Source organism: Citrobacter sp. MGH103 (assembly GCF_001034475.2).
Classification (GTDB): Bacteria; Pseudomonadota; Gammaproteobacteria; order Enterobacterales; family Enterobacteriaceae; genus Citrobacter; species Citrobacter freundii.
Genome location: NZ_CP073043.1, coordinates 2,417,575 through 2,474,995, shown reverse-complemented (window position 1 = coordinate 2,474,995; position 57,421 = coordinate 2,417,575). Strand labels below are relative to the sequence as shown.

The window sequence follows — 57,421 nt, the reverse complement described above, 5'->3', positions numbered from 1 at the left end:
CGCGGTTTGTGAGGCTATTTCACATTATCGCTGCGATATTTTATTAGTGACCGGCAGGCCCGCCTGTTTACCGGGCGTACAGGCGTTGATCCGCCATCTGCAACCTGTTCCGGTTAACCGTATGATCTGGATGGATAACTACCGCGTGCATGAGTGGTATCCGTTCAGCCAACAAGGGCGGATTGGTAATCCCAAATCCACCGCGGCAGTCGGCGCCATGCTGTGCAGCCTGGCGCTGGATTTGCGTTTGCCGCGTTTTAACTTTAAAGCTGCCGATATCGGCGCTTACTCGACCGTACGTTATCTTGGCGTACTGGATAACACGGTCAATACCCTGCGCGATGAGAACATCTGGTATCACGATATTGATCTGGATAAACCCGGTGCGAAGCTGGATGCCCGGTTGCACTTCCCGTTACGTGGCAACGTGACGTTAGGATTCCGGCAACTGGCAAACAGCCGCTGGCCTGCCACGCCGCTGTATACGCTCAGCATAAATTCCGCCGAACTGGCAAAAACCATCGCCGGAGATGGCGTGTTGAATGTACGGCTGCAGCTACGCGGCGGCAGCAAAGAAAGTGGTCCAGAATTCTTCGTCCTGAGCGATGCCTGGTTACAGGATGGCACCCCCGTTGCCGCCAATGCCTTAACGTTAAAACTGAATACGCTGGCAGACCGTCGCCATAGCGGAAGCCATTACTGGATTGATAGCGGGAGCGTGTACCTGAAATGAGTAAGATGTTAAATACCGCGCAGGCCGCCATCGAGTGGGTGGTAGATACCCGTCAACGTGCGGCGCGTCTTGATGATGAAGCGGATGCCCTGCTGGCACAGCTTACGCTAGCCGCAGTGAGTGAATCTGTGCTGGAGACAACCTTTTCATCGCAAGGATGTATAGGGTTATACGGACATTCACAATCGGCAAAAGCACATCTGCTTGCGGCATTGTGCAGCAATGCCACTGGCAAAGTGAATATTGTTACCCCGGATCGCAGCTTTGATTATTTCTCGCATATTAATCCTGGCCATGCGCCAACCAATATGGCGATCCGCTTTACGCGCGATGAAAATCCGCATGATAGCGAATGGCCGTTGCGTCTGCGGTTACTCAGTGAAGCGGAACTGGTACAGCTATTTATCGCCCAGTTCAGCGCGCTCCCGGATAACCGGCAGGTCGAGAAATCGATTATTGAGGCGCGCCTGGAAAAATGGCAAACGCTGCGTCAGCGTCACCCTGTGCCGGGCATTACCGCACATGATGTTGCGGCAATCGGTCGTTTCTGGCGCTCCTGCGTACCGGCAAACCAGCAGCAAATTGACGATGCGCTATGGCACCAGTTTGCCACGTTGCTGCCCGCACTGGATCTGACTACCCGGGCAAACGCCTGGGCACTACTGTGGGGAGAACAACCAGAGCTGACGCAGCAGTGGCTGACGCTGGCGCACACGTTGCAACAAACCGGACACGCGCAAGAATTAGCGGCCCCGCTGAGTCTGCTGGTTGATCATTTTGGTTTACCTGCCGAAAGTTTCCTGACCCAAGTGGCATTGACCGGCAATAATGAGGCGCAAAGCGATGTGGTGGTTCATCCGATTGAAAATCATCAGTTGCTCAATGCAGTCAGCCTTTCTTTGTCGTCACTGGCGCTGCTCACGCGCGAACTGGTCCTGACGGTTGAAGACGCGGTGCTGGAGAATGTCGATCTGCTCGATATTCCCCTCGCCCCGGATACTCATCCGCATCCACTGTGGCAGGCAAAATTAGGCTGGATGCTGGAACATTATCGCCAGCACCTGCAACCGGATGTGCTCTTAATCTGCAACGCTGTCTCTACCCGCGCCCAGACGCCCGCCATCACCCGCAAGCTATTGCGCTGGGTTAACGATACTCAACCCGTCCACGACGCCGCATTGCCAGGCGTGGTCTGGGCCATTACCCCGCAGGATGCGCGTTTTAGTACCCAGCAAAATCTTGATGAATCCGTGCAGCAATTAATGGGCAAACCCGGACTGCACTGGGGCACGCTGCAGGCGCTGGATAAACACAGCTTACAACGCCTCGTCGAATGGTTGACTCAGGCAACCTCACCACAGCAGCGCCTGGCCAGGCTGACCTCCCTGCGTGAACAGCACCAACAGCGCGTACGCGAAACCCTAATCGGCTGGATTAATCCCGTTGAGACCGAATCAGCAAGCAATGAGTCAGTAATCCGCCAGCTACAGGCTCAGGCGGCAAAGCATGGCGAACTGCTGGATGGTTTGCTCCCGCCGATGCGCATTTTTGAGTCGCTGCTGCGTATTCAGCAACCGCGCGAGGAGCAGGTAAGTGGTTTATTTAATGAAGAGATTGACCTGTTTGCCGAGGTGCGTGACACAATGCACTCACTGGAAAGCCAGGAGACCGGATATCAGGCACACAAAATGTGGATTAACCACGTGCGCCAGTGGTGTCGCGATGAAAGTAATGCCCGCCGTTTACGACTCGATCCCCGTACGTTAAGGCAGGTTGCCGACATCCTCGTCACCACCAGCTATCGCCTGGAGATGCCGCAGCGCTTACAGCGCATTATGCAGCGCGAAAACGTCTGTGCCGCGCAGCTATACGCCGATATCGGTGATTTTATTACCTGGCTTGGATTTGCCGACGTTGCTGAGGATCAGCGCCCTGCCAGCAGGATTCAGAAAGGATCGGCTATTTTTAGCGCGCCGAAGCAACAGCCGATGTTACGCCTGACGAAGTTGGATGAACAACCTTCGCACGGCGCAAGCCGCTACGTATACGACTGGCTGGTCGCTTTGTATACCCGTGCGAATGAGAACGTGGGGTATCAGCATCCACAGGATGTCAGCGAAGTCGACAAAAAGCGATTAGATGCCCTGCTTTCCGCCTGAAGCGGCGTTTACGCCGTTATCAGAAGAGAGAGAACATTAACGCGACGGGAAAACTCATCGGCCAGGTCGCACCGACTAATACCGCGCTGAGAAAGCGAATTCGCTTTTTATCGCGGGAAAGAAACCAGGTGATGATTGCCGTGATAACGGCCATCACCGCATAAAAAACCAACATTTTTTGGTACAAAGACATGTAAGGCATCCGGGCCGAAAGGTGAAATCGCGCGCAATATGCTCTTTTTCATGACCTACATCAAGTTTTATTAATTAATTTATGAAAAGCGGCTATAAAACAACCCATTTTCATTATGTTCAGAATTCGTACTATTGCGGATAGTTATAACCCGTACTATACCCATAGGGGTTAAAACGAAAGGTGGCACAAATGAATGTTTCCAGTAAAACGGTGGTGCTGATAAATATATTTGCTGCTGTAGGACTTTTCAGTCTGATTTCCGCAAGGTTCGGCTGGTTTGCTTGATGTGGTTCTTGTTTGATTAATTGCAGCGTCCGTTGGCAGAGAGGGGCTTCTCTCTGCCATTAGTAAACTATTTTCCCATTCTCACACTGCCGGGTAAATTATCCTTAGTATGTAATACCCCTAATCCTTCTGCGGCATTATATTGCCCCAATCACGGCCTGGTGTTGTGTCGGTATACTGATGGAAATTAGGATGGAGCGCCAGATCCTTTGGCTTGACGGGGTTGTTACTGGCATTTGCTTCACTATTGGGCAAACTGCTGAACCGGCGATTATTGACGACAGGTCTGACGCCGGAGCAACTGGGACTGGTTCTGAGCGTTTGTGCGCTACTCGCCTGACTTAGCAGCTTATGCCGCTAATAACCGGACGGTATACCTGAAAGCACAAAGCCCCGACATTCAACCGGGGCCTTGTTGTATCAATTAACCTGACCTCGCGGATATTTCCAACTTACCGCCGTCCGATGGCGACGAGGCCAGTGGCGCGAATAGTATAGACACACGTTTGCCGATATTTAGCTATCCGTGCCCCATTTACCGCTCGCGCTTAAAAGATTACTCATGCTTGATCATGACATGGCGAACAATCGTGTAATCTTCCAGCCCATAAACCGACATATCCTTGCCATACCCAGACTGTTTTTGCCCACCGTGCGGCATCTCGCTAACCAGCGTGAAATGGGTATTGACCCAGGTGCAACCATATTGTAGGCGAGCGCTAAAGCGATGCGCACGCCCAACATCCCGGGTCCAGACGGAAGATGCCAGTCCGTATTTCGAATCATTTGCCCACGCCAGCACCTGGTCTTCATCATCAAATACGGTCACGCTGACCACCGGGCCGAAAACTTCCCGCTGCACGATAGCATCTTCTTGCTTCGCCCCGGCCAGCAGCGTTGGGGCAAAGTAGTAGCCTGCGCCATCCACTTTCTTGCCGCCGGTGATAACTTTGATATGCCCCAGGGCTTTGGCCTCATCGACTGCTTTAGTCACGCGATCAAGATGTGCCTGCGAGCTTACCGGTCCCAGTTCCGTCGATTCGTCGTTCGGCGCACCAATTTTCAGGCTGGCAACCGCGGCGCCGAGTTTCTCAACCAACGCGTCATAGATGCCTTTTTGGGCATAGATTCGACAAGCGGCGGTACAGTCTTGCCCGGCATTGTAATAACCAAAGGTCCGCACGCCGCTCACTACCGCATCCAGATCGGCATCATCAAAAATGATCACCGGGGCTTTGCCGCCCAACTCCATATGTGTGCGCTTAATTGACGGGGCGGTGTGCTGAATAATGTGTTCACCGGTTGCAATGGAGCCAGTCAGCGAAACCATGCGGACTTTTTCATGGCCGGTCAGCGGATCGCCCACCGTTTTACCGCGACCAAACAGGACGTTGATAACGCCAGCCGGGTAAATATCTTTGGCAAATTCGGCCAATTTAAGCGCCGTCAGCGGGGTAATTTCTGATGGTTTAATCACCACACAGTTTCCCGCAGCCAACGCTGGAGCCAGCTTCCACGCCGCCATCATCAGCGGATAGTTCCACGGTGCAATAGAGGCCACCACGCCGAGCGGATCACGGCGAATCATCGACGTATGTCCTTCCAGATACTCTCCGGCCGCCTGTCCTTGCAGAGTTCGAGCCGCCCCGGCAAAGAAGCGAAAAACGTCGACAATAGCTGGAATTTCATCGTTGAGGACACAGTGCAGTGGCTTACCGCAGTTAAGTGATTCCAGCTCAGCGAAGGTTTGCGCGTTATCGGCAATAGCGTCCGCCAGTTTCAGCAGCAGTTCAGAGCGAACTTTCGGCGTGGTTTGCCCCCAGGTGGCAAACGCGGTGTCTGCCGCACGCACCGCGGCATCAACCTGCATGGCTGACGCCTCAGCAATCTCCAGAATGAGTTCACCAGTGGCAGGGTTATAGACTGGCTGCTTTTCACCTTCACCGTTGACCAGCTCGCCATTAATCAGTAATTGATGTTGCATAGCAATTTCCCATATCGTCGTTTATTTACCGTTTCCGGCGAGAGTGTCGCCTTCACGCGTTAGCCACCAGGCCCCTAAAATTGGCAGTGTTGTCACCAGCATTACCAGCAATGCCACAACGTTGGTGACCGGCACATCCCGTGGACGGCCCAATTGATTGAGCAGCCACAGAGGAAGTGTTCTTTCATGTCCGGCGGTGAACGTTGTCACGATGATTTCATCAAACGACAAGGCAAACGCCAGCATCCCGCCCGCCAGTAGTGCCGATGCCAGATTGGGCAGCACGACGTAACGAAAGGTTTGCCAGCCGTTGGCGCCAAGATCCATAGACGCTTCAACCAGACTCCATGAGGTACGGCGAAAACGCGCCACAACGTTGTTAAACACCACCACCACGCAAAACGTCGCATGGCCCACTACGATCGTGAGAAAACCCGGTTCCAGGTTGATGGTTTTAAACGCCGTCAACAGCGCAAGGCCGGTAATAATGCCCGGCAGCGCGATCGGCAACAGTAGCAACAGCGATATTGCACTTTTGCCAAAAAAGTCCCTTCGCCACAGCGCGGCCGCGGCCAGCGTCCCCAGAACAAGGGCAATAGCGGTCGACAACGCAGCGATCTTAAGTGACAACGTCACAGACTCCAGGATATCGCTACGCTGCGCCGCAACGCTAAACCACTTCAGCGTTAATCCCTGCGGTGGAAAACTAAAAGCAGTCTCCTCAGTATTAAAAGCATAGGTGGCAATGATGAGGATGGGAAAGTGCAGGAAAATAACCCCACCCCATGCAGCCAGTTTGAGTAACCAGGGCGCGCGTTCAGAGTGCATCGAAAGCTCCCAGACGCTTCACGAACGCCAGATACAGTGCGATTAACACAATCGGCACCAGAGTAAATGCCGCCGCCATCGGCATATTGCCGATCGCCCCTTGTTGCGAATACACCATGTTGCCGATGAAATAGCCTGGTGGTCCCACCAGCTGTGGCACGATAAAGTCGCCCAACGTCAGAGAGAAGGTAAAGATAGATCCCGCAGCGATACCGGGTATTGCCAGCGGAAGGACCACATAGCGGAAGGTTTGACGCGGACGCGCGCCCAAATCAGCGGAGGCCTGTAACAGTGACGGCGGAAGTCTCTCCAGCGCGGCCTGTACCGGCAGGATCATAAACGGCAGCCAGATGTAGACGAACACCAGAAAGCGCCCTAAGCCTGAAGTCGACAACGTATTGCCGCCTACCGCAGGCAGCGTCAGGAACGAAAGCAGTAGCGGCTCCAGCCCAAGATGGGTTAAAAACCACTGCGCCACACCGTCTTTAGCTAACAGCAGCGTCCACGCATAGGCTTTAACGATGTAACTGGCCCACATTGGCAACATTACGGCAATGTAAAAAAAGGCTTTCATTTTGCCGCTGGTATAGCGCGCCATATACCACGCCATCGGAAACGCCAGAATCGCGCTGGCAATGGTGACCGCCACCGCCATCGTCAGGGTACGCAAAATGATGTCGTAGTTAGCAGGATTAAACAGCGCCTGCAAATTCGCCAGCGTCAGGTCCGGCGTGATCGACATAGTGAAATCGTCGAAGGTATAAAAACCTTGCCACAACAGCGTCAGTAATGAGCCGAAGTAGACAATGCCAAACCACATCAGTGGTCCAAGGAGCAGCAAAAACAGCCCCATCCCCGGATTACGCCAGAAGTAACCTGAGATCCGGTTCAGGCTTGTCGACTGTGGAGGCGAATGTAAGACGTTCATAGCCATTCACCTCTCCTCAACCAGCGGTACCATCACGTCGCGGGACCACGATGCCATCACCTGCTGACCCGGCGACAACGTTGACGGTAGCATTTCTCCCGTCAGGTTCGCCTGGCTAACCAGCAGTTTTTCCCCTCCGGCGAGTTTCAGCTCAAACCGCGTCGCCGCCCCCTGATACTGCACCGCCTGAATAACACCCCGGGCCTGGACTTCTCCTCCGGCATCATTCAAGCGAATGTGTTCGGGACGTAGGGAGAACATCCCCTGTAGCCCACAAACGTTCGCCGACATCGTCGCATCAAAGACATTTGACGTTCCGACGAAACTTGCCACAAACGGCGTCCGCGGACGCATGTACAGTTCACGCGGAGAATCCACCTGTTCGATGCGACCGTTATTAAACACCGCCACCCGATCGGACATCGACAGGGCTTCACCCTGATCGTGGGTGACAAAGATGAAGGTGATGCCAAGGGATTGCTGTAATTTTTTCAGCTCCAGCTGCATCTGCTCACGCAGTTTGAGATCCAATGCCCCGAGCGGTTCATCCAACAGCAGGACGCGCGGTTCATTGACCAGCGCCCGGGCAATAGCCACACGCTGACGTTGCCCACCGGAAAGCTGCGACGGTTTACGTTCATAAACAAAACCGAGTGCGACCTTATCCAGTGCTTCACGTGCTTTCGCGTGGCGTTGTTTTTTATCAATACCTTTAACCATCAGCCCATAGGCTACGTTGTCGAGGATCGACATGTGCGGGAATAATGCGTAATCCTGAAATACCGTATTGACGTCCCGTTCCCAGGGCGGCAATTCGCTGGCCTGTTTACCAAAAATAGTGATTGCACCGCCCGACAGTTGCTCAAACCCGGCAATCAGGCGCAGACAGGTGGTCTTGCCGGAGCCGGATGGCCCCAGCATAGAGAAAAACTCACCGTCGTTAATCGCAATACTCACCCCATCCACTGCACGAACATCCCCATACAAACGCGAGACGTTATGAAACTCCACTGCGTACGTCATAAAACCCCCAGCGGAATTAACGACCACCCATAATGGCGATGTAATCCTGCGTCCAGCGACTGTAAGGAACGAATTTTCCACCTTCGGCAATCGGCGTTTTCCAGAAGGCAATTTTGTCGAAATAGCTATAGCCGTTGGTTTCACAGCCTTTTTCACCCAGTAACGGGCTGGCTTTACAACCTTCAGGCACCACTGGCAGAGAACCAAACCAGGCCGCTACGTCGCCCTGTACTTTCGGGGTTAATGACCAGTTCATCCATTTGTAAGCGCAAACCGGGTGTTTCGCTTCACTGTGCAGCATGGTGGTATCAGCCCATCCGGTAACCCCCTCTTTTGGGAAGACCGTGGCAATTGGCTGACCTTCGCCTTTCAAGGCGTTAGCCTGATAAGGCCAGGCGCTTGACGCCACTACGCCTTCGTTTTTGAAATCGCTCATTTGCACGGTGGTATCGTGCCAATAGCGATGGATCAACGCGTGCTGATCGCTCAGGACTTTGATCACCGCCTGATACTGTTTTTCAGTGAGCTGATAGGGGTCGGTAATACCCAACTGCGGCTGGGTGGCTTTAACGAATAATGCGGCGTCGGCAATATAGATCGGGCCATCGTAAGCCTGAACGCGACCTTTATTGCTTTTCCCATCAGGCAGATTTTGTTCAACGAATACCACGTTCCAGCTGTCCGGCGGCGTTGGGAAGGTTTTGGTGTTATACATCAGCAGGTTTGGTCCCCACTGGTATGGCGTACCGTAAACTTTACCGCCAACGTTAAACCACTCCCCTTTTACCACTCGCGGATCAAGGGTTTTCCAGTTATGGATAAGCGCAGTATTAATCGGCTGAACGCGTTTTCCCATTATCAGGCGCAGTGAGGCATCACCAGAAGCGGTTACCAGGTCGTAACCGCCTTTAGCCATCAGGCTGACCATCTCATCAGAGGTGGCCGCCGTTTTTACATTGACCGCACAGCCGGTATCTTTCTCAAACTGCGAGACCCAGTCATATTGTTTATCGGTTTGCCCACGTTCGATATAACCCGGCCAGGCAATAATATCCAGGCGGCCTTCCGGTTTATCTAATGATGTGGGGGGGTCGGCTGCCTGCGCAGTCATCAGCGTCATGCTGAAGGCACACAGGCTACTGAGGGCAAGTTGCTTGCTCATAACGTCTTACTCCTGTCGAAAAAATATTGAGCGGCAGCCTTGCCGTAAATATATGTCCTTTTCTAAAAATAGTCGGGGTGTGGTAAGCGTTCCTGCTGGTGCAAGGAAATTTAATCAGGTTGTGAGCTAACGCTCATTACGCTACAGACTCTGACCAAGGGGGTAATCTTCTGGAGTATAGACAAGGAGTTAGACGCAGAGGTGGCAATAGTATTAACTATTGATATTTTGTATGGCCGCACCCGATATAAATAATACCGTGGTTCAGCATTCACTATTTCGAAAATAAGAATGCGCTATTCATTTATATTGAATAGCGCGTTATGGTTTATTTCATCATTTCACGAATTAATTTGCCAAGCTGTTTTACGGCCTGCTCTTCGCGCTCTCCCCAGTGCCATGCAGTATTAAAACGAAAAAAACGTGTCCAGCTTCCCGAGGTCGAGAACATTTTCCCCGGCGCAATGCTGATATGGTGTGCCAGCGCATGGGTACTGAGCACACCAGCATCAAGCGGTTCCGGCAGCTCCAGCCACAGAAAATAACCACTGTCGTTGTGGTGAATTTTGACTTCCGCCGGAAGATGACGCAGCAGCGTTTGCCAGGCCTGTTGTTTACGTTCAGCCAGTTGCCGACGCAAGCGTCGCAAATGCGCGTCATAGCGCCGGGTTGAAAGATAATCAACAAGTGCAAGCTGCATGGGCGAACTGGTAGATAAGGTGCTCATTAGCTGGAGTCGCTGAATACGCCGGGCATGTTTCCCTGCTGCCACCCAGCCAATACGAAATCCTGGCACCAGACACTTCGAGAAAGACGAACAATGCAGAACGCTGTCGGCACGATCCCAGGCTTTGGCTGGTAGCGGTTTTTCGCGGCCAAAGTACAGCTCGCTGTAAACATCATCTTCAATCAGCATTACGTGGTATTTTTCCAGCAAGGCAACCAGACGCGCCTTTTTCTCTGCGCTGAGCGTAAAACCCAGCGGATTTTGGCTGTTGGTCATTAGCCAGCAGGCTTTTACCGGATATTCCTGCAACGCCTGCTCCAACGCGGCAAGATCGATCCCCTCGTTAACGTCGGTGGCTACCGACAGCGCCTTCAGACGTAATCGCTCCAGGGCCTGCAACGCTCCGTAAAAACAGGGGTTTTCGACAATCACCCAGTCACCCGGTTCAGTGACTGCTTGCAGGCTCAGGTTGAGGGCTTCCAGCGCGCCGGTGGTGATGACGATTTCGTCCGGTGAAATGGTCATCCCCTGTTGAGCATAGCGACGGGCAATGGCATGACGCAGCTCAGCATTCCCCGGGGGCAGGTTTTCAATCACACTCATGGCGGTGGCGGTTTTACTCACCTGCGCCAACGAGCGGTTCAACTGTTGAAGTGGAAACAGACGCGGGTCGGGGAATGCGGAGGCAAAGGGCATCACTGACGCATCCCGGCTGGCCTGTAACATATCAAAAATATAGGTATTGATATCCACCGCTTCGTCGCGCGTGACCTGCACCTGCGGCGCTGCCAGTTCACGTTCGGGGCGCGCGGCGACATAATAACCAGACTGCGGCCGGGCGATAATCCGCCCCTGGCTTTCCAGCAACTGGTATGCGTGTCCGACGGTCATAAAACTCATTCCGCTGCTGACCACTTGCTCACGCAAGGAAGGCAAGCGATCGCCTGGCTGCCATACGCCAGACGCAATTTGATCGCGAATTTGCTCTGCCAGTCGCTGGTACTTTTTCATTTTTGATCCTGATTACCGGTGTCGGTGACAATCACTGTGTATATCAGTTTACATAATCAGGGTGTTTTTTATAACTGTTATAGTTAACAGTTTTACAACATCGTTAACGCCAGATCTTTGCCTAAGGCGCGCGCAGCAATCTGCACGGCATCAATTTTTGTCGTGTGCTTTAAATCAAATAAACGGGTGATCTCCTGCTTAGGTCTGCCGATCCTGTTCGCCAGCTCCTGCTGGGTGATTTTTGATTCAAGGAAGGCATTCAGCAGAAGAACCTTAGACGCAACGCTCAGCGGTATTTCTACGTAGTCATCTTCAGCGCTAACCGCCGAAGGGAGTGGAATCGCCTCGTTGTCGTCGAAATAGAATTCAAAAGCGGTAATCAATGCCGCCTGCGCGGCCTGCAAAGCGTCATGGCGAGTATTTCCCTGAGTTAATGCTTCCGGAATATCCGGGAAAGAAACCACAAACCCACCTTCCACTGCCGGTGTTAGAGTAACAGGATAACGCATAGGATTTTCAAAATCTCTCATATAATCAACCTTGTAGTGATGATGATTACTGTAAGTCAAGCTGCTTAATAATCGCTTTTCGCAAGGCTTCTTTTATTTCATCACCTGGATGTCTGGGCATAACGCTACGCCTTCCCTGATATCTCAGTTTCAGATGATTTGAGCCGTTTGTAACAGCAACTCCCTGAGATTCAAGCCAGCGTCTAAACTCACTTTGCTTCACTGCGCCTCCCTGTCGTCTATTATACACACAAAGTAAACATTTATGATTACCTTTTAATTACCTTGCTATTAATATCGCAAAATCACTAACGTGGGGAGGACGCTATTTAATAACAGGAATCCAGCTTCCAGATTTCATATCAGCGTGTACAACCTATAACAGCACTGCAACTGTTATGGTTAAAAAGAACTGTTCTGTTTCTGCCCCGCATTGCTTCTCAGGCTTAGAATTGCGCCAAATCAATTTTGCCTGCGGAGTTAAGCATGTTCGGTCTTGACGCGTTTCACCTGGCGAGGATCCAGTTCGCGTTTACGGTATCCTTTCACATCATCTTTCCGGCCATTACCATCGGCCTCGCCAGTTATCTGGCAGTACTTGAGGGGTTATGGCTAAAGACGAAAAATCCCACCTGGCGTTCGCTATACCATTTCTGGTCGAAAATATTCGCCGTAAACTTTGGTATGGGTGTAGTTTCCGGGCTGGTGATGGCTTATCAGTTCGGTACCAACTGGAGTGGTTTTTCCGAGTTCGCCGGTAGCATCACCGGGCCGCTTCTGACCTATGAAGTGCTCACCGCCTTCTTCCTTGAAGCCGGTTTTCTCGGGGTAATGCTGTTTGGCTGGAACCGGGTTGGCCCAGGGCTTCACTTCTTTGCCACTTGCATGGTCGCACTGGGTACCATTATTTCAACCTTCTGGATCCTCGCCTCTAACAGCTGGATGCAGACACCGCAAGGCTATGAAATAGTTAACGGCCAGGTCGTTCCCGTTGACTGGTTCGCCGTTATTTTCAATCCTTCATTCCCTTATCGTTTACTGCATATGTCCGTTGCCGCTTTCCTCAGCAGCGCGTTGTTTGTTGCAGCGTCAGGTGCATGGCATTTATTGCGCGGGAATAACACCCCGGCTATTCGCGCCATGTTCTCAATGGCGCTATGGATGACGTTAATCGTCGCCCCGCTGCAGGCTTTGATTGGCGATATGCACGGTTTGAATACGCTGAAGCATCAGCCGGCAAAAATTGCTGCGATTGAAGGGCACTGGGAAAATCCGCCCGGCGAACCAACCCCGCTACTACTCTTCGGCTGGCCGGATATGGAGCAGGAACGCACCCGCTATGGGCTGGAAATCCCGGCGCTGGGCAGTCTGATCCTGACCCATAGCCTGGACAAACAGGTCCCGGCACTAAAAGAGTTTCCTAAAGAAGACAGGCCTAACTCAACTATGGTGTTCTGGTCGTTTCGCATAATGGCCGGGCTAGGCATGCTGATGATCCTGCTGGGCGCTTTTGCCCTGTGGCTGCGCTATAAGCAGCGTTTATACACCTCGCGCCCTTTCCTGCGCTTTGCCTTGTGGATGGGCCCCTCAGGTCTGATTGCCATCCTTGCCGGTTGGGTGACCACTGAAGTTGGCCGTCAACCGTGGGTGGTTTACGGTCTGCAACGTACGGCGGATGCGGTTTCCGCACATGGTGATTTACATATGAGCATCAGCCTGCTGTCCTTCTTTGTGGTGTACAGCTCAGTGTTTGGTGTGGGTTACAGCTACATGATACGCCTGATCCGCAAGGGGCCACATGAAGATGACCCAACAATTCCGCCAACCGGCACGCCTGCCCGGCCGCTTTCGGCTGCCGTCCTTGATTCTCAACCGGAGGCTCATCGCTAATGGGTATCGATTTATCAGTTATCTGGTTTGTGATTATCGTGTTCGCCACGCTGATGTATATCGTGATGGACGGTTTTGATCTCGGGATTGGCATTTTATTCCCCGCGATTCAGGACGCTGATGACCGCGATGTGATGGTTAACAGCGTCGCTCCCGTATGGGATGGGAATGAAACCTGGCTGGTGTTGGGCGGGGCCGGGTTATTTGGCGCGTTCCCGCTGGCCTATGCGGTGATTGTCGATGCGCTGACGATCCCGTTGACCCTGATGCTAATCGGCCTGATTTTTCGCGGCGTCGCGTTTGAGTTTCGCTTCAAGGCCACGCCGGCGCATCGACCATTCTGGGATAAAGCCTTTCTCAGCGGTTCAATCCTGGCGACATTCACCCAGGGCGTGGTGGTGGGTGCCGTACTCAACGGATTTTCCGTTACCGGACGCAGCTACAGCGGCGGTCCTTTCGACTGGTTGACCCCGTTCACGTTGTTCTGCGGCGTTGGCCTGGTTGTAGCCTATGCCCTGCTGGGGGCGACATGGCTGGTGATGAAAAGTGAAAATCCGTTGCAGGATAAAATGCGTCGCGTGGCCAAAAAACTGCTGCTGGCAATGTTGATTGTGATTGCCATTATCAGCCTGTGGACACCACTGGCGCATAGCGCGATTGCCGAGCGTTGGTTTAGTCTGCCCAACCTGTGGTTCCTGATGCCGGTTCCGCTGCTGGTTGCGCTTATCAGTATCTGGCTGTGGCGTTCACTGGGGCAACATAACTGCCATACGCTGCCTTTTGTATTGACACTGGGGCTGATTTTCCTCGGGTTTAGCGGGCTGGGGATCAGTATCTGGCCACACATCATTCCGCCGTCCATTACGCTCTGGCAAGCGGCGGCTCCGGCACAAAGTCAGGGCTTTATGTTGGTTGGCGCACTGCTGATTATCCCGATAATCCTGGTGTACACCTTCTGGAGCTACTACGTTTTCCGCGGCAAAGTTCAACATGGTGAGGGGTATCATTGATGCAACAAACAATCTGGAAACGCCTGATGTGGCTGGTGATCCTCTGGGGCGGCAGCGTGCTGGCCCTCGCCGCTGTTGGCATGTTCTTTCGTCTCCTGATGACGGCCGCCGGATTTAAGTCCTGAATCTCTCCGTGATAACACCCGGGCAGCGCTGCACTGCCCGGGTGTTACAAAACCCAACATCGACTAAACAAAAATGTAAAAAACATCGAAATGAAAAAACAGAGATTGTCATTATCCCGATTAAAATATTGAATAGTCACCAGGCGAAATTATCGCCAATTCCGCAGCTAACGTACCAGAGGGTGCATGATGTTTAAGAAAGGGTTAACAGTGTTATTGCTGGCCAGCGCGCTTTTTTCCGGTCAACTTTTCGCTACTAATCAGGGACATGAATATCTTCAGGTGCAGGATGCCGATCATTTACTACGACACACGGCCGACAGCGATGAGCTGCGAGTGACGGCGGAAGAATCCGCCGCCGATCTTCGTGAACACCATCACTGGCAAAAATCACGTAAACCCGATACGCATCTGAGCTAACGATTAACCTTTACGCTTCGGCAGTGTCTTCATCAGTTCTTCCGGACTGACCGAAGCCACAACGCTACCCGGCAACGGCATCTTCAGAATGTGATGTTTCATCTTGCCGATCACGTGCATTTCGCACGGTCGGCAATCAAATTTCAGCGTCAGGACTTCATCGCCGTTAACCAGTTGCATTGGTGTCGCTTTCCAGCTCTTGATATTCCCTTTCGCCTGTTTCGGACACAGGTTAAAGGCGAAACGCAGGCAATGTTTGGTGATCATCACCGGTACTTCGCCCTTTTCTTCATGCGCTTCATAGGCTGCATCAATCAACTGAACGCCATAACGGTGATAAAACTCACGCGCTTTTTGGTTGTAGACGTTAGCCAGGAAACTCAAGTGCGTTTGCGGATAAACCGGCGCAGGCTGGGATACTGGTTTGCGGCTACCGCGCTTATAGCTTTGCAGGCGCGCTGCATCCAGCATATCAACGGCTTCACGTCGTAACTGATTTAGTTGACCGTTTGGCACGAACAGCGCGCCCGGCAGATTCACCTGAATATTGCGGGCGTAGTACATCGTCTGCCCAAGTTTTGCCAGTCCGTCCTGTAGGTTACTCAACGCTTTTTCCGCATTGTTCGCTTCCTCAAACTGGCCATCCAGCGTATGGGTGATGCTCACGCCCTCTTCACTGGTGAGCGTCAGAATCAACTGCTCCTGCCAGCCGCCGAGCTCAATATCGATCGCAACACGGCGTTCGCTGGAGGTTTTGGTTAACGCTTGCTGCCAGTTATGATCGAGGTTGCGATTCAGCGGATGATGTGGACGCACTTTGTGCAGATCGGCAGGCATTTCATTCGGCCATACCCGATAACGATTGTTCCCCGTTTTTTCCACGGTGTTGGCGCGGAATCCAACAACCTCACGTTTGATTAACACGTTCAGGCCATCCCCGTTAGCCAGCGGTTCTGTTACCTCAACATCGAGATGATCTTTCGCCACCTCCAGGACTTCGCCGACCGGCAAACCGATAAACTTTGGTGAGTCGAATGCGCCGATATCCCCTTTACGGGCATTCACAAAATAATCGGTGCTGCCACGATGGAAGGTTTTCTCCGTGGATGGAGTAAAGAAATGTTCGGTACGTCCCGCTGATGAACGGGCCAGGTCGCCGCGCTCTTCAATGATGGCATCGAGCATCTGGCGATAATGCGCGGTAATATTCTTTACATAACTCATGTCCTTATAGCGCCCTTCAATTTTGAAGGAACGCACACCTGCGTCAATCAATGCGCCGAGGTTGGCGGTCTGATCGTTGTCTTTCATCGACAGCAGGTGTTTTTCATAGGACACCACGCGTCCCTGATCGTCTTTCAGGGTATACGGCAGACGGCAAGCCTGGGAACAGTCGCCACGGTTAGCACTGCGTCCGGTTTGCGCATGTGAAATATAACACTGACCTGAATAGGCAACGCACAGCGCGCCGTGAATGAAAAACTCAATGGTCGCATCGGTAGCCTGATGGATGGCGTTAATTTGCTCAAGGCTCAGTTCGCGCGCAAGGACAATCTGGGTGAATCCGACATCAGCAAGAAATTTCGCCTTCTCAACGCTGCGAATATCACATTGGGTGCTGGCATGCAGTTCAATCGGGGGAATATCCAGTTCCAGAATCCCCATATCCTGTACGATCAGAGCATCAACACCGGTCTGATACAAATCGGTAATTAACCGCTGCGCGGGTTCCAGTTCATCATCGTGCAAGATAGTATTTAGCGTCACAAAGATTTTCGCCCCATAGCGATGGGCGAAAGGCACCAGTTCGGCGATATCTTTCAGGCTATTACTGGCGTTATGGCGCGCGCCAAAACCCGGTCCACCAATGTAAACGGCGTCTGCGCCGTGCAAAATGGCTTCGCGCGCAATGGCGGTATCCCGAGCCGGGCTTAACAATTCAAGGTGATGAGGCTGCTGGCGCATACAGTTGTTACCATCCACAAGCGGTAAAAATGGCGGCTATTGTAGTCACAAGCGCAGCTTTTCGGAATAGTTTTCCCGATTAACTGCGCGGGTAATGGATCAGCGAATGAAAGTGCACCGTTTGTTCGCTGCTGTTACGGTAACTGTGTGCCATATCTCCGGCGAAACGGACACCCTCACCAGATTTAAGGGTGCGCCACTGCCCCTCAATACACATATCCAACAGACCATTAATCACCACCACGTGCTCTATTACGCCGGTCTCATGCGGAGTAGATTCACTGAGCGCGCCGGGCGCCAATAGTATCGAAAAATGATCGAAGCACAGTTGAGGATCCCACGGGAACAACGGCGTGACGACCATTGCCTGCTGCTGGGGATCGAATGTTAGCGTGCCGTCTGACTCTGGTGGTGAAATAAACGTTGAAAACGGGACGTTCAGCCCAGTGGCGATTTTCCACAATGTCGCCACCGTTGGACTGGATTCATTACGTTCAATCTGCCCCAGCATCGCTTTTGAGACGCCAGTTTCCTCCGCCAGACGCGAAAGACTCCATTCCCGCTGGTGACGTAATGTCCTGAGCGTTGTGGCCAGATAGTGGGTTAAGTTGTCCATTTTCTCCTTCGTCGCTCTCCTTACTCGGGGCTACAGTTTAGCACTTGTACGCTATAACGCACAGTGCTACAGTGATTGACCGTTATAACGCACACGGAGTGAATATGCGTGCATTCTCCATCCCCCTGCCCACTGTATTATCGGGTTTTGTGGCGGTCCTGGTTGGCTATGCCAGTTCGGCGGCCATTATCTGGCAAGCGGCACTCGCCGCAGGTGCGACTACCGGGCAAATTGCAGGTTGGATGACCGCACTGGGGTTAGCAATGGGGGTCAGTACGCTGGTGCTGACATTGTGGTATCGCGCTCCTGTACTTACCGCATGGTCAACGCCCGGTGCCGCGCTGCTGGTGACGGGCCTGCACGGGGTATCTATTCAGGATGCCATCGGCGTTTTTATCGTGGCTAACGCGCTGATTGTGCTGTGCGGCGTAACCGGACTGTTTGCCCGCCTGATGAAAATCATTCCCCACTCGCTGGCATCAGCCATGTTGGCTGGGATCTTACTGCGTTTTGGTTTGCAGGCATTTAATAGCCTGAACAGTGAGCTTATTTTGTGCGGTAGTATGCTGGTGGCATGGCTGGTGCTAAAAGTTATTGCCCCAAGATATGCCGTTATCGCTGCGATGTTAGTGGGTATTGCCATCGCCTTGATGAAAGGTGACATTGTCACTAATGATGTTAATCTGTCACCGGTTATCCCAGCGTTTATTACCCCGCACTTTTCATTAGCCCACAGTATCAGCATTGCACTACCGTTATTTCTGGTCACTATGGCTTCGCAAAATGCCCCTGGTATTGCGACCATGAAAGCATCAGGATATTCGTTACCCGTTTCCCCTCTGATTGTTTTTACGGGTCTACTGGCGCTGCTATTTTCACCTTTTGGCGTCTATTCCATCTGCATCGCCGCCATAACCGCCGCAATTTGCCAAAGTCCTGAAGCGCATCCGGATGCAAATCGGCGCTGGCTCGCCGCAGCGGCAGCAGGCGTCTTCTATCTTCTGGCTGGGGTGTTTGGCGGTTCGGTTACAGGACTGATGGCAGCCCTGCCCGTAAGCTGGATCCAGATGCTTGCTGGTCTTGCATTACTCGGCACGATTAGCGGTAGTTTATATCAAGCCTTACATAATGAAGCTGAACGCGATGCGGCCATCGTAACTTTTCTGGTTACGGCCAGTGGTCTGACGGTATTTGGCATTGGGTCTGCATTCTGGGGGCTGGTTGTCGGCGGTATTTGCTACGCAGTGTTGACGTTATTTCGCCGCGCGTAGCTGCGTTGGTGTTTTACCTGTCACTTGTTTAAACCGGTTACTGAAATGACTCGCCGAGCTAAATCCGCAGGCCATTGCAATATCCGACAGGCTGCGTGATGAATAACAGACCAGTTGCTGCGCCAGTGCCATACGGCGTTGCATGACGTACTGATGCGGCGCCATATTCATCGACTGGCGAAACATTCTGGCAAAATGGAATTCGCTTAGCGCTGCCTCACCAGCCAGATCGCTCAACGTTATGGGATACGCCAGATGTGCTTCAATATAGGCCAGCACGTTGCGCAAGGTGGCAGGTGCAAGCCCTCCGGTAACAACGGGAAGTCGCCATTGAACGTTGCTGTAATGCTGGATCAGATGCGTTAACAGTAGTGAAGATGCCGCGCTAAGCGTGAGGTGATTAGCGGGTTGCAGCCAGTCGTTACCAAGTAAAAACTGACGGTAAACCGCCGTGATCCGCGGGTCGCTGCCAAAAGTATGCTCGTCCAGCGTGAAGCTATAGGGGCTTTTGTCCCAAACTTTTTCACCCACTTCGCGCAGGTGAGCGTCGGTACAATAGAGATGAACAAAGGAAAGATCGTCGCGAATATCCCAACTGGATTCGCTCTCTTTTGGCATCAGGCAAAAACGATCCGGTCCGCCGCCATTCTTCCAGCCTCCCGCCGTTTTGTGATAACTCTCGTAGCCATCCGCGATGTATAAACTGAGCGTGTGGTGATCGCAATACTGGGTAATGGTGTCGCGCTTGTTTGACCAGGCAGCCAGTTGGATCCCCGAATGTAACGCAACTGATTCATGCAGCACGGCATTGTGTTTGCGTAAGTTTTCAAAGGCACCGTAGGGCTGAGACATACCATCACATTCAAAATAAGTTAGCAGGCTTTCAGTCTATATCAGCTACATATCGTTAACAGCTTCCTTTTCACCTTTACACTAAAAAAAGCGCAAGATTTTGCAAGTCCACCGCAAGCCGATGAAAGCCCCCTGCTACCCGACGTGGCACAGTGTGCGCCTGAAGACCAAAAAGAGAGAGTTGTATGAACGGACTGTTGTACTGCCTGGTGGTGGTGATTTGGGGAACGACATGGATTGCGATTTACCTGCAACAAGGCCCGGTTGCGGCGCCGGTTTCCATCTTCTGGCGCTTTGCCATCGCCAGCACCGTGATGATAGCCATCCTGCTGATCAGCGGGAAATTGCGTAAGCTTTCCGGACGCGACCATCTGTTTTGTCTGTTACAAGGTGGATGCGTTTTTTGCTTTAACTTCTGGTGTTTTTACACTGCCGCTGCGTGGATCAATACCGGTCTCGAATCCGTCATTTTCTCGATGGCGGTCCTGTTCAATGCGGTTAATAGCTACCTGTTTTTTGGTCAAAAACCACCAGGACGCTTTTATGTTGCCGCCGGGCTGGGGCTGACAGGTATCGTCACCTTGTTCTGGCAGGATTTGGTCAACAGCGGGTTGAATCACTCGCTGCTGCTGGGGATTGGTTTAAGCGCCCTCGGCACTTTTGGTTTCTCACTGGGCAATATGATAAGTCTGCGTCATCAGAAAAAAGGTCTCGAGGTGATGACCACCAACAGTTGGGCGATGCTGTACGGCACCGTGTTGATTGCTACCATTGCGCTGGTGCGCGGCGACAGCTTCACGCCACAGTGGACCTTCAGTTATCTCAGTGCGCTGTTGTATCTGGCTATTTTTGGTTCGGTAATCGCCTTCGGCGCCTATTTCACGCTGGTCGGACGCATTGGTCCCAGTAAAGCGGCATACAGTACACTGCTTTTTCCACTGGTGGCGCTAACGCTGTCTACGTTGTATGAAGGGTATGTCTGGCAGGTTAATGCGATTGTGGGATTAGTATTGATTTTGCTGGGGAATCTGGTGATGTTTGCCCGACCAGAAACGCTGATGGGTAAACTCGTATATCGTCGCCGGGCGGCATAAAAAAACGCACCATCCAGGGATGGTGCGTTCTTCGTTATTATTGTTTTTTATTTACGTCAAACATGGAAGCATCAGTCGCCATGTCATCAACAACTTTCTTCAACGTTTCGAACGCCATCGGCGTACTTTCGTTGTTCAGGTCTTTACCTTCACCCTGACGTACAACTTTAATGACAGGTTTATTGGTTGCCGCATCAATCAACTCACCTTCGAAAAAGAGGTGCGTGTCCATGGTACGGTGCCCCGTCGCCATTTGCGTACCCGCAACGAGCAGTGCAACCGGGACCACTTCATAGAACTGCAGCCCTTCTTTGCTGGTAGCAACACCGGTGATTGCCCCGCGGAAAATCAGACTGCGCGAGCCTGGCGTCGTAACCAGCGGTTTACGTTTTGCCAGGGCAGTTTTCATTTGGGTATTGGTATAGCTCAACAGCTTATCAAGAACCTGCTGACCGACCTGGGTGGTTGGTTTAGGAACCGGATAATACGTGATCGGGTTATAAACGATGTTATCGTATTTAGACTCATTAAAGTTGGGATCAACCCAACGCAGCACCGGCTGTCCGGTTGCAGATTTTGTTTCCTTCAGGCCGGAGTAATCTTTTAAAAAACCTGAATATTTATCAGGCTGCGTAATTTTTGAAGCACAGCCTGATAACGCCAGTAAACCCGTAAGCACTGCAACTTTAAATAAAGTTTGAGCACGCATGGAACGATCCCTTAGTATTTGCAGATATGCATCTGAAATAATAGCAAAAGGAAATCATTTTGGATGAACTAAAAATGGTAAGGCCCGCACAATTTTATCTTAACGTTTTCTTAATATTCAGCACGAAAAAAATGCTGAACGTAGAAAGAGTTATCACAAATGGGCAGGTCAGACCGTTTTACGCGCCAGCATTGTTGCAAAGCGTAGTTTAATTCGGTTGCCGTGCTCATCCGTACGATGAAGTTCACCTACGTCTTCGTTATATTTCAGCAGATCCCAACCTGTGTAGTAGCGGCGTAACTCCCCTGTTTTAAACGCAAACGGGAACCCAACGGTGCACGGAAAATCATCGGTATCCATTGCCGCGACGATCAGGTTATACCCACCTGGGTTGGTGCAGCGCTGCATATTTTCAATCAGGCCCGGGATGGTTTTCGCGTCCAGGAACATCATCACCACGGTAGAAAGAATAAAATCGTATTCACCGTCAAAGTTTAGCGCATTGAGATCCGCCACCTCAGCGTGCAGATTAGTCAGCCCTTCCGCGTTTTTAATGCGTTCCAGATTGGCGATGCTCATCGGATTCTTGTCCCATGCGGTAACGTCATAACCGTTGGCCGCCAGGTACAGACTGTTACGGCCATTCCCGCAGCCCAGATCTAACGTTTTGCCCGGGGCAACAATTTTTGCCGCGTCGACGACATCGGAATGCGTGCGGGTCAAATCATATTTCTCAGTAAAGTAGTTTTCGTCACAACGGATCATTATTTATCCTCAGATTTCAGTAATGCAGCACGTTCGGTGCGAATAAGCAGTTTTCCCTGCATCAGCAATGCAAACGTACGTATCAGTAATAGCGCAATGATAAAATTGGTAAAAATAAACAGCGGGATCGCCAGCGTATGAAAAAAACCTGACTCGCTGCCGTGCCCTAAATGCAGCCCCGTAGTCGCCAGTGCCGACACGCCGAACGAGAAGCTCCAGAAAGACGCATTAAACGGCTGTGACAAATACCACGGCATCAGGCGTAGCATAAACAGAAGTTGCAGCAGACCATAGCCGAACAGCATTTTGGCTAACGTATCTCCCTCGCCACCGTTCACACTAAGCCACGCGCTACAGGCGACCAGCGCGGGTGCCAACTGTATACCAAGTGAAGTCCGTAAAACCGTCGGCAGCTCGCCGCAGCTTCGTAAACGCTGCAGAATAACCGGCTCGAGGCTGAGCCAGGAAAATACCCCTGCGCCCAAAAACACCAACCCGGCATCGTTGAAGCCAAGCGCACCACAGGCCATGGCGCTGATAAAGTTATTGGCAACGGTTGGCAGATACAGGCCCGGTGTGGTGGCCTCTTCCGGGTGCTCGCCACGCCATAATCCAGCCGTTTGCCAGGCTGCATACGCCAGCTGTATCACCACGCCGATGCTGAACAACACAATTGCCAGCGGTCGATACCACGGGACAAAACCAATCGCGACCAGCATCGTTGTAGCCGGAAACAGACTGACAAAACTGCTCATCACCGGATGACGAATTTCCGCCAGTACGCTATGAGGAAAACGCAGTAAACGACTAATAAAGGCCAGCGTCAACAATCCCCAGATGACCATCGCAAGGATCACTAAACCGTCGCCAATCCAGTGGCTTACAGGCCATACCTGGCTGGCATATCGCCACGCGAACCCCATCCCGATGATGCCCAGTACCATGCCAAAATAACCGGCCGGAAGATTGAGGACTCGCTCACTTTGCTTGCTCTTACTCATTTTGTTTATTTTTTAAAGTATATTTGAAATGCATTTTATGGAATTTCCACGAATTTAGCCAGTGCGGAAAACTTTGCTACGTTTAACTAAGGTGCGCAACATGGAAATGAGCTATGACCAAATATCGTCTGGGCGATGAACCTCGCGCCTTTAGTTACCAGGATAATGGCAATAAAAAGAGCGTATTACTACGCCAGATAATTGCGCTCATTGATTTTAATGATGTTAAAGCCGGTACGCTCGGTGGCTGGATTGATGATGAAAGCGTGCTTTCGCAAAGTGGCGATTGCTGGATTTACGATGAGAATGCGCTCGCGTTTTCCGGCGCGACGATATCCGGAAATGCCCGTATTACACAGGCAAGCGTGGTCAGAGATGGCGCGCAGATTGGTGATGCAGCCTGGATTGACCGAGCAGAAATCAGCCATAACGCGCAAATACGTGACAACGTCACCATTCGGGATTCTGTTGTTCGCGGAGAGTGCCTTCTCTGCGGTGATGCGCGCATTGTGTGTGACTCTGAAATTATCGCCGCCAAAGGACTAACTCGTGAAAACGACCAGCTCCTGCAAATTTACGATCGGGCGACAGTCAGCAATTCACGCGTGGTGCATCAGGTGCAGATCTATGGTGATGCGATGATTAACTATGCCTTTATAGAACATCGGGCTGAAGTTTTTGATTTTGCACGGGTAGAAGGTAACGAAGAGAATAATGTCTGGATCTGCGATTGCGCTAAAGTCTATGGACATGCGCGTGTCATCGCCGGAACTGATGAAGACGCCATTCCTACCCTGCGCTATAGCTCGCAGGTGGCGGAACACGCGGAGGTTGAAGGTAATTGTGTGCTGAAACACCATGTGCTGGTCGGGGGGCATGCAAAATTACGCGGCGGCCCAATTCTGCTGGATGGGCACATCCTGATTGAAGGCCACGCCTGTATTCTGGGTGAAGTGCTGATCGAGCATCATATTGAGATAACCGGTCAGGCCCAAGTTGAAGCCTTTGATGGCGATGCGATCCATCTGCGCGGGCCAAAAGTGATCAACGGCGAACAACGTATTACGCGCACCCCTATCGCCGGTTTATTCTGAAGAGTCATCAATGATGCGGGCATAGAGATTCACATCATAGTAATCGCCATTGAGGAACTCCGCTTGTCGTAAGCATCCTTCCAGTTGAAAGCCATTACGCAACGCCACCTGGTTGCTCTTGACGTTATCTACACGACATTTAATCACGAAGCGGCGAATCTCCTGGCGCTGCGCATAATGCTGAATCAATGCCTGTAGCGCCTGAGACAGAATACCTTTGCCCTGGTGATCTTCGTCCAGCCAATAACCAATATAAGCGGCTCTGTTCAGCGGTTCTATCTGGTTAAACGAGATAACGCCAGCCACCTCCCCTTGTTCGAAAATAAGGAACATTTTGGCGTAGCCGCGCTGGTGCAACATCATATTGCCCTGCACATTCTTGCGGGTGTCCTCCACAGAAGTCACAAACTGCGGCCAGTTCAGCGACTGCTGGAGCCAGACTTTATTTTTAAGCACCAATTGATGCAGAGGGGTGACGTGTTGTTCTTCGACGGCACGCAGTTCCAGCGCGTCACTAACGATTATTATTTCTGACATGTTTATCTCCTTTGCAATCGTAAACGGGGCATTTCTGACTGGCAGTAGCCGATATTACTCTGTTTAGAGTCGGGGAAGTCTTATTTTTATGCTGTAACAGCAATCACTTAGAAAGAATCTCTGGCGTGGAACCCGTTACTCTGGTGATCCGGGTATCCCTTCATGGATAGACCGTAATGATGACAATAACACTTTCACTTTATTGCTAAGGAGCAAGCATGGCAGCACCTTTGGGTCGTTTAGCACTTATTCCGCTTTTACTGATTACCGCCTGTCACCAACCCGTTTCCTCCACTCAAGCAGGCCCCGTTCCCTTTGCAGTCAATCAGCAACAGGTCGTGGATAATACCACGCTGGAAATTTCCCGTAGCGCACTGGAATATAACATTCATAAAGTTCAGCAACTGCTGGCAGATAAAACCCGGATGTGCGCCATTCTTAAAGGAGACGCGTATGGCCACGATCTCTCACTGGTAACACCGGTGATGATGCAAAACGGCGTGCAATGTATTGGCATCGCCAGCAATGAGGAGATTAGAACCGTTCGCCGGTCAGGCTATACATCACAGCTCATGCGCGTTCGCAACGCGACGGAAAAAGAGATGCGCCAGGCAGCGGACTTCGATACCGAAGAGCTGATCGGTAATCTGGATATGGCTAAGCGTCTGAGTGCCATTGCTCAGGAGAAAGGTAAAACTATTCGTATTCATCTGGCACTGAACTCTGGCGGTATGTCGCGTAACGGTCTGGAAGTCAGTACCGCTGCAGGTCTGGAAGAAGCCCGCGCCATTTCCGCATTACCCGGCCTGAAAATTGTTGGCATCATGTCGCATTTCCCGGAAGAAGATGCTGCGGTGGTTAGACGAGATTTGGCCCGTTTCAATACGCAATCGGCCCAGGTACTGAAAATTACCGGGCTTAAGCGCGAAGATGTCACCCTGCATGTTGCGAATACGTTCGCCACCCTGACCGTTCCTGAATCCTGGCTCGACATGGTCCGTGTTGGCGGTATTTTTTATGGCGATACCATCGCCAGCACCGAATACAAACGCGTCATGACATTTAAATCCGCCATCGCGTCGGTAAACCATTACCCCAAAGGAAACACCGTCGGATATGACAGAACCTATACCCTTAAACGTGATTCCGTTCTGGCCAATATCCCGACAGGTTATGCCGATGGTTATCGCCGTGTATTCAGTAACGCGGGACACGTGCTGATCCGCGGCCAGCGGGTTCCGGTACTGGGTAAAACATCCATGAATACCGTGATCGTCGATGTGACCGATTTACCGCAGGTTGCATCTGGCGATGAAGTGGTGCTGTTCGGTAAACAGGGAAATGCGCAGGTTAGCGCAGAAGAAGTCGAAGAAATTAGCGGCGCGCTGTTCACTGAAATGTCGATCCTCTGGGGGGCGACGAACAAACGCGTGATGGTCGATTAACACCTAAAACAGGAAGGGCTTCCTTTTCTCGCTGGAAGCCCTTTTACACAGCAAGCGCCATTCTACTTAGCTCTCACTGACACTCTCTCTTTGCAAAATTTTGAGCAAATCTTCCTTCAGGTGGAGTTTCTGTTTCTTAAGACGAACAATGTCCAAGCTATACCCCCGACCATCCGAACCTTCCAGTCTGGAGATCTCATGATCAAGGCTGTTGTGTTTTTCGAATAAGGACAGAAAGCGAGGGTTCTCGGATTTCAGTCGGGAAATAAGGTCTCTATATTCTGGAAACATACTTTCTCCCTGTTAGTGGACAAGAACGTGTATAAGAAATACACACTCACAGAGTACCCATTTGCCATACAGAAAAATGCGAACAGGATCGAGTAAATAGTGTACAGAATCGTTATGAGGATGAATGCAGATACGGCTCCCCATCAGGAGAGCCGTAAAGAGAGTGATTAACGCATCTCGCGGTCGTCAACGTACTGACGTTTATCCGGCGCTGGTGGGAAGTACTGATACAGCCAGGTTTCGCTGATGGCGTCACCCTGACAACGCAGGAACATACGCATATCTACCGGATCGGTTGAGTCAGAGGTCGGATACCAGTCAAACTGAATGCGATAACCGTCGATTGGTTCCACGTAGAGGATCTCAATCTGTTTCGCTTCACCGCTTGAGAGCGTAATCACCGGTTCAATGCCTTTCGGCGCAGCAGCTTTTAGATCGCCACCAACAAAATCAACGGCAAAACGGCGCGCCCATTTTTCCGGGTAGTGCTCGCCCGGCGCCCATCCTTCCGGAAAACCGCCCATGCCTGTCCGGGTCGCCATCACGCGAGCCAGCGGTGAACGCACCGGCGGCTGAGCACTCCAGTACAGGCGATATTTGAATTCCAGCTCATCGCCGGCTTTGATCTTCTTCTCAGGCTGCCAGAAGCAGACAACGTTATCCAGCGTTTCGCCGGTCGTCGGGATCTCCATCAGGCCGATGGTCCCCTTGCCCCACTGGTTGCGCGGTTCGACCCACAGGCTTGGACGCTTGTTATACCAGCCCATGATGTCCTGGTAATGGGAGAAGTCGCGATCGAGTTGCAGCAAGCCAAACCCTTTCGGGTTGTTATCGGTATAGGCGTTGAACTGCAGCTTTTGCGGGTTATTCAGCGGGCGGCAGATCCACTCGCCATTGCCCCGCCACATCGCCAGACGATCGGAGTCATGAATTTGCGGGTGAATAGTGTCGCACATCCGACGCTCATTGTTGCCGCAGCTGAACATGCTGGTCATCGGCGCAATGCCGAGCTGCTTGATGTCTTTGCGCGCATAGATGTGGTTTTGTACATCCATAATCACCTGCGTTTTCTCGCAGTGGATCACGAACTTGAATGCACCGGTTACGCTTGGGCTGTCGAGAAGTGCATACACGGTAAAGGAGGTTGCGCCCGGTTTAACCGTCTCGAACCAGAAAGAGGTGAAATCAGGAAACTCTTCTTTGCTGTCGGTGTAGGTATCTACCGCCAGACCGCGGGCCGATAAACCGTACTGATAGGTGTCATCCACGGCGCGGAAATAGCTGGCTCCCAGGAAAGAAACGACATCGCGGCGGGCCAGTTCTGGCGCTTTAAAAACACGGAACCCGGCGAATCCGAGGTCAGTCTGCCCTTCCAGCTGTTTGGTATCCACGCCCGCATCGTTATATTTAAACAGTTCCGGACGGAAGTGAATTTCACGCGCCATATGCGTACTGCCATCAACCGAGAACATGCGTACACGGCGACGAAAACCCATTCCCACGTGGAAGAACTGCGCATCAAGCTGACGATTTTCAACGTTGTTCCACAGAGACTGCTCTGCGTCATATTGAATGCTGTTGTAGGCCTGCGGCGTCAGTTTCGCCAGCGTGTCCGGTAACGCGCGCGGTGCGCCGCCCCAGGGTTTCTGTGCTAAGTCATGGGCCATCGATTGCAGAACGGAAAAATCAAAACGTACGGTTTTTCCGTCTGCAATGTCAGACTCTGCCGCAAAGGCGGCGCGGGAAAAGAGTGATGCAATACCACTGGTTCCGCACACGGCGGCCATTGCCATTGAACCTTTAATAAATCGTCTGCGATTCATGCCTGAAAGTGAGTCCTTCTGGTCGTGTAAATGGTCCCGCGCCGGTCAAAATCAGCGGCAAGAGAGTGCACATTTCTGACCGCTCACTCTAGACAAAATTCATTAATAATCCAATTGTTGGTCGCCGATTATCTGTACAAAATCGAAAATATTTTATGTCGATGGGAACAGACCGAATCCCATGTAAATTCCATTAAAGTAAACCACACCGACGTTTACTTCGCTCTTGCGCCTCCTGATACAGCGTAAACTCATCATAAACCGCGCAACCCAGCGCCTGTTCAAACGCGTCGCGGCTGGAATTCCCGTGGCTGCGAGCCTGCGTTTCATTCCCCAGATTGGACTGGAAAATCCCTGCGGCGCTCACCGGTAAAAAATCTTCGTAGGTGATGGGTTGCGCAACCAGCCACCCTCGCTCAATGAGCGGTTGCGGGTCGTCATCCGGACGGATTGCCTGGCGATGCGCTTCGCCTGATGGCGTCAGTCGATAACGAAACCAGGCGAGTCCCTGCTGGCGCAGCAGAAACTCACTGTCCGGGAACGCCTTGAACACCTCCTGAAGATGTAACTGGTGCGTCAGATTGTCTTTCCCCGTTCCCGCTTTATTCAGCAATTCGTCGTATAACGCTCTGCCTTTCGGCGTCAGGGCCACACCGCGCTGTTCGATTTCACCGAAACGTGCCGTGTGAGTGCCGCGCATTTCACCGGCAAACAACACCGGTTCTTCCAGCGCTTTGAAACTCGTCTGACGTAATAAAATGGGCACCTCGCGGCGTGGCGGCCCTTCAATCAGTATTTTCGGTTCAATGCCGCATTCCGGCATCATCGACTGCACCCGGTCGATATCCAGCGTACGCGGCGTCAGGTGGTTTATATGGCAACCGGGGAAACACACTACATCAGCAATCAGCCGATGTTCGTTATGCAATGCGTGATAGGTCTCTTCATCGACCGTGGCGTGCTGATGCCAGCGGAATGTTTCCAGCGCTTCATGCACAAACTCTTGCGCCTGTTCAGATGTAAAACTGCCCTGCGCATCAAATTCATCCAGCAGCTCGTGACAACGGCGAGTGAAAATATCGCGTTTCGCGAGGATCTCAGCGGCTTTTTGCCGCAGCGCGGCGTTTTCGATTAGTTCGAGCCGTAATAACGAGGTGAATACCCGAAACGGGTTGCGCGATAGCGAGGCATCGTCGATGGGACGAAAGGCTGTGGAATGTACGGGGACGCCTGCCTGGGAGAGATCGTAATAACTCACCGGATACATGCCCATAACGGCAAACATTCGGCGCAGCGTAGAAAGCTCCTGCGCGGTACCCACTCGAATAGCGCCATGGCGCTCAACGTTTAGCCGGGCCAGTTCATCCGCATTCGCCAGTTTTTCATGCAGCGTCGGATTATTTTCCAGTACCGCCAGATTCACATCAGCGACAAGTTCCAGCAACGTGCCGTATTGCGGGACTTCCTGCTGGTACATTGCTGACATTGCCTGCGAAAATTGTTCCCGAATCTCATCTGCCGTGATGGTGTTCGCCATAATGTCATGCCTCCAGTGAATATTACCTGGAGTGTAGAAAACACCGCTGACTCCGGTGGGAAGAATTTACAAAGTGTGACCCCGCGTAAACTTCCCACCCATATAAACGATGAACAGTACCTACTGACGGGGTTTCAAATGACTTTCCAGCCAGGGGAGCATCTGTTTTTTACGGCTAAGCATACCTTCTACCTTGCAGGGTTGCGGGATGTCTGAAAGTTCTGCTCCAGCAAACCACAGGCTGGTGTCACCCAGATTGATGTCGGTGAGCATCAGCACGACCAACGCAGCATTCTTTTCCTCTGCATAGCGCCCCATTTCCTGACGGAGATCGTCCAGCACCGCATCCACCTGTTGCAGCGCATACAGTTCAAGCTGCGCTACACAGACTGAATGTCCATGGATGGTGAAGGTTTTAATGTCTTTCTGCAAAAGTTCGCGGGCGCTCATCCCTTCCACGCTTGTTTTGGCTGACAGCAGGTCGCGACTGAAAGCGTCAAGATCCACTCCGGTTTTTTGGGCCAGCGCATCAACCGCCAGGCGATCGTCAGTGGTGGTCGTTGGTGAACGAAGCGTGACAGTGTCACTCAATACGGCGCCAAGCAGTAAAATAGCCTCAGCGGAAGATAACTGGTTGCGTTCATCTTCCGTCATCAGTTGCCACAGCAGGGTTGCGCTACTGCCGACGGGCTTCACCCACACTTCCGGTGGCAGACGGGTGACTAACCCACCAAGTCGGTGATGATCGATAATTCCCACCACGTTACTTTCTGTCAACGATTCCGGCCCCTGGGCAGGCTCGGTGAAATCGACCAGCCAGACATCACGATCGGTCAGTTCAAACGTCAACCGTTCAGGCATCGTCAGCCCCGCATGCTCAAAGATAAACTGCGTTTCGCGGTTAGGCTCGCCCAAACGCCATGCCGTCGCCTGCTGGCCACGTAAACTAAGCCAACGAGCCGTCATTGCGGCGGTGCAGATGGCATCGCTATCGGGATTAAGGTGCCCTATTACATGTATCATTCATCAGTGCCTTGTGAAGAGAAATCGTTCAAAAGTAAACAATAACCAAAGTATAACGACTGAACATACTCCCTTCCATGATCCCACCACCCAGCAACGCTGTACAAAACATAAGCAAAATAAATCAGTTGTAAGTAAAACATGATAAATGTTAATAATATTTTGCTATCAGGTTATCAAAAACAAACAACTTTACTTGTCACCGATACGGCTCTGTTTTTAACATCGCTTATGGAAAAAAATGTTCTGTTCAATCAGCGCATTCGCTTGCGCCACCTTCATACTTTTGTCGCCGTTGCACAGCAGGGAACGTTGGGGCGCGCGGCTGAGACCCTTAACCTGAGTCAACCGGCTCTCTCCAAAACGCTAAATGAACTGGAGCAATTGACCGGGACCCGGCTCTTTGAGCGTGGCCGCCTTGGCGCGCAGTTAACGCTGCCAGGAGAGCAGTTTCTTACCCACGCGGTAAGAGTGCTGGATGCGCTCAACACTGCCGGGCAAGCGTTAAATCAGCGCGAAGAATCGCAGACTGATGTCGTACGGATTGGGGCCTTACCCACCGCGGCACTGGGCATTCTGCCTGCGGTAATTGGTCCTTTCCACAAGCAGCAAATGGAGACCACGCTACAAGTCGCCACCATGAGCAATCCGATGATTCTGGCAGGTTTAAAATCCGGGGAAATCGACCTTGGCATTGGTCGCATGGCCGATCCGGAATTGATGGTCGGTCTGAATTATGAATTGTTGTTTCTGGAATCACTTAAACTGGTCGTGCGCCCTAACCACCCGTTGTTGCAGGAAACCATCACATTAAGTCGGGTAATGGAGTGGCCGGTGGTGGTTTCGCCAAAAGGAACCGCGCCTCGCCAGCACGCAGAAGCATTGTTGCAAAGTCAGGGTTGTAAAATGCCGCCAGGCTGCATTGAAACACTTTCAGCATCGCTCTCCCGCCAACTGACGGTTGATTACGACTATGTATGGTTTGTCCCTTCAGGTGCGGTTAGAGAGGATTTACGCCAGGCGACGCTGGTGTCGTTGCCGATACCTACCCACGGGGCGGGTGAACCCATCGGGATTCTTACTCGTGTCGATGTGCAACTCTCTCAGGCCTCGCAGATCCTTATCGCCGCAATACGCAAAACCGTACCGTTTTGATGCCAAAAATAAAGGGACCAGATGGTCCCTTTATTGATGATTAAAACGTTTCCCAATTATCGCCGCTGGCCGTTGCCGCCTGCGGACGTGAATGACCCGGCGTAGTGGTTACCGGAACGCGTTTAATTGCGCTTGTCCCGGTTAAACGGAATGTGCCGACGGCTTCCGTTAAGCGTGCGGCCTGCTCTTCAAGAGAGGCCGCAGCAGCCGATGCTTCTTCAACCAATGAGGCGTTTTGCTGCGTGACCTTATCCATCTCTGAAATCGCCTGGCTTACCTGGACGATGCCCCGGCTTTGTTCATCAGAGGCCGCCGCAATTTCCAGCATAATGTCGGTCACGCGTTTTACCGCATCGACAATATCCGTCATAGTATTGCCCGCCGCGACCACTTCTCCGGAACCCTGGTCAATCAGTCGGACTGATTCGCTGATCAATCCTTCTATCTCTTTTGCCGCCTGAGCGCTGCGGCTTGCCAGCGTACGGACCTCACTAGCCACCACTGCAAACCCACGCCCCTGCTCTCCTGCCCGCGCCGCCTCAACCGCCGCGTTCAGCGCCAGGATATTGGTCTGGAAGGCAATGCTGTTAATAACGGCGGTAATTTCAGAGATTTTCTTCGAGCTCGTTGAGATATTGCCCATGGTTTTCACCACACCAGAGACCATCTGACCGCCCCGGCTGGCCTTGCCGGACGCATCTTCCGCCAGCGTACTCGCATGATGCGCGTTGTCGGCGTTTTGCTTCACCGTAGCCGTCAGCTCTTCCATGCTGGCCGCCGTTTGTTCAATCGCCACGGCCTGTTGTTCGGTACGTGAAGACAGATCGGTATTACCCGCCGAAATCTCACTGGTACCGCGGTAGATTTCTTCCGCGCCCTGACGTACCGTGCCCACTGTTTTCGCCAGCGACCGTTGCATTGTCTGCAGATGACGGCTCAGGCGCCCAATTTCGCTGCGCCCGGTGGGTTCCTCTGGCATTGTCAGGTCCCCTTCTGAAATTTGCTCAATGCGCTGGGCCGCACGTAACAGAGGATGAATAACGGTACGGCGCAGAACAATAAACGTCATCACGGTCAGTGCCAGCGCAAGAACGAATGCCCCCAGCATAAAGGCCATGCCAAGCTGTGTACGTTGGTGCGCCTGTTCGCTTAACTGATTCGCCCTGGCGGTACGAATATCGATCGCCTTTAACAATACCTTGTTGTAAGCAGAGTCCAGCGGTCTGGCCTGTTCATTTTCATGGTTGATGATCGCCTCGAACATGCCGTTTTTAGCGTACTTGAGCATAGGCTGTAAGCCATCGATATAGGCTTTGAAATTGGCGCTCAGTTCAGCGTCTAACGCCTCTCCGGCAGTAGTTTTCACCGCACGAGCCATATAAGTATTGAAACCGTCCTGCGATTGCTTAATACGTTTTTCTGCCTCGGCAATATTGGCCTTCATGTCATCCATTTCAGCAATACGGCTCGCCGCACCAGCATGGATCATGTTGATACGCGCGGTGCGTAAGTGGTTAGAGCTGTTAGATAACCCCATCCGGACCTGAATCTCATCGGTTACATCGCGCTGATCGCGATCGGCCTGCATAAGAAAATAACCTGCCAGCCCGGAACTTAAGGCGAATAGCAGAAGGATGCCACCGAGAATGGAGGAAAACAGCGGAACCAGTCGGATTTGATGCAGAAAGCCCAGTTTATGCAGGGCTTGCATCGATGTAGTGTTGTCCATGACCGTCGACTCTCTTGTAGGGTTTATGCGTGAAAACACGCCCGTTAGATAGTCATCGGCAATCCGGGAAGTTTACTTACCGTGAAAAGCGCCGGATTCGTCACACTTTCACAACATAATTCTAAAAAATTCAGGAAAGTGCCAGCGGTGAAATCCGCTGGCCAATGAATCAGTTATCACCAAAATGGATAACGGTACGGATGGATTTACCCTGATGCATTAAATCGAACGCTTCGTTAATCTGCTCCAGAGGCAGGCGATGCGTAATAAACGGATCTAACTGAATTTTTCCGCTCATTGCTTCTTCGACCATACCCGGCAACTGAGTGCGCCCTTTTACGCCGCCAAACGCGGAACCGCGCCACACGCGACCGGTTACTAACTGGAACGGACGTGTTTTGATCTCCTGACCGGCACCCGCCACCCCAATGATGATGCTTTCGCCCCACCCTTTATGGCAACACTCCAGCGCCGCACGCATCACGTTAACGTTGCCGATACACTCAAAGCTAAAGTCCACGCCACCGTCGGTGAGCTCAACAATCACGTCCTGCACCGGCTTATCGTAATCGTTTGGGTTGATGAAATCGGTCGCGCCCATTTCACCAGCCAATTTGAATTTCTCCGGATTGGTATCAACAGCCAGAATACGCCCGGCTTTTGCCTGCACTGCGCCCTGAATCACCGCCAGGCCAATACCGCCCAGACCAAATACGGCTACGGTATCGCCTTCCTTCACTTTCGCGGTGTTATGGACCGCTCCGATACCGGTGGTCACGCCACATCCCAGCAGACACACTTTATCCAGCGGAGCCTGCGGGTTAACCTTCGCCAGCGAGATCTCTGCGCAAACGGTATATTCGCTGAAGGTACTGGTGCCCATATAGTGATAAATCGGCTCGCCGTTATACGAGAAGCGCGTTGTGCCATCAGGCATCAGACCTTTGCCCTGTGTCGCCCGCACGGCCTGACACAAGTTAGTTTTACCCGATTTACAGAACTTGCACTCGCCGCACTCTGCGGTGTACAGCGGGATCACATGATCGCCCGGTTTCAGGCTGGTGACGCCTTCCCCCACTTCAACCACAATGCCGCCGCCTTCATGGCCCAGTACCGCCGGGAACACGCCTTCCGGATCGTCGCCTGAGAGCGTAAAAGCGTCAGTATGGCACACGCCGGTGTGGGTAATTTTAACCAGCACTTCACCTTTCTTTGGTGGTGCGACGTCGATTTCAACAATTTTTAACGGTTGGCCGGGGCCAAATGCAACTGCTGCACGTGATTTCATTTGTCTCTTCCCATTATTGCAAGGTGATGGTGTTATTTTAGATAAGCACGCAGAAGATGGCCGATCTCAGCCATGCGCACAGCTCGCTGGTCTGGTGTTGTCTCCCCACTGACCAGTTCATCTTTCAGGTGGATCTCAACCATTTCGCCCATCAGACCATTGGATGCGCCGCGTACGGCGGCAATTTGTTGCAGGATCGCCAGGCATGGTTCGCCAGATTCCAGTGCGCGCTCAAGCGCATCAACCTGACCGCGAATACGGCGTACACGAGTGAGAATGCGTTTTTTATCTTCGGGTGAATGCGGCATACGCCCTCCATATACTATAGGGGGGTATACTATCAGAATTTTTATGTAATTGTAAAAAACTAACATCTATTTAATGAGAGGGTGACGACCAGGCCTCGTCAGATGAACCCTGGTCGCCAGGTCACTGAATGGCTTTCTGAACTAATTTTTCCAGATTTTTTAAGGGTTGAATTGCCGCAGTATCTGGTCCATAAGTCTGTAATATCTCAACCGGATGATATCCAACGACTACACGTCCATCCGACTCTTCCCGAATCAATACTCTAAAGGGAAGATCGAGCGCCATATCAGGATATGCCTGCATTAATGATGTGCCACCTTTAGGATTGCCAAAAATAATGACGGTTGTGGGTAACATGGTTAGTCCAGCATTTTTAGCCTCTTTCGCATGATCAAATTCTCCAAAAAAAACAAGATTATTACTCTCAATGGCAGCAATGAGATGCTCTCTGGTCTGCTGGTAATTATAAGTACTATACGTTTTGATCATAGTATTCCTGGTGTTGGCAGCATGACTGGTTACCGTCATAAGCAGATACAGTGCAGCTGTAATAAATATATTTTTTAGAGACCGAAGCATCACAACATCCTTAATTTAACGATAGTCTGGAAAGCTATCTAAGACCAGCGGATACTTTGCCGGTATAATCTCTCTCGTGCTGATTCTGTGCAAGGATACATTTGGCAGAATGCACCATCGCAATAAGACCCGCAGCCATCATTATCGTGTCTTTTAAGACCAGTCGCCCGGCGCCAGAAAGATAGGGAAACCCGGTGTGAGAATCCTGGCCACTTACCCATGTTTCTGGTGTAAATATCAGGAATGTCAGAGTGACAAAAGGAGTTAAGAAGGCAAGTGTTGCCCCCCAAAAACCGATTTTTGGTGATACATAATGAGCAAGAATCAATAATGAAAAAATGACTTCAACAATACCAAGTCCGGTAGAGTACCCATAAGTATTATTCGCATGATGCCATGCGCGGTTAGCCTCTATTAATTCGCCTTCATGGTTCATGAACTGAGTATAATTACTCGGATCGTTATAAAAGAAAGACATAAATGGGCTATTAGCTACAAAAGGAACGATGCTATCTGCTTCATAGGGAATGAACTTCAACAATCCTATCCACATAAATACAATGGCAATAGAAATGCGACAAAGATTTATTCCCACGTTTTCTTTCGTTGAAACATATTGGTATAGTTTATCCATCATATCCAGAGGTCCTGTGTTGTAGAAATCACGACCTTTATAACCTTGTTATTTATATGCCTATATGTTCAGGAATCTATAATTTTTGTTTGATCGTCTGTAAAGGTCAAAATATAGACTATGGATAAGTTCGGTTGAGTGGAATGAACTCCTTGTTTTCGGTTTGGCTATCAAACTACTCGTAGCAAATCGTTGTATAACGTGGTGAAAGCATGTCTCTCTTCATCGCCCACGGTTGCTGTATCCCTTGTCCGGCAAAGTAGAGCGTTCCTTTACCCTTTTCCCAGATACCTCCATCAGTTTATCGCTGTTACCCCGCGGCGTTAGGTTGTCGTCAAAAAGATTCAGTTCGCCGTACGTATCGGCAACCAACCTGACATGATCAATTTTTACCAATCCATAACCCAGGCTTACAGCATTAATATTCTCTCACGTCAATAACCACTAAAAGTTAATGGTTTATAAAACAATTTAACCTTACAATAACCATACTTTTTCATGTCTTAAGTTTAAGCTGGAGAAAAAAATGGAGCTCAGCCGGAGGCAGTTCTTTCGAATCTGCGCGGGCGGTATGGCAGGAACAACTGTTGCATCTCTCGGATTCTTATCATCTTTTTCCGTTCACGCGGAAACCCGTCAATACAAACTCTTAAAAGCAAAAGAGACACGTAATAACTGTACGTACTGCTCAGTAGGCTGCGGCATGCTGATGTACAGCCTTGGCGATACAGCCAAAAACGTCAAAGAAAGTATCTACCATATTGAGGGCGATCCGGATCATCCGGTGAGCCGTGGATCGTTGTGCCCTAAAGGCGCTGGCGTGCTGGATTATATTCATAGTGAAACCCGTCTGCAGTATCCCGAATATCGTGCACCGGGTTCGGATAAATGGCAGCGTATTAGCTGGGATGATGCGATTAATCGTATTGCCCGACTTATGAAAGATGACCGCGATGCCAACTTTATTGAGAAAAATGCCCAGGGCGTTACCGTCAACCGATGGTCCACCACGGGCATGCTATGCTCCTCAGCGGCAAGTAATGAAACCGGGATCCTCGACGGTAAATTTGCTCGCGGACTAGGTATGGTCGCTATCGACTGTCAGGCACGATTATGTCATGGTCCCACCGTTGCTGCTCTTGCACCAACGTTTGGACGTGGTGCGATGACCAACAACTGGGTCGATATTAAAAATGCCAACGTAGTGCTTATTATGGGCGGTAATGCCGCTGAGGCACATCCGGTAGGCTTTAAATGGGTAGTCGAAGCGCAAACTAAAAACGACGCCACCGTGGTGGTTGTCGACCCGCGTTTTAACCGTAGCGCCGCCGTCGCCGATCTGTATGCGCCAATACGCGCTGGTTCCGACACCGCATTCCTGCTCGGTGTAATCCGTTATCTGCTGGAAAACGACCAGGTGCAGCACGACTATGTGCGCCATTACACCAACGCCAGCCTGATTATCCGTGATGACTATCAGTTCGACGACGGCTTGTTCAGTGGCTATGACGACAAAAAACGCCAGTACGATAAATCGAGCTGGTTCTATCAGCTTGACGAACAGGGTAATGCCCTGCGTGATGAAACATTGTCTCACCCACGCTGCGTGTGGAATTTGCTGAAAGCCCACGTCGACCGCTATACGCCAGAAATGGTTAACCGGTTGTGTGGGACCTCAGTGGCAGATTTCAATCGTATCTGCGAAATTCTCGCCAGCACCAGCGTGCCTGACCGCACCGCGACTATTCTGTATGCGCTGGGTTGGACACACCACTCCGCCGGGGCACAGATTATCCGCGCCGCCGCTATGCTCCAGTTGCTACTGGGCAATATAGGCATGGCGGGCGGTGGCGTTAACGCCTTACGTGGCCACTCCAATATTCAGGGCTATACCGATCTTGGCTTGTTGTCGACGAACCTGCCGGGCTATATGCCGCTGCCGTCGGAAAAACAGACAGACGACCAGACCTATATTTCGCAAATCACGCCGCCTGCGCTAGGCGTGAATGAGGTCAATTACTGGCAAAATACGCCGAAGTTCTTTGTTAGCATGATGAAAAGTTTCTGGGGCGACAATGCAACAGTGGAAAATAACTGGGGCTACGACTGGCTACCTAAATGGGATCGCCTGTATGACGTAATGACCCAGGCTGAATTGATGCTCGAAGGGAAGATTAATGGTTACATCGTTCAGGGCTTCAATCCGCTGGCGGCGTTTCCGGATAAAAACAAATCAACTCGCGCGCTTTCAAAACTGAAATATATGGTGGTTATCGATCCGCTGGTCACTGAGTCGTCCAATTTTTGGCAAAATCATGGCGAGATGAACGATGTAAACCCGGCAGATATTCAGACCGAAGTTTTCCGTCTGCCCTCTTCCTGCTTTGCTGAAGAAAATGGTTCAATCGCTAACTCTGGGCGTTGGTTGCAATGGCACTGGGCTGCGGCAGAACCACCAGGTGAAGCCTTACATGACGGGAAGATCCTCGGTCGCCTGTTTATGCGGCTGCGCGAGTTGTATCAACAGGAAGGTGGAGCGAATCCGCAACCCTTGTTGAATATTGCCTGGAATTATAAAGATCCATACGACCCACACCCAGAAGAGATTGCGCGTGAAGCAAATGGCCAGGCGCTTGAAGACCTTTATGATGACAAAGGCCAGCTTATAGCCAAAAAAGGCCAGCAGCTCAGCAGCTTTGCACAGTTGCGCGATGACGGCTCGACCAGCAGTTTCTGCTGGGTCTACTGCGGAAGCTGGACAGAACAAGGCAACCAGATGGCCAATCGCGACAACAGCGATCCGTATGGTCTGGGCTGCACACCAGGCTGGGCGTGGTCATGGCCTGCCAACCGCCGTATTCTCTACAATCGCGCTTCGGCCGATCCATCAGGAAAACCGTGGGATCCCAAACGAACCCTGCTGCATTGGAATGGCAAAAAATGGGTCGGTATGGACGTAGCCGACTACGGCCAGGCCGCACCGGGCAGCAACGTTGGTCCGTTTATCATGAATCCGGAAGGCGTAGCGCGTCTGTTCTCCATCGACAAAATGAACGACGGGCCATTCCCGGAACATTACGAACCCATTGAGTCGCCTATTGGTACCAACCCGCTGCACCCGGATGTCGTATCCAGCCCGGTTGCGCGTATCTACCATGACGATATCGCCAATATGGGTAAAGCGGATGCCTTCCCGTACGTCGCCACAACTTACTCCATTACCGAGCTGTTCCGCCACTGGACCAAACATGCGCTGCTCAACGCCATTGCTCAACCCGATCAATTCATCGAAATCGGTGAGGCGCTGGCGAGCAAAAAAGGCATTGCGGCAGGTGATACGGTGAAAGTGATGTCGAAACGCGGCTTTATCAAAGCGAAGGCGGTGGTCACCAAACGTCTGCAAACGCTGACGATCGATGGTAAGCCGGTCGATACTATCGGTATCCCTTGTCACTGGGGCTTTGAAGGCGCCACACGCAAAGGGTTCCTCGCCAATACGTTAACGCCATCGGTGGGTGACGCGAACTCGCAAACACCGGAGTATAAAGCGTTTCTGGTCAACATCGAGCGAGCGTAAGGAAGGGAACTCATGGCTATGCAATCACAAGATATTATTAAACGCTCGGCGACGAACAGCATCACGCCGCCGCCCCAGGCGCGGGATTACCGTGCAGAAGTGGCAAAATTAATTGATGTCACTACCTGTATTGGCTGTAAAGGCTGCCAGGTCGCCTGCTCAGAGTGGAACGATATTCGCGATGAAGTGGGCTACTGCAACGGCGTCTATGACAACCCGACCGATCTCAGCGCTAAGTCCTGGACAGTGATGCGCTTTAGCGAAACCACCCAGAACGACAAGCTGGAATGGCTGATCCGCAAAGACGGCTGCATGCACTGCGCCGATCCCGGCTGTTTGAAAGCCTGTCCATCCGCTGGAGCAATCATTCAGTATGCCAACGGGATTGTCGACTTTCAGTCCGAGCACTGTATTGGCTGTGGCTACTGCATTGCTGGCTGCCCGTTCAATATTCCGCGACTTAATCCCGAAGATAACCGGGTCTACAAATGTACGCTGTGCGTTGACCGGGTCAGCGTGGGCCAGGAACCGGCCTGCGTGAAAACTTGTCCGACCGGCGCTATCCAGTTTGGCACCAAAAAAGAGATGCTCAATGTAGCGGAAACTCGCGTGGCGCAGTTGAAAAAACGCGGCTATGCCAATGCGGGCATCTACAACCCGCAAGGGGTCGGCGGCACCCACGTGATGTATGTACTTCATCACGCGGATCAACCATCGCTGTACCACAATCTGCCGGATGAGCCAAAAATCGCCGCACCAGTGAACCTCTGGAAGGGGATTTTAAAACCACTCTCCGCCGCCGGATTTATCGCCACCTTTGCCGGGCTGATTTACCACTACGTGGGAGTCGGCCCAAACAAAGAGACGGATGATGATGAAGAGGAGAACGGTCATGAGTAAAAGCAAAAAGATTCTGCGCACCAAATTCATCGACCGTGCTTGTCACTGGACGGTGGTAATAAGCTTCTTCCTGGTGTCGCTTTCCGGTATTGCGCTGTTCTTCCCGACGTTGCAATGGCTCACCGAAACTTTCGGTACACCGCAAATGGGACGAATTTTACATCCGTTTTTCGGGGTGATGATTTTCATCGTGCTGATGTTTATGTTCGTCCGTTTTGTACACCACAACATTCCCGATAAACAGGACCTTCCCTGGATTAAAGGGATCGTTGAGGTACTTAAAGGCAATGAGCATAAAGTCGCTGATGTGGGGAAATACAACGCAGGGCAGAAAATGATGTTCTGGAGCATCATGAGTCTAATTCTGGTATTACTGATTACCGGCGTTATTATCTGGAGGCCCTACTTTGCCCATTATTTCTCAATTAACATTGTTCGTTGGAGTTTGTTAATCCACGCAACAGCAGCCATTGTGCTGATCCACGCCATTCTGATCCATATGTACATGGCGTTTTGGGTAAAAGGTTCAATTAAAGGTATGATCGAAGGGAAAGTGAGTCGGCGCTGGGCGAAGAAACACCATCCTCGCTGGTACCGTGAGGTTGAACTTACTGAAGAAAAAGCACCGGAATTAGAATCTAAATAAAAGCAATAAGGCCGCTGTTATTCAGCGGTCTTATTCTCTCAATGGCCCAGTGATATGCTGCGGCGCTGCGAGACCTGATTATCAGGCGAATAAAAGGCCCTCCATTCAATGATGAACAAACCCTACCCAACCCGCAGCAAATCACTGTATCTCGTGGTATAACGCGGAGAGAGCATATCTCGCTTCATCGCCCACGGTTGTTGTATACCTTGTCCGGCAAAATAGAGCGTTCCTTTACCCTTTTCAGCATTGAGCGTATCCAGAACGGCCATCAGCTTATCGCTGTTATGCCGTGGAGCGTTGTCATCAAAAAGATTCAACTGTGCAACACCTGAGCTAAAAAAATCGCCCAGCATGACCCCTGCTTTTTGATAACGTAGCCCCTCTCGCCATATTGCGTCCAGGCTACATGTGGCCGCCCTTATAATTTCCCGACTATCCTGGGTTGGTGTCAGCAGTTTTATCGATGCGCTGTTACCGTAATACGGTTCATTCAGGGAAAATGGGCTGGTTTTGATAAACGTAGAGATAAACCGGCAGAACTGGTGCTCTCTGCGCAGCTTTTCCGCAGCACGTGAAGCATAGGTACAAATTGCCTCTCGCATCGCGTTGTAATCCGTGAGTTTTTCACCAAACGATCTTGAGCAGATAATTTCCTGCTTAACTGGCGCAAACTCCTCCAGCTCCAGGCAAGGTTCACCGCGCAATTCCCGCACAGTGCGCTCAAGCACAACGTTGAAATGTTTGCGGATAAAGCGAATATCGGTATCTGCCAGGTCGCAGACCGTTTTAATGCCCATAGCGTCAAGTTTTTTACTGATACGGCGTCCAACACCCCAGACTTCATCAACCGGGAGCGCAGTCATCAGCTTACGCTGGCGCTCAATATTCGAGAGATCCACCACCCCGCCAGTCTGTTCCTGCCACTTTTTGGCAGCATGGTTAGCCAGCTTGGCCAGGGTTTTGGTCTGGGCGATACCGACCCCAACCTTGAGGCGTGTTTTTTGTAAAATGGTTGCTCTGATTTCCCGACCAAAATCCGTCAGATCCCGGCAGTTTCGCACGCCCGTTAAATCGCAAAAGGCTTCATCAATACTGTACATCTCCACGCGCGGCGACAGCTCCTCCAGAATCGACATCACCCTGCTGCTCATATCCGCATACAATTCGTAGTTCGAACTAAAACAGAACACGCCATAGCGCCTGAACAGATCTTTCTGTTTGAAATATGGTGCGCCCATATTAACGCCAAGCGCTTTTGCCTCCGCGCTACTGGCAATGACACAGCCATCGTTATTTGAAAGAACGACAACGGGTTTACCCTTCAGATCGGGCCGGAATGCCGACTCACAGCTGGCATAAAATGAATTAACATCCACCAGCGCAAACATAATCAGCCCGCAGATTTAATGATGAATGTCACTACGCCAAATATATCCAGCGTGTCCTCGCTGCCGATCATGATCGGCGCGTAGGCGCTGTTCTCTGGCTTCAACATCACCACCGGATGCAATTGCAGGCGCTTAACGGTGAATTCGCCTTCAATAGCAGCAACCACAATGTCTCCGTGGGCCGCTTTTCTGGCACTGTCGACTACCAGCAAGTCGCCAGCACCGATCCCTGCCCCCATCATGGAGTCGCCAGACGATTTAACAAAATAGGTTGCACTGGGATGCTGCACCAACAGATCGTTGAGATCGATACGTTTCTCAACGTAATCCTGCGCAGGAGAGGGAAAACCGCAGGGCACGAGATCGCTAAATAGCGGGAAGTGTTTGATTTCGCGGTGTTCAACTGGCTGGAAAAACAACATAATAATCTGCCTCTCATATAACTGTATTTATATACAGTAGTTTTAATGAAGACAGTGATCAAGTGACAAGTGTGGCGAATTGAGCGTTGTTTAACCATCTTGTCGATAAGCTTTTATGATGTCTGGAAAAATAATCGGCTAAAAAAATGCCCCACATTTGCGGGGCATTACCTCAGGAGCGTTTTCGCGGCATCATGCGCAACAACGTATTATCCTTCCAGAAATAGTGATGCATCAGGGCAGCAGCAGCATGCAGAGCAATAACAAAATAACCCAGGTTTGCCAGCGTCACGTGCCAGGACTTCAGCATATCCACTAAATCAAAGTTGGCCTCTGCCGCATGCGGCATAACGATGCCGAATGCAATCCACGGGTTACCCCGGTTGTACATCATCACCAGCCCAATAATCGGCAGGACAATAAACAACAGATAGATAACCAGATGCCCCAGATGCGCCATTCCGGTCATCATCGGCTTCGGTTTTGGCACAATCGGCGGAGCCGGGTATTTCAGCCTGACCAGCAGACGCGCCACCATCAGCGTTAAAATAGTGATACCGCAGGATACGTGCACCATGTTGAACAAGGGGCGATAGCTGCGCGGGAAAAATCCGCGAAACTCCATGGCGCTGTACGCCACAATAACCAACAAAAAGACCAGCCAGTGAATACCGATTTGCAGGCCAGAATACTTATTCCCCATAACACTTCCTGAATAAAAACAATAATGCGTCAACATAACGGGCTTTTGTTAAAAATTCATTAACTTTTGTTCACCCATTTTCAGTCGCTTACGCTTAACCGCAAGAACCGCTATTGCCGAGGATGCCTGTCTGGACTAAGCCTGGTAGGGAAAATATGTCGTACCGCCTCATTCTGACAGGAGAAAACCATGAGTAAAATTGGCATTAACGGTTTTGGTCGTATCGGTCGTCTGGTATTGCGTCGACTACTGGAAGTCAAAAGCAACGTGGAGGTTGTGGCCATTAATGACCTCACCTCGCCCAAAATTCTCGCCTATCTGTTAAAGCACGATTCAAACTACGGCCCGTTTCCCTGGAGCATCGACTTTACCGAAGACGCGCTGATTGTCGACGGTAAAAAAATCGCGGTTTACGCAGAAAAAGAGGCCAAAAATATTCCGTGGAAAACGACTGGCGCTGAGATAATCATCGAATGCACCGGTTTTTATACCTCGATAGAAAAAGCCAACGCGCACCTGGATGCAGGGGCCAAAAAAGTGCTGATATCCGCCCCGGCTGGCGATATGAAAACCATCGTCTTTAACGTCAACGACGATACAATGGATGCGAACGATCGGATTATCTCGGTCGCATCGTGCACCACTAACTGCCTCGCACCGATGGCGAAAGCCCTGCACGACAGCTTCGGTATTCAGCTTGGCACCATGACCACCATCCACGCCTACACGGGAACGCAGTCGCTGGTTGATGGACCTCGCGGGAAAGATCTGCGCGCCTCACGGGCAGCAGCGGAGAATATCATTCCCCATACCACCGGAGCCGCCAAAGCCATTGGTCTGGTCATTCCGGCATTGAGCGGAAAATTAAAAGGCCACGCCCAGCGTGTTCCGGTGAAAACAGGATCCGTCACGGAACTGGTATCGGTATTGGGGAAAAAAGTCACTGCTGAAGAGGTCAACAACGCGCTGAAAAAAGCCACGCAAGACAATGAGTCATTTGGTTATACCGATGAGGAAATCGTCTCGTCAGATGTCATTGGCTCGCATTTCGGTTCGGTATTTGATGCGACACAAACCGAAATTACCGAAGTGGGCGATCTGCAACTGGTAAAAACAGTCGCCTGGTACGATAACGAATACGGTTTTGTCACCCAACTTATTCGTACGCTGGATAAATTTATCAAGCTCTAATGTTCTGGCGGAGGCTCGCCTCCGCCCTCTTTCATTTCCCGCGAATTCAATACGTTGTGAGTCTATCCCCGTTTTCGATTCACTGACTGTGCTATAGCTAACCTTTGCCACTGAGGGAGCATAGTAATGGAAGCACTGAGTCGTGAAACGTTAGAAAACATGATGGAGCAAGCCGTTGCTAAGGCCACCACCGTCTCATTCTGGCCGCAGGGTGAAGCCCCCGGAGCAAAAAACAGCGATGCGGTGTTTACGCCTGAACCCCGACATACAGGAACATCTCAGTATGATCGTGCGGTCACCGGTATTCGCGCCCCGGAAATTACCGTTTATGCCCCCGTAAAACCTAACGGCATAGGGATCCTTGTCACGCCAGGCGGCTCTTATCGTCGCGTGGTGATGGATAAAGAAGGCAGCGTACTGGCACCGTTCTTTAACGCTCGCGGTTATACCCTGTTTGTGATGACCTACCGCATGCCGGGTGATGGCCATGAGGAAGGCGCAAACGCGCCGCTGGCCGATGCCCAGCGCGCCATGCGCTACATTCGCGCCAACGCCCATGAATGGAAAATTAACCCTGATCGTATCGGTGTGTTGGGCTTCTCTTCCGGTGGTCACGTGGCCGCCAGTCTGGGAACCCGGTTTGCCGAAACGGTTTATACGCCGATAGATAACGTAGACGAGCAACCTGCGCGCCCTGCGTTTATGGCACTGGTGTACCCGGTTGTCACTCTGCGCGAAGACATCGGTCACCCGGGATCTCGTCTTGAGCTGGTTGGCGCTAAGCCAGAAAAGGAAGATCTGCGCCACTATTCTCTGGAAGAACGCGTGGATAGCACAACGCCGCCGACATTCCTGCTACACGCCATTGACGATCCGGCGGTGAAGGTAGAAAACAGCCTGGTCTTCTTTAATGCGCTACGTGAGCAGGGCGTTCCGGTCGAAATGCATCTGTTTGAACGCGGTAAGCACGGATTTGGTATTCGTGATGCGCAAGGGTTACCGCTGGCAATCTGGCCGGAAATGATGATGAACTGGGTAGCCACTAAAGTGTGAAGATTGCGCCGGGTGGCGTACAGACTCACCCGGCGAAAAACTTAGGACTGCAGATACACCACTTGCGTTTGCAGGTATTCGTTCAGACCATGTTTACCATCAGCCCCGCCAATCCCGGACTTACGCCAGCCAGCGTGGAAGCCCTGCATCGCCTCGAAGTTTTCACGATTAATATAGGTTTCGCCAAACTTCAGCCCCTTAATCGCCTTCATTGCCGTATTCAGATTCTGCGTATAGATCGATGAGGTCAGACCGTAGTCGCTGTCATTGGCCATTGTCAACGCCTGTTCCAGCGTATCAAACGCTACCACTGGCAGCACCGGACCAAACGTCTCCTCGTGCATAATCGCCATCTCCTGGCGCACGTCTAACAGTAACGTCGGCGGGTAGTAATAACCTTTGCCGACAACAGCCTTACCGCCCAGCACCACTCTGGCCCCTTCCTGCACCGCTCGTGCGACTTTCTGCTCCACACGATCCAGCGCAGCGGCGTTAATCAGCGGCCCCATCGCAATGTCATTGCGTTCGGCCGGATTGCCAAACTGCACGGCTTTCATCGCCTCACCCAAACGATTAACGAACTGGTCATAGATACCTTTCTGAACGTATACGCGCTCAGCACAGTTGCATACCTGTCCGGTATTGATCACCCGCGAGTCAACAATGGCCTTCACCGCCAGCTCAAGGTCAGCATCGTCCATCACGATAGCCGGAGCTTTACCACCCAACTCCAGACAAACTTTAGTGATGTTTTTGGCCGCTGCGGCCATAATTTTTTCGCCCGCGCCGACGCTGCCGGTCATACTCACCATCGCCACCTTCGGGTTTCCGGCCAGCTCCTGACCGACCGTTTCACCGCGTCCCAGCACCAGATTAAAGACCCCGCGCGGTAAACCAATGTCATCAACAATTTTGGCAAAGGCGATGGCGTTATTCGGTGTGAATTCACTCGGCTTAATGACAATGGTATTCCCCGTCAACAAGGCGGGAGCCAGTTTGCGGGCAATCAGGAAAAACGGGAAGTTCCACGGCAGAATACCCGTCGTCACGCCCAGTGCACGCTTAAACAGCAGAATATTCTCACCCGGGCGATCGCTTTGCAGGATCTCGCCTTCATAGCGACGCGCCCACTCCGCCATGTAATCGATATAGTCGGCGGTAAACGCGACTTCAACGTCAGCCAGTTGTCGAATTTTTCCACCTTCCGCCACAATCAACGCGCTGATTTCATCGGCTCGCTGGCGGATACCCGCAGAAATTTTGCGTAACCAGTTTGCCCGTTCAATGGCAGGCAACGCTTCCCATTGCGGCTGAGCGCGATCCGCGGCATCGATCGCTTTACGTGCGTCTTCGGCACGCCCATCGGGAATACGCGAGATAATCTCTTCCGTGGCCGGATTGACGACATCAATCCAGGCGTCATCGTGCCAGGTCACAAACTGCCCATCGATATACATAGGATGTTGTACGGGTACTGACATGCGGCTCTCCTGTGATTGATTTGTTTTCAACAAGTAAAACTATTGTTAATTAATATCAATCATGCATGGCGCATTATCGCTGGAGTGGCGGTTCTGTGAACTGCTTCATAAAAGCGTCTGGAAAAGTGATGATGAAGAGAAAAAACAGGTGGGCTCTCTGCCCGTTTGCCGTAAAACGCCGACAAACGGGCAGAAGGGATTACAGAGAACGGCTCTCAAGTAAGTCGGTCAGCGCGGTATCATTTTTTAGCTGCTGCCAGGCTTGCTCAACCTCCTGAGGAATATCAACATGGGCGATAAAATCGCGGCCGCAAGGCCCGTAGCCGGTTTCATCATCACGCAGACGCGGAAGCTCACCGGTAATGAGAGACAGGTAACGATCCACCGACCACAGACCTTCGGCGGTCGGGGTAAAATCCACGCCGTCGCCCTGCTCAGTCAACTCGGGGACAAAACCGGGGAAACTGATCCAGCGTGGGGCCTGCGGATCGTCACGCGTGACGCGTTCAAATGTCGCCATGGTGCGGCGCTGCATAGTAGGGTCCTGCACCACAATGACGGTCTCCATGGTTTGGGCCGCCTGACGCAGTAACGCACAACTGAACCGGGCGTTTTCCCCACTGTTGGTGGACTGATCCTCCACCCAAATTTTCTCACCGGGAATGTGCCAGAACTGGTGCGCGATATCGGCAAGGATCGCCGCTTCCGCGCGACCGGTGGTACGAATCGTGTGGTAGCGTGGATGCTCTGCGATGGCAGCATACAGAAAGGTCGTTGAGTGACCGATACCACCGCTAATCAGTAAGGGAACCTGTTGCTCTTTCGCTACCCGACAGGCTGCATCGATGGTCGGGATCACTGCGTTCCCGGCCAGAATCACGCAATCTGTCTGCACCGTGATATTTTCAGCGAAATCATTTTGCGCCAGCCATTGCCCCAAGGTGTTAATCGCCGCAAGGGTGGTGGCGGAAAGTGGCGGAAACTGTCTCATGTTCATGACTCCTGGAGTTTGTTCTTTACCGGATACAGATGCCGGATGGCGGCTACGCCTTATCCAGTCTACGGTCCAGCACTGCGTTAACCCGTAATCTGATCCATTGCCTGCAGGATACGCTTATCCGAAATCGGATACGGCGTGCCAAGCTGCTGGGCAAAGTAGCTGACGCGTAGCTCTTCTATCATCCAGCGGATCTCTTTGACATCGTCATCTTCGCGGCGCGCGGGCGGCAGTTTATTGAACCACTGCTGCCAGGACTGCTGCACGGTGTCCACTTTCAGCATCTGCGCGCGATCGCGGTGCGGATCGATGGCCAGTTTCTCCAGCCGTTTTTCAATCGCCTGCAAATAACGCAACGTATCGCCCAGACGTTTGAAACCGTTGCCGGTAACAAATCCGCGATACACCAGTCCGCCCATTTGCGCTTTGATATCCGCAAGCCCCAGCGCCATGGTCATATCCACGCGCCCTTTCAGACGTTTGTTGATATTAAACACTGCGGTCAGGATCTGTTCGACCTGCTTCGCAATCTCCACCACCGTATCGTTCAGTTCAGCCCGCACTTTTTCATGCAACGCCGCAAAGCCTTCTTCGGTCCACACCGGACCACCGTTGGCGTCAATTAACTGATCCACACCGCAGGAGATACAGTCGTCTATCAAATCCAGAACTTTACCGTACGGGTTAAAGTACAGTCCCAGCTTGGCTTTATTGGGCAGCTTCTCGTGCAAATATTTGATTGGCGAAGGAATATTCAGCAGCAACAGGCGGCGTAAACCGCACCACATCGCCTGCTGTTGTTCCAGCGGATTATCAAACAGTTTGATGGCAACGCTGTCACGCTCATCGACCAGCGCCGGCCACGCTTTCACCTTATAGTTACCGCGTTTTTGTTCGTAACTTTCCGGAAGTCGGCCGAAGCTCCAGATGTGCAATCCACTCTGTTCGATACCGTCATCGGCCACCGCAGACAATGTTTCCTGAACTTTGCCCTTCAGCGCATCTTTCAAATCCTGTAGCGAACGCCCTTCCTGCAGCTTCTTGTTCTTATCATCCACCACCCGGAAGGTGATTTTTAGGTGATCGGGCACCTGATCCCAGTGCCAGTCTTCACGGTCAACGGTGACGCCAGTCATGCGGCGCAGTTCACGCTCCAGCGAGTCCAGCAGCGGCAGTTCCAGCGGCGTGACGCGGCCTAAAAACGCTTCCGCATAGTTCGGTGCGGGTACAAAGTTGCGTCGTACCGGTTTTGGTAACGACTTAATCAGGGCGATCACCAGTTCGCGGCGCAGCCCTGGAATTTGCCATTCAAAACCGCTCTCGTCGATCTGGTTGAGCAGCGGGAGTGGAATATGTACGGTCACACCGTCCGCATCGGCTCCGGGTTCGAACTGGTAGCTCAGGCGCAGCTTAAGGTTACCCTGATGCCAGAAGTTCGGATAATCCAGCTTACTGATTTTCTCCGCGCCCTCTTTGATGAGCATGCTCTTTTCAAAGTTGAGCAGATCCGGTGTTTCACGGCTGACCTTTTTCCACCAGCTATCAAAGTGACGAGCAGAAACCACCTCATGGCTGATACGTTGGTCGTAGAACTCAAACATCGTTTCGTCATCGACGAGAATGTCACGGCGGCGTGATTTGTGTTCTAACTCTTCCACTTCCGCTCGTAGTTTCAGGTTATCGCGGAAAAACGCATGGCGCGTTTGCCAGTCACCTTCCACCAGCGCATGACGAATGAACAGTTCACGCGATAACGCAGGATCGATCTGACTGTAATTCACCTTACGGGCCGCAACAATCGGTAAGCCGTAGACCGTGACTTTTTCTGTCGCCATCACAGCACCCTGCGCGCGTTCCCAGTGCGGCTCACTGTATGAACGTTTGATCAGATGCTGGGCTACCGGCTCCACCCATTCAGGATCGATACGCGCGGCAATGCGTCCCCACAAGCGGCTGGTTTCCACCAACTCCGCTACCATCGCCCACTTCGGCGGTTTTTTGAATAAACCTGACCCCGGGAAGATCGAGAAGCGAGCGTTACGCGCCCCGGTAAACTCCTGTTTATCGGTATCTTTCATCCCGATATGAGACAGTAAACCGGTCAACAACGCGACGTGGATCTCCCGATATTCAGCAGGTTCGCTGTTAACCGGAATACCCAACTCTTTCACCACCTGGCGCAGTTGCGTGTAGATATCCTGCCACTCTCGCACGCGCAGATAGTTCAGAAAGTCGACTTTGCACTGGCGACGAAACTGGTTTGACGACAACGCTTTTTGCTGCTCGCCGAGATAGTTCCACAGGTTCACAAACGCGAGGAAATCAGACTCTTTATCGTGGAAACGGCGGTGCTTCTCGTCGGAAGCCTGCTGCTTGTCCATTGGACGCTCGCGCGGATCCTGAATGGACAGTGCCGAGGTAATGATCATCGCCTCACGTACGCAGCCATGTTTTTGCGCTTCCAGCACCATGCGCGCCAGACGCGGATCCACCGGCAGTTGCGACAGCTGACGGCCCAACGGCGTTAACTTGTAAGCGGTTGCCTGTTCGTCGGTGGTTATCGCCCCCAGCTCTTCGAGCAGGCGTACACCGTCCTGAATATTGCGCTTATCCGGCGCTTCAACAAACGGGAACGCCGCGATATCGCCCAGCCCCAACGCGGTCATCTGCAAAATAACGGATGCCAGGTTGGTACGCAGGATCTCCGGGTCGGTAAACTCCGGACGCGACAGGAAATCGTCTTCGGAATACAGACGAATACAGATCCCTTCCGAAACACGACCGCAGCGGCCTTTACGCTGGTTGGCAGAAGCTTGCGACACCGGTTCAATCGGCAAGCGCTGAACTTTGGTGCGGTAACTGTAGCGACTGATACGCGCGGTGCCCGGATCAATGACGTATTTGATTCCTGGAACGGTCAGCGACGTTTCTGCCACGTTGGTCGCCAGCACGATACGGCGACCACTGTGCGACTGGAATACACGGTTCTGCTCACTGTTTGAAAGACGCGCATACAGCGGCAACACTTCGGTGTGGCGTAAATCCAGCTTATTCAGGGCATCGGCAGTATCACGGATTTCACGTTCGCCGCTCATGAAGATCAGAATGTCGCCCTGACTTTCACGGCCTAACTCATCTACGGCATCAAAAATCGCCTGCAGTTGGTCACGCTCGGTGTCATCTGCATCTTCAACAATCGGGCGATAGCGCACTTCCACCGGATACGTTCGGCCGGAGACTTCGATAATCGGCGCGTTATTGAAATGCTTTGAAAAGCGTTCAGGATCGATGGTCGCCGAAGTGATGATAATTTTTAGATCCGGGCGACGCGGCAGAAGTTCTTTCAGATAGCCGAGCAGAAAGTCGATATTCAGACTGCGTTCATGCGCTTCATCGATGATGATAGTGTCGTACTGCATTAGCAGCCGATCCTGTTGGATTTCCGCCAGCAGGATACCATCCGTCATCAGCTTGACCATGGTGTTATCACTGACATGATCGCTGAAACGAACTTTATAACCAATACAGCCGCCCGGCTCGGTCTGCAGCTCTTCCGCAATACGGTTCGCCACGGTGCGCGCCGCCAGACGACGCGGCTGGGTATGGCCGATCAGCCCTTTTACCCCGCGCCCCAGTTCCATACAGATTTTGGGTAACTGGGTGGTTTTCCCCGAGCCGGTCTCGCCAGCAACAATCACCACCTGATGATCGCGAATTGCGTCCAGAATATCCTGTTTTTTCTGGCTGACGGGCAGGTTTTCCGGATAGCTGATTTCCGGACGCGCCGCTTCACGCAGCACAACTTTACCGGCTGCCTGCTCAATCTCTTTCGCCATCTCCTGGTAAATGGCCTGTTGTGCATCAGGATTTTTAACCTTCTTCACACCGTGCAGGCGGCGGGCAAAACGCTGTCTGTCACGCAGCATCAATGAATCCAGCTGTTGCTGCAACATGGTGAAGGTTAATTTTTGTTGTTCTGTCATAGCGTTAAAAGGCAGTGCTCTGCCGGGTTAAATCTCTTTTAGATGATGGGTATAGAGTACCACATCGGCGCTTTTCATGTGTTGTTCAATAATTTCGAACATAGGATTCGATATATTGCGCTATCACTGCGACAGGATTGTGAATAAAGTGTCAACAAGCAACGGGGCTCTCCCCCTTCAAACACATAAAAGGAAACACCCATGAGCAAGGTATTAGTTCTTAAATCCAGTATTCTGGCAGGGTACTCTCAGTCTGGTCAGTTGTCTGATTATTTTGTTGAACAGTGGCGTGAAAAGCACTCTGCTGATGAAATCACTGTCCGTGACCTGGCTGCAAATCCTGTACCGGTACTGGATGGCGAACTGGTGGGTGCGATGCGCCCGAGCGATACACCGCTGACGCCGCGTCAGCAGGAAGCGCTGGCGCTGTCCGATGAGCTGATTGCTGAGCTGAAAGCGCATGATGTGATTGTTATCGCCGCGCCGATGTACAACTTCAACATCCCAACGCAGCTGAAAAACTACTTTGACCTGATTGCCCGCGCTGGTGTGACTTTCCGTTATACCGAGAAAGGCCCGGAAGGCCTGGTGACGGGTAAACGCGCTGTGGTGCTGACCAGCCGTGGTGGTATCCATAAAGATACACCAACCGACTTGATCACGCCGTACCTGAACGTATTCCTGGGCTTTATCGGCATCACCGACGTGAATGTCGTCTTTGCTGAAGGTATTGCTTACGGCCCGGAAGTGGCGTCTAAAGCACAATCCGACGCGAAAGCCGCAATCGACAGCGTAGTCGCTGCCTGATAATTCCCCCTCTCACCGTCCGGTGAGAGGGTTTCTCCGGCACTTACTTCTTTACCTGTACCCGTATCTGTTTGCCGTGAATGCGATTAATATCACGCCAAATGGTTGCATAATCCCTGCATTTCGCCAGATTCTCTTCCCAGCAATGAAGCAAAAATTGTTCAGGCTCCGCGACATCCCGGCTTAACAGTTTGAATACCCAACGATTCCAGACATACCACTTGAGAAGCCACATGATTTCACCCCACAACGCGACCGGTGTTGGACTATATCAGCATCCATTTTATGCCGTGTGGCAACTATTGCGATGTCGATGAGTAAGTCAGCGTCGTGACCGGGGGTTGTGTACAAAGAGATTTATTCTTTCCGCAACCACTTACCATTTATACCCTGGACATATTCACCCGGTTTAGCGCGAGCAACCAGCTTTTGCCCGGCCATTTTTGCTACTTCATCTGGCGGAATATTATTGCTCTCTGCCAGTTGCTGATAGCTGGCGTTGCGCGCTTTATTAATCTCACTCACCAGTGCCTGCGTTTCGGCATCGGTTTGCAATGCAACCAGATAGCCATTGAGCGTTTCTCCTACTCGACCCTGAGCTCTGGCTTCATTCAGGGTCAATGCCCACGCATTGCTACTTAGTAAACTCAGGACGACCAGCGCCACTGCAAACTGTTTTCTCATCATGACCTCAGAACAAATCGCTGCGCGATTTCAATAAGCTTTCGACGTCTTTATCAACTTTGATATGGATCTCATGCTCGATTTTGACGTTCATATTAATAGTGATGGGCTCTTTTGGCGCAGCCACTTCGATTCTGGGAGTGCACCCTACCAGCAGAGATGAAGCCAGCAGACCCAGCATGGCAGCTATCGTTTTCATTGTTGTTCCTCACATTCCTTGCCTTCCGGGCAATGGGTTTCCGGCAGCGCTGCATTTTGTTCAAGCCATGCCTGTAAATTGTCGCCAAAACGCAAGCTGCGCCATAGCGTAAAGACGTTTTCCTCGTGGGTATAATTCAAATTAACTGTACCTACTTTGCCATCCACCCGACTATTGCCAGTCACGGTTGACTGCATGGTTAAGACACCGAGGTTATCCAGATTTATTTTCGTCCACGAATGGCTTATTTCCATATAACGCAGCCAGTTAATGGCCGCCCCCGCCGCCATGTTATCTTTGACGACCGCATCCGCGGTGTCCTTATCAATACGCAACGTCATCGGCCCCGGATTAGTCAACCAGCCGTCTTTGATTATCCATTTTTCGTTATCCAGCCATAATGGCAACGCGCCACTGACCGGGCCAGACATGGCGAACTGTTTGGGGTTAACCGCACTGATAAGCTCGCTGGAAGAGATATTCTGCACTCGCAATAAGGCCGGATCGTGCTGCGGCATCCGCAGTTGCTGCATGATGATTTTACCCCCCAGCAGATCAGCGCTGACATCGCTCAACAATAACGGGTTGTTTTCACTCCAGGGGTACGCCCCCTGCAGATCGGCGGCGATATTTTTCACCGTCACCTGATTCACCACTTCCGCAATACGCAGTGAAATAGGTCCACGCGTACCCAGTTGCCATGCACCTTCACTAAACCGGAAAGGCAATACAAAATCGACACCGTTGATTTGGTTATCGGGCATCCAGGCGCTACCGCCTTTTAACACTCCATGACCGCCCGCTTCAAAGCCCTGCTCCGGGGCTGCCGAAAACGCGACCTGCGCATACAGCTCACCTTCTCGTAGCTTCATTTTCCAGTCAGGTGGGATCAGAGGTTGGAATACGGTGAGCGATTGTTTTGGCCACCAGGCCTGTCCGCGCAGGCGGATACCGTCCCAACGACCATTCAACTGTACGGGCCCAATCGCCCCAGCGTGAAGCTGGCCTTTGAACTGGAAGATTGTCGGATCGCTACCATCGACGCTAAACTTCAGCGTCGATGGTGGTAACACGCTTCCCCCGGTGAAGGTGGTGTTACCTGCGTCCAGCGATAGCGCGCCGCTAAATGTCGGTTTGGTTGCATCCCGCACCCAGACTATCGGTTCGTCCATCACCAGACGTGGGTTTTCCACCTTCATCGTGCCGTATTGCAGATGATCAAATCCGGTGGAAAGATCAAATAGCTTCAGGGTATTGTCATGCCATTCCCCCTTACCCGCTACGTCCCAACGGGCATGCATTGGCGTAAAGCTGCCTTCACCCCAATATCGCCACTGCCAACGACCAGCATCAGGAAGAAAATCATTTGCCAGGCCATCCAGATGCAGTTCAAAGCCCCCCATCTGGTTTTCATGCGCACGTAAAATAGCCTGCAGACGCCCATCGACACCGCGTTGCGTGACTTTTACCCCTGCCAGCGGCCAGCGAATCTCGTCAATATCCAGCGAATCAATCACCCGCCCACGTGAGCGCAGCAGCGCCCCTGGCTCGAAAGCCAATTGCGGATCGTTCAGACTTCCGGTGAGTCTCGCGGGTAATTTCGCGTAGAAGATCAGATCGCCCTGTTTCGCTTCACCGGTCAACTGTAGCGGCATCTCGCTACTATCCATGCCAAGCTTACCCGGCCCCAGCGTTAATACGGCATTTCCTTTACCGGCGTCGCCATGCGTCAGAACGTTCAGACGCCCACTCACCACCGCGTTTTCCAGTCCTCCCTGCCAGTTTTCAACTTTCATGCCCAGCCGGCCACTTAACGGGAATCCCTGATAAGGCCAGTTCCAGCGTCCGTCGCTGATGGTCAGTTGCTGGCGTGTTATTTCCCACGGAAGGTCAAGCAGAGGATCGGCATTATCCCGCGCCATGACGATCAGTTGTCCGCTGTTTTGTTGCCACTCCAGTTCGGCGTCCACAAGCGTAGGTTCTTGCGGCATACTTAACGTCGCAACCGCATGACCGCTTACCGGCAGTCCATCGGGCACCAGTGGCATAGTAAATTCACCGACCAGTCTTACCGGCGGCTGGCCTTCAAATGCCGCAACATCCAGCTCAGTTACTGTGAGGTTTTGCCCGTGCAAACGCCCCTGGAATTTAACTTTTTCCCCCTGGTAACGCAGCTGTTGAGTGGAGGGAGTGAGCGAGAGTGACAGTTTTCCCTGCCATTCCTGCCATGGAGAGAGAATAAGTTTGTCGATGTTAATCCAGGTATTAGGCAGCATTGACTGCCATTCAGCCAGCGTTTTGGGCGCTACTGGCGACGGCTCGGTCTGCGGCAATTTGGCCAGGCAAGCTGAGTTCAGCTCGATGGTCCCGACATTCAGCAACCAGCGGCTGGGGTGAGACAGATCCGCCTGAGTAATGCGCGCTAGCGGACAATCTTCAACCAGATAGCGGAGTTCAGGTATATGTAACCCATGCCGTGTCAGCCGCGGGCTCTCGTCCAGCGCGATGCGTGTTCCAACGGGTAACCAGATACCCACCAACGTAGGCACCCACAGGCCAAGCGTCATCACTAGCGTCAGCGGCACGAGAATCAATAATAAGAGGAGTGCCAGAACGGCTTTATATTTACCCTTCATGGGTAGTTAATATCCTGATTTAGCAAAAATTTAAGCCGGTTTAG

The 57,421-nt window shown here is 51.9% G+C and carries 54 protein-coding genes and 1 pseudogene (1 of these 55 cut by a window edge); 19 read left to right on the top strand and 36 right to left on the bottom strand.

Annotation, left to right across the window (positions count from 1 at the left end):
• A protein-coding gene (locus SK33_RS11975; RefSeq protein ID WP_016150275.1) for a virulence factor SrfB crosses the window boundary here: on the top strand, positions 1 to 733 show its 3' portion. 2,249 nt of this gene lie to the left of the window's left edge; only the last 733 of its 2,982 coding nucleotides appear in the window; its start codon lies beyond the left edge, outside the window; it ends in the stop codon at positions 731 to 733.
• Positions 730 to 2,892: a virulence factor SrfC family protein gene (locus tag SK33_RS11970; RefSeq protein WP_048217767.1), complete on the top strand. Its 2,163-nt coding sequence runs from the start codon at positions 730 to 732 to the stop codon at positions 2,890 to 2,892. The genes SK33_RS11975 and SK33_RS11970 overlap by 4 nt, the downstream gene beginning before the upstream one ends.
• A 19-nt stretch (positions 2,893 to 2,911) precedes the next feature.
• Here the strand turns inward: SK33_RS11970 and SK33_RS11965 are convergent, their stop codons facing one another.
• Positions 2,912 to 3,085 carry a GhoT/OrtT family toxin gene (locus SK33_RS11965; RefSeq protein WP_003020198.1) on the bottom strand — a complete coding sequence of 58 codons (174 nt, stop codon included), beginning with the start codon at positions 3,083 to 3,085 and terminating at the stop codon, positions 2,912 to 2,914.
• Between the two features lie 192 nt (positions 3,086 to 3,277).
• Here SK33_RS11965 and yncL point away from each other — a divergent pair, with 192 nt between their 5' ends.
• Both yncL and SK33_RS26670 read left to right on the top strand, forming a co-directional pair.
• Positions 3,278 to 3,373, top strand: a complete 96-nt coding sequence (gene yncL, locus SK33_RS11960) for a stress response membrane protein YncL (protein WP_071524268.1) — start codon at positions 3,278 to 3,280, stop codon at positions 3,371 to 3,373.
• 214 nt (positions 3,374 to 3,587) lie between these two features.
• On the top strand, positions 3,588 to 3,713 hold the full coding sequence (locus SK33_RS26670) for a hypothetical protein (RefSeq protein WP_264859763.1): 126 nt from the start codon (positions 3,588 to 3,590) through the stop codon (positions 3,711 to 3,713).
• A 216-nt stretch (positions 3,714 to 3,929) separates the two neighbouring features.
• Here the strand turns inward: SK33_RS26670 and patD are convergent, their stop codons facing one another.
• The 8 genes from patD to SK33_RS11915 form a co-directional block, all read right to left on the bottom strand.
• Complete coding sequence (gene patD / locus SK33_RS11950; protein WP_003020201.1) at positions 3,930 to 5,357, bottom strand: aminobutyraldehyde dehydrogenase; 1,428 nt, start codon at positions 5,355 to 5,357, stop codon at positions 3,930 to 3,932.
• 21 nt (positions 5,358 to 5,378) lie between these two features.
• The gene (locus SK33_RS11945; protein ID WP_048217770.1) at positions 5,379 to 6,185 is read right to left on the bottom strand and encodes an ABC transporter permease; all 807 of its coding nucleotides are present in this window, start codon (positions 6,183 to 6,185) and stop codon (positions 5,379 to 5,381) included.
• Positions 6,175 to 7,119 carry an ABC transporter permease gene (locus tag SK33_RS11940; protein ID WP_048217772.1) on the bottom strand — a complete coding sequence of 315 codons (945 nt, stop codon included), beginning with the start codon at positions 7,117 to 7,119 and terminating at the stop codon, positions 6,175 to 6,177. The genes SK33_RS11945 and SK33_RS11940 overlap by 11 nt, the downstream gene beginning before the upstream one ends.
• A complete protein-coding gene (locus SK33_RS11935; protein ID WP_003020210.1) occupies positions 7,120 to 8,136 on the bottom strand; it encodes an ABC transporter ATP-binding protein in 1,017 nt (338 codons plus the stop codon).
• A gap of 16 nt (positions 8,137 to 8,152) precedes the next feature.
• On the bottom strand, positions 8,153 to 9,298 hold the full coding sequence (gene ydcS, locus SK33_RS11930) for a putative ABC transporter substrate-binding protein YdcS (protein WP_048217773.1): 1,146 nt from the start codon (positions 9,296 to 9,298) through the stop codon (positions 8,153 to 8,155).
• A gap of 328 nt (positions 9,299 to 9,626) precedes the next feature.
• The gene (locus SK33_RS11925) at positions 9,627 to 11,036 is read right to left on the bottom strand and encodes an aminotransferase-like domain-containing protein (RefSeq protein WP_016150280.1); all 1,410 of its coding nucleotides are present in this window, start codon (positions 11,034 to 11,036) and stop codon (positions 9,627 to 9,629) included.
• 92 nt (positions 11,037 to 11,128) lie between these two features.
• Entirely contained in the window at positions 11,129 to 11,545 is a 417-nt protein-coding gene (locus tag SK33_RS11920; RefSeq protein ID WP_127785375.1) for a type II toxin-antitoxin system HicB family antitoxin, read from the bottom strand.
• 46 nt (positions 11,546 to 11,591) lie between these two features.
• Positions 11,592 to 11,768: a type II toxin-antitoxin system HicA family toxin gene (locus tag SK33_RS11915; protein ID WP_003020221.1), complete on the bottom strand. Its 177-nt coding sequence runs from the start codon at positions 11,766 to 11,768 to the stop codon at positions 11,592 to 11,594.
• Between the two features lie 263 nt (positions 11,769 to 12,031).
• On the opposite strand from SK33_RS11915, the gene SK33_RS11910 reads away from it, so the two are divergent.
• From SK33_RS11910 to SK33_RS11895, 4 genes are all read left to right on the top strand, one after another.
• On the top strand, positions 12,032 to 13,435 hold the full coding sequence (locus SK33_RS11910; RefSeq protein WP_003020224.1) for a cytochrome ubiquinol oxidase subunit I: 1,404 nt from the start codon (positions 12,032 to 12,034) through the stop codon (positions 13,433 to 13,435).
• Positions 13,435 to 14,445 (top strand): cytochrome d ubiquinol oxidase subunit II, encoded by a 1,011-nt coding sequence (gene cydB / locus SK33_RS11905; RefSeq protein WP_003020227.1) that lies wholly within the window; start codon positions 13,435 to 13,437, stop codon positions 14,443 to 14,445. Before SK33_RS11910 ends, cydB begins: the two co-directional genes overlap by 1 nt.
• A complete protein-coding gene (locus tag SK33_RS11900) occupies positions 14,445 to 14,570 on the top strand; it encodes a DUF2474 domain-containing protein (RefSeq protein WP_003020230.1) in 126 nt (41 codons plus the stop codon). Before cydB ends, SK33_RS11900 begins: the two co-directional genes overlap by 1 nt.
• Before the next feature lie 189 nt (positions 14,571 to 14,759).
• Positions 14,760 to 14,990, top strand: coding sequence for a DUF2554 family protein (locus SK33_RS11895; RefSeq protein WP_003020233.1), 231 nt, complete (start codon positions 14,760 to 14,762; stop codon positions 14,988 to 14,990).
• Between the two features lie 3 nt (positions 14,991 to 14,993).
• Here SK33_RS11895 and SK33_RS11890 read toward each other — a convergent pair whose 3' ends face one another.
• Positions 14,994 to 16,955 carry a peptidase U32 family protein gene (locus SK33_RS11890; protein WP_048217777.1) on the bottom strand — a complete coding sequence of 654 codons (1,962 nt, stop codon included), beginning with the start codon at positions 16,953 to 16,955 and terminating at the stop codon, positions 14,994 to 14,996.
• A 79-nt stretch (positions 16,956 to 17,034) separates the two neighbouring features.
• Positions 17,035 to 17,571, bottom strand: coding sequence for a helix-turn-helix domain-containing protein (locus tag SK33_RS11885; RefSeq protein ID WP_003836127.1), 537 nt, complete (start codon positions 17,569 to 17,571; stop codon positions 17,035 to 17,037).
• 104 nt (positions 17,572 to 17,675) lie between these two features.
• On the opposite strand from SK33_RS11885, the gene SK33_RS11880 reads away from it, so the two are divergent.
• Entirely contained in the window at positions 17,676 to 18,842 is a 1,167-nt protein-coding gene (locus tag SK33_RS11880; RefSeq protein ID WP_003020244.1) for a benzoate/H(+) symporter BenE family transporter, read from the top strand.
• On the opposite strand, the gene SK33_RS11875 is transcribed toward SK33_RS11880, so the two are convergent.
• Positions 18,825 to 19,694, bottom strand: a complete 870-nt coding sequence (locus SK33_RS11875; RefSeq protein ID WP_048217780.1) for an AraC family transcriptional regulator — start codon at positions 19,692 to 19,694, stop codon at positions 18,825 to 18,827. The two genes, SK33_RS11880 and SK33_RS11875, sit on opposite strands and share 18 nt — an antisense overlap.
• A gap of 185 nt (positions 19,695 to 19,879) precedes the next feature.
• Here SK33_RS11875 and SK33_RS11870 point away from each other — a divergent pair, with 185 nt between their 5' ends.
• Positions 19,880 to 20,788, top strand: a complete 909-nt coding sequence (locus SK33_RS11870; RefSeq protein WP_003020250.1) for a DMT family transporter — start codon at positions 19,880 to 19,882, stop codon at positions 20,786 to 20,788.
• 37 nt (positions 20,789 to 20,825) lie between these two features.
• On the opposite strand, the gene SK33_RS11865 is transcribed toward SK33_RS11870, so the two are convergent.
• From SK33_RS11865 to tehA, 3 genes are all read right to left on the bottom strand, one after another.
• A complete protein-coding gene (locus tag SK33_RS11865; protein ID WP_003020253.1) occupies positions 20,826 to 21,497 on the bottom strand; it encodes a DUF3313 domain-containing protein in 672 nt (223 codons plus the stop codon).
• A gap of 168 nt (positions 21,498 to 21,665) precedes the next feature.
• The gene (tehB, locus tag SK33_RS11860; protein WP_003836119.1) at positions 21,666 to 22,262 is read right to left on the bottom strand and encodes a tellurite resistance methyltransferase TehB; all 597 of its coding nucleotides are present in this window, start codon (positions 22,260 to 22,262) and stop codon (positions 21,666 to 21,668) included.
• Positions 22,262 to 23,263 (bottom strand): dicarboxylate transporter/tellurite-resistance protein TehA, encoded by a 1,002-nt coding sequence (gene tehA, locus SK33_RS11855; protein WP_003020259.1) that lies wholly within the window; start codon positions 23,261 to 23,263, stop codon positions 22,262 to 22,264. The genes tehB and tehA overlap by 1 nt, the downstream gene beginning before the upstream one ends.
• Positions 23,264 to 23,376: 113 nt before the next feature.
• Between tehA and ydcK the strand changes: the two genes are divergently transcribed.
• The gene (gene ydcK, locus SK33_RS11850; RefSeq protein ID WP_046670723.1) at positions 23,377 to 24,357 is read left to right on the top strand and encodes a YdcK family protein; all 981 of its coding nucleotides are present in this window, start codon (positions 23,377 to 23,379) and stop codon (positions 24,355 to 24,357) included.
• Here the strand turns inward: ydcK and rimL are convergent.
• Positions 24,349 to 24,894 (bottom strand): 50S ribosomal protein L7/L12-serine acetyltransferase, encoded by a 546-nt coding sequence (gene rimL / locus SK33_RS11845; RefSeq protein WP_003836113.1) that lies wholly within the window; start codon positions 24,892 to 24,894, stop codon positions 24,349 to 24,351. The genes ydcK and rimL overlap by 9 nt on opposite strands.
• Before the next feature lie 218 nt (positions 24,895 to 25,112).
• Between rimL and alr the strand changes: the two genes are divergently transcribed.
• Positions 25,113 to 26,339 (top strand): alanine racemase, encoded by a 1,227-nt coding sequence (gene alr / locus SK33_RS11840; protein WP_048217781.1) that lies wholly within the window; start codon positions 25,113 to 25,115, stop codon positions 26,337 to 26,339.
• Between the two features lie 66 nt (positions 26,340 to 26,405).
• On the opposite strand, the gene SK33_RS11835 is transcribed toward alr, so the two are convergent.
• The 4 genes from SK33_RS11835 to SK33_RS11820 all read right to left on the bottom strand — a co-directional run bounded on the left by SK33_RS11835 (position 26,406) and on the right by SK33_RS11820 (position 31,013).
• A complete protein-coding gene (locus tag SK33_RS11835; RefSeq protein WP_003020276.1) occupies positions 26,406 to 26,630 on the bottom strand; it encodes a YdcH family protein in 225 nt (74 codons plus the stop codon).
• A gap of 167 nt (positions 26,631 to 26,797) precedes the next feature.
• Entirely contained in the window at positions 26,798 to 28,453 is a 1,656-nt protein-coding gene (locus SK33_RS11830; RefSeq protein WP_003836107.1) for a glucan biosynthesis protein D, read from the bottom strand.
• A gap of 193 nt (positions 28,454 to 28,646) precedes the next feature.
• On the bottom strand, positions 28,647 to 29,990 hold the full coding sequence (gene hglS / locus SK33_RS11825) for a 2-oxoadipate dioxygenase/decarboxylase HglS (RefSeq protein ID WP_044702360.1): 1,344 nt from the start codon (positions 29,988 to 29,990) through the stop codon (positions 28,647 to 28,649).
• A gap of 120 nt (positions 29,991 to 30,110) precedes the next feature.
• Positions 30,111 to 31,013: a manganese-dependent inorganic pyrophosphatase gene (locus SK33_RS11820; RefSeq protein WP_048217783.1), complete on the bottom strand. Its 903-nt coding sequence runs from the start codon at positions 31,011 to 31,013 to the stop codon at positions 30,111 to 30,113.
• A 231-nt stretch (positions 31,014 to 31,244) separates the two neighbouring features.
• Here SK33_RS11820 and SK33_RS11815 point away from each other — a divergent pair, with 231 nt between their 5' ends.
• Positions 31,245 to 32,168, top strand: a complete 924-nt coding sequence (locus SK33_RS11815; RefSeq protein WP_048218881.1) for a LysR substrate-binding domain-containing protein — start codon at positions 31,245 to 31,247, stop codon at positions 32,166 to 32,168.
• A 40-nt stretch (positions 32,169 to 32,208) separates the two neighbouring features.
• On the opposite strand, the gene SK33_RS11810 is transcribed toward SK33_RS11815, so the two are convergent.
• The 6 genes and pseudogenes from SK33_RS11810 to SK33_RS11785 form a co-directional block, all read right to left on the bottom strand.
• Positions 32,209 to 33,897: a methyl-accepting chemotaxis protein gene (locus tag SK33_RS11810; RefSeq protein WP_048217785.1), complete on the bottom strand. Its 1,689-nt coding sequence runs from the start codon at positions 33,895 to 33,897 to the stop codon at positions 32,209 to 32,211.
• Between the two features lie 169 nt (positions 33,898 to 34,066).
• Positions 34,067 to 35,185, bottom strand: coding sequence for an S-(hydroxymethyl)glutathione dehydrogenase/class III alcohol dehydrogenase (locus SK33_RS11805; protein WP_003020293.1), 1,119 nt, complete (start codon positions 35,183 to 35,185; stop codon positions 34,067 to 34,069).
• A gap of 32 nt (positions 35,186 to 35,217) precedes the next feature.
• Entirely contained in the window at positions 35,218 to 35,493 is a 276-nt protein-coding gene (locus SK33_RS11800) for a metal/formaldehyde-sensitive transcriptional repressor (protein WP_003833178.1), read from the bottom strand.
• A 121-nt stretch (positions 35,494 to 35,614) separates the two neighbouring features.
• Positions 35,615 to 36,073, bottom strand: coding sequence for a DUF302 domain-containing protein (locus tag SK33_RS11795; RefSeq protein ID WP_178317592.1), 459 nt, complete (start codon positions 36,071 to 36,073; stop codon positions 35,615 to 35,617).
• A gap of 34 nt (positions 36,074 to 36,107) precedes the next feature.
• Complete coding sequence (gene rclC, locus SK33_RS11790; protein WP_032939118.1) at positions 36,108 to 36,707, bottom strand: reactive chlorine resistance membrane protein RclC; 600 nt, start codon at positions 36,705 to 36,707, stop codon at positions 36,108 to 36,110.
• Between the two features lie 175 nt (positions 36,708 to 36,882).
• Positions 36,883 to 37,058, bottom strand: a pseudogene (locus tag SK33_RS11785) (DUF4113 domain-containing protein); the annotation flags it as partial.
• A gap of 175 nt (positions 37,059 to 37,233) precedes the next feature.
• Between SK33_RS11785 and fdnG the strand changes: the two are divergent.
• From fdnG to fdnI, 3 genes are read left to right on the top strand one after another with little or no spacing between them, the layout of a single operon-like run.
• Positions 37,234 to 40,284: a formate dehydrogenase-N subunit alpha gene (fdnG, locus tag SK33_RS11780; protein WP_075262461.1), complete on the top strand. Its 3,051-nt coding sequence runs from the start codon at positions 37,234 to 37,236 to the stop codon at positions 40,282 to 40,284.
• Positions 40,285 to 40,296: 12 nt separating this feature from the next.
• Positions 40,297 to 41,184, top strand: coding sequence for a formate dehydrogenase subunit beta (gene fdxH / locus SK33_RS11775; RefSeq protein ID WP_003020306.1), 888 nt, complete (start codon positions 40,297 to 40,299; stop codon positions 41,182 to 41,184).
• Positions 41,177 to 41,830, top strand: coding sequence for a formate dehydrogenase-N subunit gamma (gene fdnI / locus SK33_RS11770; RefSeq protein WP_048217786.1), 654 nt, complete (start codon positions 41,177 to 41,179; stop codon positions 41,828 to 41,830). The genes fdxH and fdnI overlap by 8 nt, the downstream gene beginning before the upstream one ends.
• A gap of 122 nt (positions 41,831 to 41,952) precedes the next feature.
• On the opposite strand, the gene SK33_RS11765 is transcribed toward fdnI, so the two are convergent.
• The 3 genes from SK33_RS11765 to cybB form a co-directional block, all read right to left on the bottom strand.
• A complete protein-coding gene (locus SK33_RS11765; RefSeq protein ID WP_003843755.1) occupies positions 41,953 to 43,221 on the bottom strand; it encodes a Y-family DNA polymerase in 1,269 nt (422 codons plus the stop codon).
• A gap of 2 nt (positions 43,222 to 43,223) precedes the next feature.
• Positions 43,224 to 43,643 (bottom strand): translesion error-prone DNA polymerase V autoproteolytic subunit, encoded by a 420-nt coding sequence (locus SK33_RS11760; RefSeq protein ID WP_003020321.1) that lies wholly within the window; start codon positions 43,641 to 43,643, stop codon positions 43,224 to 43,226.
• 172 nt (positions 43,644 to 43,815) lie between these two features.
• Positions 43,816 to 44,346, bottom strand: coding sequence for a cytochrome b561 (gene cybB, locus SK33_RS11755; protein ID WP_003020322.1), 531 nt, complete (start codon positions 44,344 to 44,346; stop codon positions 43,816 to 43,818).
• 189 nt (positions 44,347 to 44,535) lie between these two features.
• Here cybB and gap point away from each other — a divergent pair, with 189 nt between their 5' ends.
• Together gap and SK33_RS11745 are read left to right on the top strand one after the other, a co-directional pair.
• Complete coding sequence (gene gap / locus SK33_RS11750) at positions 44,536 to 45,537, top strand: type I glyceraldehyde-3-phosphate dehydrogenase (protein WP_048217789.1); 1,002 nt, start codon at positions 44,536 to 44,538, stop codon at positions 45,535 to 45,537.
• Between the two features lie 126 nt (positions 45,538 to 45,663).
• Positions 45,664 to 46,590 carry an alpha/beta hydrolase gene (locus SK33_RS11745; protein ID WP_048217791.1) on the top strand — a complete coding sequence of 309 codons (927 nt, stop codon included), beginning with the start codon at positions 45,664 to 45,666 and terminating at the stop codon, positions 46,588 to 46,590.
• Between the two features lie 41 nt (positions 46,591 to 46,631).
• Here SK33_RS11745 and aldA read toward each other — a convergent pair whose 3' ends face one another.
• The 3 genes from aldA to hrpA form a co-directional block, all read right to left on the bottom strand.
• Positions 46,632 to 48,071: an aldehyde dehydrogenase gene (gene aldA, locus SK33_RS11740; RefSeq protein WP_044710833.1), complete on the bottom strand. Its 1,440-nt coding sequence runs from the start codon at positions 48,069 to 48,071 to the stop codon at positions 46,632 to 46,634.
• A 199-nt stretch (positions 48,072 to 48,270) separates the two neighbouring features.
• On the bottom strand, positions 48,271 to 49,068 hold the full coding sequence (locus SK33_RS11735; protein WP_178317593.1) for a YdcF family protein: 798 nt from the start codon (positions 49,066 to 49,068) through the stop codon (positions 48,271 to 48,273).
• An 80-nt stretch (positions 49,069 to 49,148) separates the two neighbouring features.
• Positions 49,149 to 53,051: an ATP-dependent RNA helicase HrpA gene (gene hrpA, locus SK33_RS11730; RefSeq protein WP_048217796.1), complete on the bottom strand. Its 3,903-nt coding sequence runs from the start codon at positions 53,049 to 53,051 to the stop codon at positions 49,149 to 49,151.
• Positions 53,052 to 53,252: 201 nt separating this feature from the next.
• Between hrpA and azoR the strand changes: the two genes are divergently transcribed.
• A complete protein-coding gene (gene azoR, locus SK33_RS11725; protein WP_003020341.1) occupies positions 53,253 to 53,858 on the top strand; it encodes an FMN-dependent NADH-azoreductase in 606 nt (201 codons plus the stop codon).
• A 43-nt stretch (positions 53,859 to 53,901) separates the two neighbouring features.
• Here azoR and SK33_RS26665 read toward each other — a convergent pair whose 3' ends face one another.
• The 4 genes from SK33_RS26665 to SK33_RS11710 form a co-directional block, all read right to left on the bottom strand.
• Positions 53,902 to 54,093: a hypothetical protein gene (locus SK33_RS26665; RefSeq protein ID WP_003020344.1), complete on the bottom strand. Its 192-nt coding sequence runs from the start codon at positions 54,091 to 54,093 to the stop codon at positions 53,902 to 53,904.
• Positions 54,094 to 54,215: 122 nt separating this feature from the next.
• Complete coding sequence (locus SK33_RS11720; RefSeq protein WP_003840834.1) at positions 54,216 to 54,542, bottom strand: YdbL family protein; 327 nt, start codon at positions 54,540 to 54,542, stop codon at positions 54,216 to 54,218.
• A gap of 7 nt (positions 54,543 to 54,549) precedes the next feature.
• Entirely contained in the window at positions 54,550 to 54,741 is a 192-nt protein-coding gene (locus SK33_RS11715) for a YnbE family lipoprotein (RefSeq protein WP_003020350.1), read from the bottom strand.
• Positions 54,738 to 57,377 (bottom strand): YdbH family protein, encoded by a 2,640-nt coding sequence (locus SK33_RS11710; protein ID WP_048217799.1) that lies wholly within the window; start codon positions 57,375 to 57,377, stop codon positions 54,738 to 54,740. Before SK33_RS11710 ends, SK33_RS11715 begins: the two co-directional genes overlap by 4 nt.
• Between the last annotated feature and the right edge of the window lie 44 nt (positions 57,378 to 57,421).

Coding starts and splice junctions, on each gene's coding strand:
- SK33_RS11805 (WP_003020293.1), bottom strand. CDS start 35,185: ATGAAATCACGTGCAGCAGTTGCATTTGGCCCCGGCCAACCGTTAAAA.
- fdnG (WP_075262461.1), top strand. CDS start 37,234: ATGGAGCTCAGCCGGAGGCAGTTCTTTCGAATCTGCGCGGGCGGTATG.
- SK33_RS11760 (WP_003020321.1), bottom strand. CDS start 43,643: ATGTTGTTTTTCCAGCCAGTTGAACACCGCGAAATCAAACACTTCCCG.
- rclC (WP_032939118.1), bottom strand. CDS start 36,707: ATGGATAAACTATACCAATATGTTTCAACGAAAGAAAACGTGGGAATA.
- SK33_RS11965 (WP_003020198.1), bottom strand. CDS start 3,085: ATGTCTTTGTACCAAAAAATGTTGGTTTTTTATGCGGTGATGGCCGTT.
- SK33_RS11970 (WP_048217767.1), top strand. CDS start 730: ATGAGTAAGATGTTAAATACCGCGCAGGCCGCCATCGAGTGGGTGGTA.
- SK33_RS11935 (WP_003020210.1), bottom strand. CDS start 8,136: ATGACGTACGCAGTGGAGTTTCATAACGTCTCGCGTTTGTATGGGGAT.
- SK33_RS11880 (WP_003020244.1), top strand. CDS start 17,676: ATGCGTGCATTCTCCATCCCCCTGCCCACTGTATTATCGGGTTTTGTG.
- ydcS (WP_048217773.1), bottom strand. CDS start 9,298: ATGAGCAAGCAACTTGCCCTCAGTAGCCTGTGTGCCTTCAGCATGACG.
- SK33_RS11810 (WP_048217785.1), bottom strand. CDS start 33,897: ATGGACAACACTACATCGATGCAAGCCCTGCATAAACTGGGCTTTCTG.
- SK33_RS11925 (WP_016150280.1), bottom strand. CDS start 11,036: ATGAAAAAGTACCAGCGACTGGCAGAGCAAATTCGCGATCAAATTGCG.
- hrpA (WP_048217796.1), bottom strand. CDS start 53,051: ATGACAGAACAACAAAAATTAACCTTCACCATGTTGCAGCAACAGCTG.
- SK33_RS11920 (WP_127785375.1), bottom strand. CDS start 11,545: ATGCGTTATCCTGTTACTCTAACACCGGCAGTGGAAGGTGGGTTTGTG.
- SK33_RS11745 (WP_048217791.1), top strand. CDS start 45,664: ATGGAAGCACTGAGTCGTGAAACGTTAGAAAACATGATGGAGCAAGCC.
- cydB (WP_003020227.1), top strand. CDS start 13,435: ATGGGTATCGATTTATCAGTTATCTGGTTTGTGATTATCGTGTTCGCC.
- tehB (WP_003836119.1), bottom strand. CDS start 22,262: ATGATCCGTTGTGACGAAAACTACTTTACTGAGAAATATGATTTGACC.
- SK33_RS11815 (WP_048218881.1), top strand. CDS start 31,245: ATGGAAAAAAATGTTCTGTTCAATCAGCGCATTCGCTTGCGCCACCTT.
- SK33_RS11800 (WP_003833178.1), bottom strand. CDS start 35,493: ATGCCGCATTCACCCGAAGATAAAAAACGCATTCTCACTCGTGTACGC.
- tehA (WP_003020259.1), bottom strand. CDS start 23,263: ATGAGTAAGAGCAAGCAAAGTGAGCGAGTCCTCAATCTTCCGGCCGGT.
- aldA (WP_044710833.1), bottom strand. CDS start 48,071: ATGTCAGTACCCGTACAACATCCTATGTATATCGATGGGCAGTTTGTG.
- SK33_RS11900 (WP_003020230.1), top strand. CDS start 14,445: ATGCAACAAACAATCTGGAAACGCCTGATGTGGCTGGTGATCCTCTGG.
- SK33_RS26665 (WP_003020344.1), bottom strand. CDS start 54,093: ATGTGGCTTCTCAAGTGGTATGTCTGGAATCGTTGGGTATTCAAACTG.
- SK33_RS11710 (WP_048217799.1), bottom strand. CDS start 57,377: ATGAAGGGTAAATATAAAGCCGTTCTGGCACTCCTCTTATTATTGATT.
- SK33_RS11715 (WP_003020350.1), bottom strand. CDS start 54,741: ATGAAAACGATAGCTGCCATGCTGGGTCTGCTGGCTTCATCTCTGCTG.
- SK33_RS11820 (WP_048217783.1), bottom strand. CDS start 31,013: ATGATACATGTAATAGGGCACCTTAATCCCGATAGCGATGCCATCTGC.
- rimL (WP_003836113.1), bottom strand. CDS start 24,894: ATGTCAGAAATAATAATCGTTAGTGACGCGCTGGAACTGCGTGCCGTC.
- SK33_RS11945 (WP_048217770.1), bottom strand. CDS start 6,185: ATGCACTCTGAACGCGCGCCCTGGTTACTCAAACTGGCTGCATGGGGT.
- SK33_RS11890 (WP_048217777.1), bottom strand. CDS start 16,955: ATGCGCCAGCAGCCTCATCACCTTGAATTGTTAAGCCCGGCTCGGGAT.
- alr (WP_048217781.1), top strand. CDS start 25,113: ATGGCAGCACCTTTGGGTCGTTTAGCACTTATTCCGCTTTTACTGATT.
- SK33_RS11795 (WP_178317592.1), bottom strand. CDS start 36,073: ATGCTTCGGTCTCTAAAAAATATATTTATTACAGCTGCACTGTATCTG.
- SK33_RS11895 (WP_003020233.1), top strand. CDS start 14,760: ATGTTTAAGAAAGGGTTAACAGTGTTATTGCTGGCCAGCGCGCTTTTT.
- yncL (WP_071524268.1), top strand. CDS start 3,278: ATGAATGTTTCCAGTAAAACGGTGGTGCTGATAAATATATTTGCTGCT.
- SK33_RS11885 (WP_003836127.1), bottom strand. CDS start 17,571: ATGGACAACTTAACCCACTATCTGGCCACAACGCTCAGGACATTACGT.
- SK33_RS11910 (WP_003020224.1), top strand. CDS start 12,032: ATGTTCGGTCTTGACGCGTTTCACCTGGCGAGGATCCAGTTCGCGTTT.
- ydcK (WP_046670723.1), top strand. CDS start 23,377: ATGACCAAATATCGTCTGGGCGATGAACCTCGCGCCTTTAGTTACCAG.
- cybB (WP_003020322.1), bottom strand. CDS start 44,346: ATGGGGAATAAGTATTCTGGCCTGCAAATCGGTATTCACTGGCTGGTC.
- SK33_RS11835 (WP_003020276.1), bottom strand. CDS start 26,630: ATGTTTCCAGAATATAGAGACCTTATTTCCCGACTGAAATCCGAGAAC.
- fdnI (WP_048217786.1), top strand. CDS start 41,177: ATGAGTAAAAGCAAAAAGATTCTGCGCACCAAATTCATCGACCGTGCT.
- SK33_RS11720 (WP_003840834.1), bottom strand. CDS start 54,542: ATGAGAAAACAGTTTGCAGTGGCGCTGGTCGTCCTGAGTTTACTAAGT.
- fdxH (WP_003020306.1), top strand. CDS start 40,297: ATGGCTATGCAATCACAAGATATTATTAAACGCTCGGCGACGAACAGC.
- patD (WP_003020201.1), bottom strand. CDS start 5,357: ATGCAACATCAATTACTGATTAATGGCGAGCTGGTCAACGGTGAAGGT.
- azoR (WP_003020341.1), top strand. CDS start 53,253: ATGAGCAAGGTATTAGTTCTTAAATCCAGTATTCTGGCAGGGTACTCT.
- SK33_RS11940 (WP_048217772.1), bottom strand. CDS start 7,119: ATGGCTATGAACGTCTTACATTCGCCTCCACAGTCGACAAGCCTGAAC.
- hglS (WP_044702360.1), bottom strand. CDS start 29,990: ATGGCGAACACCATCACGGCAGATGAGATTCGGGAACAATTTTCGCAG.
- SK33_RS11765 (WP_003843755.1), bottom strand. CDS start 43,221: ATGTTTGCGCTGGTGGATGTTAATTCATTTTATGCCAGCTGTGAGTCG.
- SK33_RS11830 (WP_003836107.1), bottom strand. CDS start 28,453: ATGAATCGCAGACGATTTATTAAAGGTTCAATGGCAATGGCCGCCGTG.
- SK33_RS11865 (WP_003020253.1), bottom strand. CDS start 21,497: ATGCGTGCTCAAACTTTATTTAAAGTTGCAGTGCTTACGGGTTTACTG.
- gap (WP_048217789.1), top strand. CDS start 44,536: ATGAGTAAAATTGGCATTAACGGTTTTGGTCGTATCGGTCGTCTGGTA.
- SK33_RS11875 (WP_048217780.1), bottom strand. CDS start 19,694: ATGTCTCAGCCCTACGGTGCCTTTGAAAACTTACGCAAACACAATGCC.
- SK33_RS11735 (WP_178317593.1), bottom strand. CDS start 49,068: ATGAACATGAGACAGTTTCCGCCACTTTCCGCCACCACCCTTGCGGCG.
- SK33_RS11870 (WP_003020250.1), top strand. CDS start 19,880: ATGAACGGACTGTTGTACTGCCTGGTGGTGGTGATTTGGGGAACGACA.